This is a genomic window from Dyadobacter sp. CY323, assembly GCF_021390245.1.
Classification (GTDB): Bacteria; Bacteroidota; Bacteroidia; order Cytophagales; family Spirosomataceae; genus Dyadobacter.
In genome coordinates this window covers 112,623-170,293 of record NZ_JAJUXH010000020.1, presented here as the reverse complement: position 1 = coordinate 170,293, position 57,671 = coordinate 112,623, and the positions used below count along the sequence as shown (strand labels likewise).

Here is a 57,671-nt window from a genome sequence, read left to right as displayed (position 1 = left end):
GCAGAGACGGTTTTCGTGACAAAGAAAAACTGAGTCACTGGACCTGATATACCTGCGCAATTTGCGCAGCGACCTTTTTGTCCCACGCAGCCTGTGCGCCGGCGTCTAATCCGTGACCTGTTTCTCCATCGTAAGCCTCCTGATCGTAGTTCATTTGTCTGAAAGCCTCCAAAAATTGGTATTGAATTTCACTATCGTAATCCTCGACCGTCAGATCGGCTTTTCGCAGCTGATCTTTGAATTTTTCCACAACAAGCCGGGTAATGTCAAAATGGATCTGCTCGTGTCTCAATGTACTTGCATTCCGGGATTCCGGCCGGCCCCATGACATGCTTTTTACCATAAAAACCTTCAATCCAATCTCAACAATCAATTTATCGTCTTTCGGGTAGGAGTTGCCTTCATAGGAAAAACTAGTAAAGACTGCGGCTGCGTTGCGACTTCCCGGGCGGCCGCTCCTGCCTTTAAAATCGTCCCAGACGAGCGGTCTTTTTGGGGAATAAAAAACCGTATCATCATCAGAAGCTGCATTTAGTTCTTTAAAAACGAGCAATATACCTTTTGCCAGTGCGGGATTTTTTCCGGCGTTGGATGTCATCCATTTGTGGAAATGCGTCATCGACTGGTCGAGTAACTGTTTCACCAGCTTTTCATAATCGAATGTCTGCTCGGGACGTGAGAATGTCGCAGAAGTCTGAAAGGTGGTCAATTCGACCGGCTGCATATTCCGATACCAACGAAACTTCAAAGTTAACTTCATGTCGCCCGTGACTTTGTTGGGCGCCACGCGCTTTTCGTTGATTGAAAATTCTTTGATGGTGACATAGAGCGGCAGGTAATTCTGCTCTTTTTTCGGGGCGGCAAATGACCAGTAGTCGTAAAGTTCTTTCTCAGCCTTTCCGGGTAACATTACGGGAACTTCTTTTCCAAATGCGATCACCTTCCCCAGATTTGCGCCGGGAATATTTCGCTTGTCTTCCACTTCCTGGATGAAAAATTTATAGGATTTGAATAGGGCGGCAGGTTCTTTGAAGAGGTTCAGCACAAGCTTATCCTGCTGAGAATAGGCAGGATAAGCCACTAAAACGATCAGAAAAAGGTGCAGAATGCATTTTAACATACTCGTGAACTGTGTTGAATCCAACACGCATTTATCTAAGTTTGCATTTAAAATCTATTGTAATCACGAATGACTTTACCTACAACGAATTTGCGGCCGGAATTTGATGACATTTTCATGGAGTTAGCAAAAAATCTGGCCAAGCGTTCACATTGCATTAAAGCGCAGGTCGGGGCGGTGCTTACTAAGCAAACACGCATTATTTCGATCGGCTATAATGGTCCGCCGGCAGGTACGCACAATTGCGATGAAGAATTTCCGGAAGTGGGTTGCCCCAGGGATGCGAAAGGAAGCTGCTCGCTTGCATTGCACGCGGAGCAGAATGCGATTCTTTTTGCAGTGAAAAATGGCTCAAATATTGAAGGAGCGACACTTTTTGTGACATTAGCGCCGTGCATTGCCTGCGCAAGGGTCATTTATACCATGAAAATTAAAAAGGTAATCTTTCTCCATTCATACGCCGCATACAAAGGAATTGCAAAAGAGGAAGGCGTGGAGTTTTTGAGGACGTTCGGAGTGGAAGTGGAGCAGTATAAATTAATGAGTGAATGAGTGAATGAAAAAATATTCAGTCATTCACTCATTCGCAATTCACTTATTGTAAATTAATCAATGATGATGCACCCCACCGGTTCCGTGCACATGTCCGTGGCTAATTTCTTCTGCGGTGGCCGGGCGGACGGAGATGATCTGTCCTGAGAAGAACATTTCTTTTCCTGCCAGCGGGTGATTAAAGTTCATTAAAACGATATCATCTTTAATCTCCACAACCTGACCGTGCATTCTTTCGCCGTCTTCGTTGGTCATCGGAATGATGTTTCCGATCTGAAGAAGTTCATCCTGGTTTACATCGTCGGTCTGGAAAACTGCTTTTGGCAATTCAACTACGGCTTCCTCATCGTATTCACCGTAACCTTCCTCGGCCGTTACTGTAAATTCGAATGTGTCACCGGCTGACAAACCCTCGATCTGGCTTTCGAAACCTTCGGGAAGGCCGCTGATTCCCTGTATGAAGTACATCGGATCGTCTTCGCTCACGACTTCAACGACGTCAACTTCGCCCTCGGCATCAGGAATGCTGAGGCTATATATTAACGCGACCACGTTATTTTTTTCGACTTTCATTTGCTAGTTTGATTAAAATACTGGTTGTTGTAAAATAATTGTTCCATGAAAAGCATTGGAAACAAACGTACGGCAATTTTGTCAAAATGTTATTCTCATGAACTTTTTAGCCCATATTTTGCTGTCGGGAGAGCGGGAGGGAGTTATCATGGGTAACTACGTCGGTGATTTCGTAAAAGGCAGGCTGACGGAAGATAAAACCGCAAACTGGAATCCAGAATATGTGCTTGGATTGAAGCTGCACCGGTTTATCGACTCGTTCACGGACACGCATCCATATGTACAGGAAGCGAAAAAAGTCGCGGCCAAAACGCAGGGAAAGCTTGGCGGCATTGTGATGGACATCTATTTTGATTACTTCCTGGCTCGTTATTTTTCACATTATCATACGGAATCCTTACGGGTTTATGCTCATAACATTTATTCGCTCATTGAAAAAAATCAATACCTCATTCCTGAAACCATGATCCCGATGGTTCGCGCGATGATCCGCCAGGATTGGCTGACAACTTATGCGACTTTCGAAGGCATCGACCTGACATTTCAACGGCTGTCCCGGCGAGCACCATTTCTGGAACCTATCAGTAAGGCAGGCAGGGACTTACGGGAGAATGAAGCGTTTTACTATGATCAGTTCCGGCTTTTTTACCCCGAACTTGAAAGGCATTGTGCAGAGTTTATTTTGGTAAAAACAACTTAGCTATAAATATTTATTTTGAAGTTGTTTTTAAGTTTGTCGATAGATCATCACCACTAAACGACAAGCCAGAAACCTTCCATGGCGCAGACTCCCGACACCATTCTCAAAGAAATCAGGTCCAAATCATTTCGCCCCATCTATTTTCTCCACGGAGACGAACCTTATTACATTGATTCCATTGCGGAAGAATTGGAAAAACGGGTTGTTCCCGAGTCTGAAAAAGGGTTCAATCAGTTTGTATTATATGGAAAGGATACGGACCTGACGGGCGTTTTGGGTAATGCCAGACGTTATCCGTTTATGTCTGAGCGTCAGTTTGTTTTGGTTAAAGATGCGAACAAGCTGGGCGGCATTGAACAGAAAGAACAGCTGGCCCGGTTGGAAGATTATGCATTGAACCCGCTGCAAAGTACGGTTTTGGTTTTTTGCTATCATGCGAATGCGGACGAGCGAAAGTCGTTTTTGAAGGCGATCAATCTGAAAGGCGCGGTGGTTCAATCCAAAAAAATGTATGATAACAAGCTCCCGGAATGGGTTGCTTCGTTTTGTCAGCGTGAAGGCGTAAAAATCAGTCCGAAAGCAATTCAAATGCTGGTCGACAACATTGGCAATGATTTGAAACGGCTTTCGAATGAGATCCGCAAGATTATGGTGAATCTGCGGGTCGACGAGGGCATTGATGCATCTGCAGTCGAACGGTTTGTCGGGATCAGCAAGGAATACAATGTGTTTGAGTTTCAAAAGGCGCTCATGCACCGGGATGTGCTGAAAGCGAATCAGATAGCCACTTATTTTTCTTCCAATTCGAAGGATAATCCTTTGTCACCCATCCTGATCATTCTGTTTGGGTTTTTCTCAAAACTGCTTATTACACACGCCAGTAAGGATAAAAGTGAACGCGGCTTGTCCACGGAGCTGGGGGTTAATCCTTATTTTGTCAAGGATTATTTGCTGGCTGCCAAAAACTACCCCCTGCAAAAGGTGATGCACGTGATCCATTATATTCGTGAATGCGACGGTCGGCTCAAAGGTCTGGATGGCGTCAGCATTCCGGAAGGCGAACTTTTGCGGGAGCTGGTTTTTAAAATCTTACATTAGAAGTCAGCAAAAAGCAAGATCCGGGTTTGCAAATGAGACTGTCGGGTTAATTTTGGCAAATGGATACGGACCGGAGCATTTTAATACCCACACCTGCACTTTTCAATTTCGAAGAATGTCTATGGTTTCTGAACAGGAACTATGACGACTGTCTGCACGAAATCGAAGAGAATTCGCTGATTAAGGCGCTGAAAATAGGAGTGGGTCTAATACTTATCAAGGTGAGCGTCGCTGGCTCCTTTTTAGAAATCGAAATACTGTCGGGCGAGGCAAATGCGGAAAATAAAGCTTTTTTGGTTGCTTATGTTACTGAATGGTTCGATCTGGAAAGAAACATCCAACCTTTTTACGATCTCCTGAAAACGGATGGAAGACTGGCCTATATGACCGAAAAGTACAAAGGTTTCAGGCTGATCGGCATTGCGAACCTTTTTGAGGCGATTTGCTGGTGCATTATCGGGCAGCAGATCAATCTGGCTTTTGCTTATAAGATTAAGCGCCGGTTGGTTGAACAGTTTGGTGAAAAAATCGATTTTGACGGAAAAAGTCATTTTATTTTCCCTGCGCCGGAAGTTTTAGCGCAGACTTCCGTGGAGGTTTTGCGGGGCATGCAGTTTTCGGATAAAAAGGCCCAGTATGTGATCGGCATCGCGAATGCATTTGTCGACGGAAGTCTCAGCAAGGAAAAGTTGCAGGCATTACCCGATTTTGCAGCAAGAAAAAAAGCATTAACCAGCTTCAAAGGCATCGGTGCATGGACTGCCAATTATGCACTTATGAAAACGCTGAAAGAACCGGAAGGAATTCCGCACGGGGACGTGGGGCTGCTGAATGCATTGTCGGCCCACGATATCATTCGTGACCGAAGTGAAACGGACAAGATTGATGCTTTTTTTAACCAGTACAAAGGATGGGAAAGTTATCTGGTCTTTTATTTGTGGAGAAGTCTGGCTGTGAAGTAATTAGCTCAATTTGATTTTCCACTTTGAGTACTCATCTCGCATACAATGGCCGCAGGGACGGTAACCGTTTTCAATGGCTTCACTTTCCGACTCAAAGAAAACCCTGTTTTTGAGCTTCATCCGTCTTCCGGATTTACATGATAGTAAGCCATAGATTTTCAGGTTTTTATTACCGGCTAAACAGATTTCACCATTTAAAATCAGCTTTTTCAGTTTTCTGCTGGTTTCAAATGATTCGGGTCCGATTTCTGAATGTAACCGCATGGTTTAACTCAATGCATCGTGAAAAATAATCCCGAGCGTATAACGGTTTCCTTCCGTTACTTCACTAACCCCGTGCTTCATATTAGCCCGATAATAGCCTTTCGCGCCTTTTACCGGCCTGAAATTCGTGGTAAACAACAGAATATCTCCTTTTTGAGGTTTAAGTACAATGGCTTTTGATTGTGCCCGTGGCGTTTGCTGAACAAGTACAAATTCACCTCCATGATAATCCTCTTTCGGCTGGTTCAAGAATATCACCATCTGAATCGGGAAAAACACTTCGCCGTACAAATCCTGATGTAACGTATTATATCCGCCCGGGCCGTATTTGAGGATCAGCAGCGTTGGTTTTGTTTGTCCTTTTTCTCTGCATTGTGATTGGAATTCAGCAAATTCAAGCGGATATTTTTGTTGAATACGAAGTACTTCCATCCATTTGTTGGCTACCGGGGCAAGCTGAGAATAGTATTCTTCCCGGAGCGTTTGCAGGATATCGGGTAGGGGGTAGGTGAAATATTTGTATTCGCCCAAACCGAAACGATAACGCTCCATTGCGATCATTTTTCGGTATAAGGAAGGATTGTCGTAGTTACCGATCAAAGTATCGCACTCGGATGCATTCAAAATACCTTTTAAATGCGAATAACCTTTCTCGTGGAGGCTTTCCCGGACCTGCTGCCAATCCAGTGAATTCGTTTCTTGCATAGATACTTTTGGTTGAAATTGATTTAAACCAAAAGTATCTATGCGATATTCGTTATAAAACCCGATTCTTGCGAAACCTTATGCAGATAAAACCGATTCGTCTTTACGCTCGCCGATCTGCTGTCTCCACATGGCATAATAAAGTCCTTTTTCTTCGATTAATGCGTGGTGATTGCCGGTTTCTACTACTTTCCCTTTTTCCAAAACGTAAATGCGGTCGGCGTGCATAATGGTGGAAAGACGGTGTGCGATCATCACGGTAATGTGCTGACGCTGATCAGTAATGTTGCGGATTGTGTTCGAAATTTCTTCTTCTGTGAGTGAATCGAGCGCCGAGGTTGCTTCGTCGAAAATGATCAGGTTCGGATCTCTCAGCAATGCACGGGCGATGGATAGCCGCTGGCGTTCACCACCTGAAAGTTTCAGGCCGCCCTCGCCAATGACGGTATTAATGCCATTTTCAGCTCGGGAAAGCAGATTATAGCACGCCGCTTTGATCAACACATCATTGATCATTTCGTCGGTAGCATGTGGATTTACGAAAAGCAGATTTTCCCGGATCGTACCTGAAAACAACTGCGTATCCTGGGTCACAAACCCGATTTTGTTCCTTATTTCATCAAAATCGATGTTGTTTCCATTAATCCCATTGTAAAAAACTTCTCCCTGGATCGGATTGTATAATCCTACCAGCAACTTTACCAGCGTGGTTTTCCCGGAACCGGACGGTCCCACGAATGCGATCGTTTCACCCTTTTGCACGCGGAACGAAATGTCTTCCAACGCGGGACGGTTTGCGGTTTGATGCTGGAATTTTACATGGTCAAATCGCAATTCCTGGATCTCACCAATCACCTCCGGGCTTGTGGGCTTACGTTCAACGGGACGTGCCAGCAGTGTTTGTAGGTTATTGAGTGACGCTTCCGCCTCACGGTATGAGAGGATTACGTTTCCAAGTTCCTGTAATGGACCGAAGATGAAGAAGGAATAGAATTGCATCATCATCATTTGTCCAACGGTTATTTTGTCCCGAAAAACAAAAAACAGTAATGCGAACATGATGCACTGCTGAAGGAAATTAACAAATGTCCCCTGGATAAAACTGATCGAACGGATGCTTTTCACCTTCCTGAGTTCCAGTTTGAGGATTTTAAAGGTTGTTGTATTCAGCCGCTCGATTTCCTGATGTGTAAGTCCGAGGCTTTTTACGAGCTCGATGTTTCTCAGCGATTCCGTAGTGGAGCCGGCCAGCGCCGTAGTTTCCTTGACAATGTTTTTCTGGATCGATTTGATTTTTTTACTTAAAACACTGGTGAGAATAGCAAGTACAACCGAGCCGACCAGGTAAATGAGCGGCAGCATCGGGCTAAGTTTAAATGCGACGATCACGACGAAAACAATACCGACCAGTGTGGCAAAAAGTACGTTTACAAAGCTGGTAATGAACTTTTCACAGTCGGCACGCACCTTCTGCAAAACGGATAACGTTTCTCCGCTGCGCTGGTCTTCGAAATCCTGAAAGGGTAGCCGCAATGCATGCCGAAGTCCGTCGGTATACAAATTTGCACCAAACTTTTGAATGACCACATTGACAACATAATCCTGAAATGCTTTGGCTATACGTGAGATCATGGCGGTGCCGATGATCATGAGCAGCCCCAGTAAAACACCCTGGAAAAATTCGTTATCCATTCCGTTATCGCGGAAAGACTTGGCCTTATTTGCGTAAGGGTCAATGAGATAGTTTCCGAGAATGTAGGGATTCAGCAGTGAAAAGATTTGATTGATGGCTGCCAGTCCAAGTGCGAGCAGTATCAGCCCTTTATATCGGCTAAGATATTGTATTAATAACTTCATAAGTGATGAGGTGATTCGGTGGTGTTCTGGGTAGTTAAACCGAAAGTTTCAGATTTTAATTCTCCCGGTGAACAGAAAGTGAAGACAACAAAAAAGACATCCGTCGAGGATGTCTGATGTATTGTAGCGGGGAGCAGGATCGAACTGCCGACCTTAGGGTTATGAATCCTACGCTCTAACCATCTGAGCTACCCCGCCGTAATTGTGGTGCAAAAGTATGTTAAGGAAAGTTATTTTACAACCGGAATTATCATTTTCGCTTAAATTTTACGTTTTGCTAAAAAAACCAAAATGGGGTTTGGTGTCTTTTATTGTTGATTTATGCTATATTACAACTTTGATGTCGGTGAAGAGGCATAAGCTGATAAGGTCAACCTTTTTAATTTTAGTGAATATGGAAAAGTATAAATTTGTTACTGAATTTGAATTGCGTTCCTCCCCAAAAGTATTGTTTCCATATATTTCGACTCCTTCAGGCCTGGAACAATGGTTTGCGGAAAAAGTAACTGTTTTGCCTGATCATCGGTTTGATTTTCAATGGGACGGTGATAGTCACATTGCCAGACAAACCGGACTGAGAATTAATAAGGCTGTGCGTTTTGATTTCGAAAACACCAGTGAAGACAACCTGGATAACAATCACGTGGAATTAAAACTGGAAGTAAGCGAGTTGACCCAGACGACCTTTTTGCGTGTCATCGATTATTCGTCGAATAAGGATCAGGATGAGTTAGCATCGTTGTGGGACGGGTTTTTGGGTAATCTTAAAGAAATAGTTGGTAGTTGATGAAAAAGCTTGATAAGCTTATATTAATGTCCTTTTGGGGGCCTTTTGTAATAACAATGTCGGTCGTGGTTTTCGTTTTTCTAATGCGGATCATGATTTTTTATATTGATGACTTCGTGTCAAAAGATCTCAGTCTGATCGATTACGCGCAGTTATTCTTCTTTTTTAGCCTCATAACAGTACCTACTGCACTTCCGCTGGCTACCTTGCTTTCTTCTCTCATGGCTTTCGGTAACCTCGGCGAGTTTTTCGAATTGACGGCTATAAAAAGTGCAGGAATCTCTATCGTGCGGGCAATGTTGCCCCTTTTTATAGTCACGCTCGGTATCAGCATTTTCTCTTTCTTTTTTAACGACCGCGTTTCTCCCTGGGCGAACCTCAAAGGCTACAGCCTTCTTTATGATATCAAGACGACCAAAGCAACGCTGAAAATCAAAGAAGGCATTTTTTACAATGATCTTCCTGGTTACAGCATTAAGGTGGATGAAAAGGAGGAGAATGGCAAGTTGAAGGGAATGGTGATTTACAAGCACAATAACCGTTCGTATGAATTGGGTAATACGGAAATAATCCTGGCTGACTCCGGTCGGATGTATTCGATTAATGAGAATCGTTATCTGGTTATCGAACTGTATAATGGCACGCGATATACGGACGAATCCAATTCTAATAATTCCAGGCCGGTGTACATTTCAACTCCCGGGAGCTCAATACCGAGCTATTCTAATTTTAGCCGCAATTCGTTTAAGCATTACCGGCTGACGGAAAGTCTATCTTCTTTTGGTATGAAACGGACGGACGAGGGGCAGTTTAAATACCACGAGTTCATGAAGAACATCTCTGATCTTACGTCAACGGCCGACTCTTTGCGTAACAGTTATCAGGAGACAAAGAAAAATTTGGTGTCAGGAAGTCAGCAGTATTACTCCTACAATTATCGTGAAGGGACGGACAAAACGATTAAAAAAGGCAAATGGATTGATTCGCTTCTTGCCAAACCGGTTGCTGACAGCCTGAAAAAGGAGATTTTAACCAATACCAAAAGTGCTGCAAACAGCATGCTTAGTTACACAAAGTCTCAGAAGGATTATTTGCAGACAAAATTGAAGGATGCGAACAAGTACGAATTAGAAAAACACCATAAGTATACCAATGCCATTTCCTGTCTGATCATGTTCCTGATCGGCGCACCGCTGGGGGCTATTATAAAAAAAGGTGGGTTTGGAGTGCCGGTGCTGGTGTCCATTTTGTTCTTTATTCTGTTGTATGTATTGACAAATCAGGGTGACAAATGGGTGAAGGAAGGGTTGCTTGCAGTGCCGATAGGTGCCTGGCTGGCCAATACGATCCTGTTTTTGGCCGGAATGTATTTCATTGACCGTGCCCGTAGCGACTCCCGGTTGTTCGAGAAGGATGTTTATATTATGCTGATCAAAAGAATTAAGGTTCAGTGGGCAAGTAGATTTGGTAAATCACCGCTTATCCAATCATAATAAAATTATATTTTTAAAATAGGGATAAAAAGCCTAATTTTGCAGCCTTATTTATGGCAAGGTGCTGTAAATTACTTAAATAAATTAATCTGTTGTTACAATCATGTATTTAACCGCGGAAAAGAAGAGCGAGATCTTCCAATCAAAAGGTTTTAAGAAGGAGAGCGGAGACACTGGATCTGCTGAATCTCAAATTGCATTATTTACGTACCGTATCAATTATTTGAACGAGCACTTAAAGACGCACAAAAAAGACAATGACACAAGACTTGGCCTTCTTAAAATGGTAGGAAAGCGCAGAAGATTGTTGGATTATCTTTACAAAAATGACATTAATCGCTATCGTGCGATTATCGCCGAATTGAACATTCGTAAGTAATTGGAATCAGGGAACTTCATCTTAATGATAGTTCCCTGATTTTTTGCGGAAATTAACAGAAACATCGGTACGTCAGGACGGCGGACCACAGCTACAAAAAATCAAACACCTTATGCTCTTTAATATAGTTACCAAGACTATACCCTTACCGGACGGCAGGGAAATCACAATTGAAACAGGAAAATTAGCAAAACAAGCCGACGGTTCGGTAGTAGTTCGTCTGGGTAACACCATGCTTTTAGCTACGGTTGTCGCTAATAAAGATATAAAGGAAGGTCTTGACTTCTTGCCATTATCGGTTGATTATCAAGAGAAATTTGCTTCTGCGGGACGTATCCCGGGAAGCTTCCAACGTCGCGAAGGCAAGCTTTCAGACCACGAAGTACTTACAAGCCGCCTGGTTGACAGGGTTTTACGCCCATTGTTTCCAGATGATTATCATGCGGAAGTACAGGTAAATATATTATTGATCTCAGCTGATCCGTCGGCTCTGCCGGATGCACTTGCAGCACTTGCAGCGTCCGCGGCACTTGCCGCGTCAGATATCCCGTTCAATGGCCCGGTATCGGAAGTACGTGTAGCGAAAATTGACGGTGCATATATCGTGAACCCTGGTTCTGCGGATCTTGAACGCGCTACATTGGACCTGATGGTTGGAGCGACGTATAATGATATCGCGATGGTTGAGGGTGAGATGAGCGAAGTGTCGGAAGAAGAGGTGATCGAAGCTTTGAAAATCGCACACGAAGTAATCAAAGGACAATGCCTTGCACTGAAAGAATTTGAGGCAGCAGTTGGTAAAACTGAAAAAAGAGAATACGTTGGTGATCCTGCTGATGCTGAATTGGAAGCACGCGTAAGATCTTTTTGCTACGACAAGATTTACACAGTAACTCAGATCGGATCTACGAACAAACAAGTTCGTAAAGACGGTTTCAAGGCAGTTTGGGAGGAATTCCAGGCAAGCATTGGTGAAGAAGAAGTAGTGAGTATTTCGCTTGCTAAACGTTATTTCAATGATTTCGTATGGGAGGCGTCCCGTCGTTTGGTATTGGACGAAAGAATTCGTCTGGACGGTCGCCGTCTTGATGAAGTAAGACCAATTGCTTCGGAAATTGATTTCCTTCCTAATGCACACGGTTCGGCCCTTTTTACAAGAGGTGAAACACAGTCTCTGACTACCGTGACACTTGGTACGAAAAACGATGAGCAAATCGTCGATACCACTTTAAAATACGGATACAGCAAATTTATGCTGCATTATAACTTTCCAGGCTTTTCAACCGGAGAAGTAAAACCAAACCGTGGCCCCGGCCGTCGTGAGGTTGGACACGGTAATCTTGCATTACGTGCTCTAAAAAAAGTACTTCCGGTTGCGGAAGATAATCCCTACACAATTCGTATCGTATCCGATATTCTTGAGTCAAACGGTTCATCATCGATGGCGACGGTTTGTGCAGGCTCACTTGCTTTGATGGATTCAGGTTTGAAAATCAAAGCGCCTGTTTCAGGTATCGCAATGGGACTTATCTCGGATGAAGCTACTGGCAAATATGCCGTTCTTTCGGATATTCTCGGAGACGAGGATCACCTTGGTGATATGGACTTTAAAGTGACAGGAACCGAGGCCGGGATTACAGCTTGTCAAATGGATATGAAAGTAAACGGACTTTCCTTCGAAGTGTTGACGGAAGCGTTGATGCAAGCGAAAGCCGGCAGACTTCATATTCTTGGTGAAATGAATAAAACCATTACCCAGAGCCGTGCGGATCTTAAACCACACACACCTCGTGCAGTGGTGATCAAGATCGATCGTGAAATGATCGGAGCAGTAATCGGACCTGGCGGGAAAGTCGTTCAGGACATTCAAAAAGAGTCTGGAGCAACAGTTTCTATTGAGGAAAAAGATGGCGCTGGATTTGTAAGTATATTTTCTGCTGATAAGACTTCAATGGATAAAGCAGTTGCGCGAATTAAAGGTATTATTCTGGTACCTGAAATCGGTGAAATCTATTCCGGCAAAGTTAAGTCGATCATGCCTTTTGGTGCGTTCGTTGAGTTCCTTCCTGGTAAAGATGGATTGCTTCATATCTCTGAAATTAAATGGGAGCGTCTGGAAACAATGGACAATGTTCTGGAGGTAGGAGAAGAAGTTCAGGTTAAACTGGTTGAGATAGACAAAAAAACCGGCAAATACCGCCTTTCCCGTAAGGTATTACTTCCAAAACCAGAGAACAAAAAAGACTAATAAAGTGTTTTCTGTCGTGGGGACAGTATTAACGTCGTTATAACATACTTAATAAAGACATAGATGAGACAGCTAAAGATCAGTAAACAAATTACCAACCGAGAAAGTCAGTCATTAGATAAATATTTGCAGGAAATCGGAAAGGTGGATTTGTTGACGCCGGATGAGGAGGTGACATTAGCTCAAAAAATCAGGGATGGGGATCAGCTTGCATTAGAAAGATTAACCAAGGCAAACCTTCGCTTTGTAGTTTCCGTTGCCAAGCAGTATCAAAATCAAGGACTATCCTTGGGAGACTTAATCAATGAGGGAAACCTTGGTTTGATTAAAGCAGCACAACGTTTTGATGAGACGAGAGGTTTTAAATTTATTTCATACGCTGTTTGGTGGATTCGTCAGTCCATTCTTCAGGCTCTTGCAGAACAATCACGTATTGTACGTTTACCACTGAACCGTGTAGGCTCTTTGAATAAAATTTCCAAGACTTTTTCTGAACTGGAACAAAAATTCGAACGTGAGCCATCACCGGAAGAACTCGCAGAAGTACTTGAAATTTCGTCTTCTGAGGTAGTGGATACGATGAAGATCTCGGGACGTCACGTTTCCATGGATGCACCTTTCGTTCAGGGAGAAGAAAACAGCCTTTTGGATGTTCTTGAAAATGATTTGGAAGACAAGCCTGATTCAGGTTTGGTGAATGAGTCGCTACGGAAAGAAGTTCAGCGCGCACTTTGCACATTAACACAACGTGAAGCAGATGTAATTGCGCTTTATTTTGGCTTAAATGGCGAGCATGCGATGACTCTCGAAGAGATTGGAGAGAAGTTCAACCTGACCCGCGAACGCGTTCGTCAGATCAAAGAAAAAGCGATCAGAAGGTTACGTCATGTTTCCAGAAGCAAAGCTTTGAAAACCTATTTGGGTTAATCGTATAGCCTGCTTCGTGATGCGGGCAGAAACAGAAATTAAGATTAGTAAATAGCCTCTTCACGAGGCTATTTTTATTTGAGATATGGCCATTTTACAACCTCTTATTGATATAGCCACGATTTGTCACGCGCATGGTGTGCGGCATGTGGTTATTTCCCCGGGTTCCCGCAGCGCTGCATTAACATTGGCTTTTGCACGACATCAGGGATTTGAAACGCATGTTTGCATGGACGAGCGGTCGGCAGGCTTCATTGCGCTGGGAATCGCACAACAGCTTAACGTGCCGGTAGTTTTGATCTGCACGTCGGGAAGTGCTGCCTATAATTTTGCACCCGCAGTCACGGAGGCATTTTTTCAGCAGGTCCCATTGGTTGTCCTGACTGCTGACCGACCCAAAGAATGGACGCATCAACTGGACGGACAAACAATCTATCAGTCCGAGATTTACGGCAAGCATGTGAAGCGTGCATTTGAGCTTTCGCCGGATTACCAGCATGCCGACGTCGTCTGGGCAATTAACAGGATAGCAAATGAGGCAGTAAACCTCGCTGGTACGGCACCAGCCGGCCCGGTTCATATAAACATCCCGATTCGCGAGCCATTTTATCCGTCTGAATCAGAGTCGTTCTTTTCATCTGGATCCGTGCGACAAATTACCAGGACAAATGCATCTCCAATTCTGGATACTGAAACGTGGCACGAACTGCTGGATGAATGGGACGGTTCCGGAAAGATATTGATTGCAGGAGGACAGGCCAGATTCGATAAAAGACTGAATGATTTACTTGACCGTATTAATGAAGAATGGGATATACCGGTTGTGGCGGACTGCATTTCTAATCTGCCTGGAACGGGTTTCATACGAAATCATGATCTGTTTCTATCCTCTAAAAGGCATCCCGATGCTAGCCCAGATCTACTGATTACCTTCGGATTATCCTTCATTTCGAAAGACCTGAAACTTTTCCTGAGGAATAATCCTCCATTAAAACATTGGCATATAGGACTGGACACTTTTTTGTCGGATCCTACCCAATCAATAACCCGTCAAATTCCTGTAAGGCCTGATTATTTTTTCGAAATGCTTTATGAAAAGATTGATTATCAATTATTTGTACAAAATAGTGATCCTGAAAATTCAACTGATTATGCTCATAAATGGCAGCGAGCGGAGCTAGAAGCAGCAGACGCAAAACAAAAATACCTGGGAAATCTAACTCAATTAAACGATTTAACGTCGTTAGATAAATTGTTTTTATATATAAAAAACGATTATCAGTTACATATTGCTAATAGTATGTCTATTCGATATGCGAATGTTTTGACCCTCCCTAATACGGTTTCAGAAGTCTTTGCGAATAGGGGTACCAGTGGAATTGATGGGTGTGTGAGCACGGCAATTGGTGCAGCAAAAGTGAATGGTAAGCCGACTTTACTGATAGTGGGTGATGTAGCTTTTCTGTATGATCGCAATGGTCTACTCATAAACGATCTGCCGGAAAATCTAAAGATTGTCGTTCTTAATAATGCTGGTGGAAATATTTTTAGAATGATCGACGGGCCGGCAGGATTACCGGAGCTGGAGACATTTTTTGAAACGCGACATTCGTTTTCCGCTCGCCGAACCTGCAAAGATTCGGGTATTTCGTATTTTGATGCAAACAATCTCCAATCCCTTGAAACAACCGTGCAAGATTTCCTAAATAAGGACGGTATCAGTTTGCTCGAGATTTTTACTGATCCAGTTGAAAATGAAAAGGCTTGGAAAGGATTACGCCAGCTCTCTAAAAGTTCCGCGTTTTATTGACAGTTTCTTCTGGCTTCGGTAATTGCGAGTGAGTCCTTCAAGATGATGCCTTGCTTCCAGATTTTGCAGGCATTTGCTTTGTCTTTAAGTTCAAAGTACGTCTGGCCTGTCAAGCCATACAGTTCTTCGACTGGATCCGCCAGCTCCACCGCCTTTAAATACGATTTTAGTGCCTCGTTGTACTGTTTCTGACGCTGATAATATAACCCCAGATTTCGAAGCGCATAACCGTTTTTTGGTTGCTTTTCCAGAGATCGTTCTATGAGTCTTTTAGCTTGGTCCGCCTCTCCCGAATGCAGCAATACATATCCTTTGTTGTTCAGGGAATATGCATCATCGGGATTTTTGTCGAGCACTTTGTCAAATAGTTCATTCGCATGTTTCCAATCCATGTTCTTAATGGCGATGAGACCAAGATTGTTTAGAGCCTGGGGCAGGGCAGGGTCAAGGGCTAGCGCATTTTCAAAATCGTATCGGGCCTGATGAAAATCTCGAATGCGGTAATGCACGGCACCGCGATTCACATATGCTTCGACATTTAGCTTATCAAGAGCAATTGCTCGGTCATAAGCTGATAGCGCGGAAGAAGCATTTCCTTGTGCCTCATACAAGTTTCCTTCAACCAGGTAATATCGTGTAGAATCTTTATATTCTTTCTCAATCAGGCTGAGATCCTGACGAACATCCTGTAAACGGCCTAAATCCAGACCAGCTTCCGCTCTCACGAGATTTGCCTGGACGAGGCTAGGATCAATGCGGACAGCTTCTGTCAAAATCTCGTAGGCATCACTGGGTCTGCCTAATTTCAATAAAGTTATTCCCTTATTGAGATAGGCGTCAGAAAAATCTGCATTTTTGGAAATCGCTTCATCATATAAACGAAGCGCTTCGGCATAGTTCTTTTGGTTCAATGCCTTGTTGCCTTTAAGAAAAAAATCCGCAGCATCTTTTTCATCCTGACCGGAACAAGAGATTAGTACTGCTAATAAAATTAGTAATATAGGTTTGGAAGGTAAAAAGGGCATTATTTGAATTGATTAATTAAAATGAGATACATTAAGGATATTCCTCATGTCCGCTTTAAGATTGGGTTATACCAATGGAACAGCAAATATATCATCAAAGTGGAAGCAGGTATGTATGAACAGACATACAAAATCGATGATTATGAAATTCAGCACATCGCCGAGCTTGAAGCTTGTATGGATGAAGCTTTCTTAACTGTTGTTGCCAGTCGCTTTGATGAGATGCACCAGGGCTTTTACCAATCACTTAAAAGGAATAATGTGCTTTTTTAGCCAGAATCGGCCATGTTAGCGATGCGAACGTATACGGTTTTGGTTTGCAGTTCGTTAGATATCACAATAATTTAATATAAAAATCCACCAACTCAGTTTCTATGGTCTTTAAACATGGCGCCTCCACATTTGGAATGCTTTTATATGTCGGCGCGTCTTCCGTAATCGCTCAAAACACGCTAAGCATTACTGAACCGGAGGCACATTTCCGGAATGGACTGGAATATTATGAAAAGTCCAATTATGTGGCTGCCAGACAAGAATTTGGCGAATTTTTGAATACCCAAGACAAGTTATTAAGCACCAGCGACTACAATAAGGTTACCGCGGAATACTACGTTGCAGTAACAGGTTTGTATCTAAACTACCCTGAGGCTGAGGTACAGGTGGACCGATTTGTTAAAAATCACGCGGAACACCCCAAAGCACAACAGATTTACGCCGATCTCGGTCGCTACTATTACGAGGCCGGAAATTTTGAAAAGGCTATCACTTACCTTGAAAAGGCTGTTCAGGTAGCACAGACGACGGAAAGTGCGTATCAACTCGCGATGTCGTACTACAATACAAAGCAACCTGATCTGGCGCTTCCATTGTTTAATCAAGTCAAAAATGAAGCGTCTTTCGCAAATGCAGGCGATGCCTCGTTTTATGCCGGTGTGATCAACTATCAGAAAAACAATTTCGACGTTGCGCTCGCTGATTTCAGGAGAATTGAGGACCATGCGTATTACAAGAACGAAGTTCCGAACTGGATCATTTCCACCTTATACCAGCAAAAGAAATACGATGAGCTCGTCACATATGGCGAAAAGGTTTTGACACAGCAGCGGGGTAATACTAAACTGGATGATGTAGCGCTTTACGTCGCCGAGGTTTACTATGAAAAAGGAGACTATGCTAATGCAGTTAAAGCATACGAGCGTTACAAACGCATGAGACCCGGCACTATTCCACCGGCGGTTGCTTTGCATTACGGTCATTCGCAATTCAGAACGGGGAATTATGAGGGTACAATAACTGCTTTAAAACCAGTTGGAAGTGGCAAGGATTCTGTTTCGCAGTATGCATCTTATTTGCTGGGTGTCAGCTACTTAAAGAGTTCTAATTTAAGTAATGCTTTAACATCATTCGGGAATGCAGCATCCCTTGACCATAATGCTGTAGTAAAGGAGGAAGCTTCTTATAATCACGCGAAAGTGCAGCTGGAGTCCGGTAATAACTCAGATGCTATAAAGGAGTTTAATAACTTCATGACCAAGTTTCCCCAAAGCAAACATACGGAGGAGGCGACGGAGTTAGTAGCAGAAGGTTATGCCAGTTCGAGCAATAGTACCGGCGCAATCACTTATATAGAAGGGCTGAAAAACCGCAATGCTAAAATTAATGGCACCTATCAGAGGCTGACCTACAACCAGGGTGTGATTGATTTTAATGCAGAACGTTATCCAGCCGCCATCGGGATGTTCGATAAATCGCTGAAGTTTCCGTTGGACGAACAGATTGCAGCTTCTGCTTCTTATTATAAAGCAGAGTCGACTTACGGATTGAAAAAGGTTGATGAAGCGGCGACTTTGTACAATCAGATTTCTAAAAATCCAAAATCCGGCATTTATGGAAGAAAAAGTTTGTATGCTTTGGGATACATTTATTACAACCAAAAGAAATATGGACAGGCTCTGACCTACTTCAAGGAATTTACCAATAATATCGAAGGGATGGATGCTCAAATGATCGAGGATGCCTACTCGCGTCTGGCCGATTGCTACCTGGCGGCAAAAAATTACAATGAAGCAATCCGAACTTACGAGCAAGTAGCGGCGAAAGGAAAAGTCGATAAGGATTATGCATTGTTTCAAAAAGCCCGGGCATATGTGTACATGAACCGTGAACCCGAAGCAAAACGTCAGTTTGAACAACTCATCAGTCAATACCCTTCTTCCCGATATCTCGACGACGCGTATTTTCAGTTAGCTGATATTGAATTCCAGAATCAGAGTTATTCTGCGGCGGTAAAAGGGTTTACCAGAATGATCAACGAGAAACCTAAAAGCCAGATCATTCCCGCAGCACTGCTACGTCGCGCGCAATCTTACTACAATTTGCAGGTATACGAACAAGCCATTGTCGATTTTCGTAAAATCCTGACGGAATATCCGGATTCGCCATCTGCCAGCAGTGCATTGGAAGGTATTCAAGAGAGTTATACCGCTGTCGGCCGTCCGGAGGAATTTACCCAGGTACTTGGTGTTGTTCGCAAGAACAATCCAGGCAATGAGAAGCTGGAAGAAGTGGAATTTGACAATGTAAGAAACCTGTATTATGCAGAGAAGTATGAAAATGCGATCAACTCACTGCAAGATTTTCTACGCAGTTACCCAGCGAGCAAACATCAGTATGATGCTACGTATTTCATTGCTTCGTCTTATGACAAGTTAAACCGAGTTAATGAAGCACTTCAGTTTTACAGTAAAGTAGTTCAGCAAAACAGGTCCACTTTCGTGGCAGCTTCTGCGCAGAGATCTGCTGAACTGGAAATCGGCCGTGGCAATTACAACAATGCGGTGACCAACTTCCGGATATTGTTGCGCAATGCAGAAAGCAAGAAGGATCAGACGCTGGCGTGGATTGGTTTAATGGATAACTATTATACATTGAAGAGTTACGATTCGACCCTTTATTACGCGAGGGAAGTTGTTAATGTCGGAAACGTGGTTCCCGGGGGACTGGGTAAAGCACAACTTTACATGGGCAAAGTGCCGTATGAAAAAGGTGATTTGAAAAAAGCAGCGGAAGAATTTAAAAAAGTAATGGCGTCGTCGAAAGACGAATTTGGAGCTGAGGCAAGTTACTGGGTTGCGACGATCCTGTACAAAGAAAAGAAATACAAAGAAGCAGAAGCTGCAATCATTGAAATGGGCAAAAGCTTTGAAGGATATGACTATTGGCGGGCACGCTCATTCATTCTTTTGGCAGAAGTGTATGTCGGAATGAATGAAATGGGCCAGGCTAAGGCAACCCTCAATTCTATCATTGAAAACTCTGACGACAAGGAAGCGGTTGAGCTTGCAAAAGAAAAACTCGCCCAGATCGGTAACTTGAAATAACCACCCCAGTTAAGGTAAACAGAAAATATTAGTACTCATGACGAATTCCAATCTATTACGTTCTTCCTTTTTCTTACTTATGCTAGGCTTCTCATCGCATTTTGTGGTCGCGCAGAAAGGTGAAATTGAGAGCCAAACTTATGAGATAGTAAAGGAAAAAAGTATTGAATTTGCTCCCGCCAACCGCGTTTTTGACAAAGTTCAGCCCATTCAAGGCGAAACCGGTAAAAAGAAGGTTGCATACGAGATTATTGACCCGCAGATTAACATATCGTCCCCAAAACTTACCCCTGCTGTCGGCGCGTCGTCAGACGAAAACAGCAGAAAGGATGAACCCGATGTCCTGAATAATTATGTGAAGCTGGGAGGGGGAAATTACGGAAGGTTTCTGGGTGAAGCCTTTGTAGGCGGACGTCCTTCTGAGGATCTCGCTTTTACTACTCAGCTCAAACATCTTTCAGCAGCCAACGGTCCGGTAGACGGAAAGAATTCGGCTAATGCGGGTACAAATTTTAAAGTTGGCGGGAAATATATCCGCAGCAAGTATAAAGTTGAAGCTGGCATCGATTACGATCGGAAGAACTATTATTTCTACGGTTATAAGCCGCAGCCCGAGGGCGTGGAGGTTGACCGAGATACGATCCGGCAGACAATCAATCAATTTGGAGCAAATTTAAGTTTTGAGAACACGGATGCTTCTGTACTGGTGGATTATTCTGTAAAGACAAGTTTGAGCACGCTTAGAGACCGTTACAGTGCATCGGAACTGGATTGGGGCACTAAGCTGACTGCATCTGTGCCCATTTCAGAAACTTTCTTTGCATTGCTGGAGGCGGACGCATTCGTTTCGCAGCGGGTCGATCAGTTTACATACAACAGAAACCTTTTTCGGGTCAAGCCGACGTTTAAATATGTAACTGATGTATTCTCAGTTTCTGCCGGGGTTAACGCTGTTAACGAAACCGATAACCAGTTGGATATCAATAAAACAAAAGCATTTCCCGCAGTCAATCTGGATGTGTCACCATTTACCGGTTTGCACATCTTTGCGGGTTGGAATGGTGATATTGTCCGTAACACTTTAAAAAGTATGCTGAGCGAGAATCAGTGGCTGGGTCCGAATGTGTTGATCGTGAACACAGAAAAAAGTGCTGAATACAGCGCTGGTGTTAAAGGAGAGACATCAAGCGGCTTAAACTACGAAGGTAAAGTAGCTTACACAGCTTATCGCAACTTTTACAACTTCAATAACTCTCTGGTTGATACCTCCCGGTTTTCGATCATTTATGATAATGGAAAAACCAAGGTGCTGACAATATCAGCCCAGGCCGGTTACAACTATAACGATTTGTTTAAGACTTCGCTTAAAGTTAATTTCTTTGATTATGCAGTTGACAACGTTGAGGATGCATGGCATCGTCCGGATCTTACATTAAACTGGTTTAATGCACTTAGCATTAGTAAAAAACTGTTTGTGACAGCAGATTTTTACATGCTTAGAGGGATAAAAGCCAAAAATTTTCAGACAGGAGTTGTGACTAAATTACCGGTAATCGCAGATTTAAATGTGAAGATTGACTACCTGTTAACCAGGAACTTCTCTGCTTTTGTAGCACTTAATAATGTGCTTGGTAAGCAATATCAGCGCTACCAGTACTACCCACAGCAGGGGCTAAACTTTATTGGAGGATTATCATTTTCTTTTTAACTTCGTAAAGTTAACTCCAAACAGCGCTTCATGATAGCAGTCGAAACGGTAATCCGAAAACTAGTAGGGGAATATGAATTTGTTATAATTCCAGGATTTGGTGCCTTACTTTCTCACCAGATTCATGCTTCCTACGACAGTAATTCAGGATTCTTTTCACCTCCGGTCAAGAAATTGGCATTTAACGAATACCTTAAGCTGGACGATGGATTGCTGGCCAATTACATTTCACGGCATGAGAATTTGTCGCATCTGGAGGCTGTCGAATATGTGAAGAAGTATACGGAATCACTCAGGAATGAACTGGAAGCAGAAGGAAGAGCTGGCATTTCGGGGATCGGTGAGTTTAATAAAAACGTGGAGGGTAAACTCGTTTTTGAACCTAACAATGATAAGTGTTTCAAAGATGATTGGTATGGATTTGAAAAGGTAAAAGTTCGTACATTTAATAACAAGGTCAGTACTGCCATTGCCTCTGAGAGCTACGCTAACGAGGATGTAGAGGTGCTTGAACTACCGGATAATTACAAACGGAAACCAGTTAAATGGGTAGGATGGGCAGCAGCAGCCGTGTTTATAGGTCTGCTCTGCGGTTTGAGCTTCTTTGTCGTTAATTCTTCTGAAAGTGAAATTCGCAGTACATTAAATCCTTTTACTGAGCTCTTCAAGTCAAAGCCCGCAGAGGTTGCAGATAAAGTTGTTTTGAAAGAGCCTGTCATAGCTCAGAAGGAAGTTGCACCAACGTCAAATGTTGAGCCGACCATAACGGAGGTTGATTCAGTCGTTGTTAATTCCGTTACAACTTCAAATGCGGCAGAAGTGCTCCCCGAAAAAGGTTCTGCGGCAGTAACATCTGTGCCGGAAACAAAGGCAGTACCAGCGACAGATGGTAACTTTTATGTGATCGCAGGTGCTTTTAAGGGACAAAAACAGGCGAATGTTTTGTTAGCGGACCTTAATAAAAAGGGGTTCAACGACGCATTCATTATCCCGGCGAACAAATACAGCAGAAAAGTAAAAGTAGCAATCAGCGCGTACGAGAGTGAGAGAGAAGCATATCGCGCATCCGCCAGGCTAAAAGAGGTGATAGGTGAAGCCGGATGGGTATTAGAGAAAAAATAACATTAAGAAATTTCTTTAAAGGAGGCCGCTGGCTTCCTTTTTTGTTATATACGAATTTGTCTAAATTTACGTTTTCGAGAGAAATTACCGAATAGAGCAATGATTACATTACAGGCAGAAGATCGACAACGAATCGCAATTTCCTGGGCCTGGTCCTTCGGACTTACTGCAGCCATGCTTGGCTTGTTTTTCTTTATCCGTTTGAACTCTTCCTTGCCAAAGGTGGAGCCAATGGAGCTTTTTGTGGAGGTGAACTATGGAACGAGTAAGGTTGGTAAAGGCGATGTACAGACCTTTAATAAGCCAAATGATAGCAAGGTGGCCGAAAACATGAAAGCTGACGCGGATGAAGTGAAAAAGGTGAAGTCAGTTGCTACACCCAAGCCAACGCCTCCCACACCGCCTAAAATTGAGTCTCCGAAGCCGGTTAAGACTGTTGCGGAAAAGCCAGTAATAGCTTCCAAAGTTGAAAGCCCGGTTGAAGCTCCTGAAAAAACAGATGTCAAAAAGTCAACTGGAAGTGAAAGCGCGTCGGCTCCGGTTTCAAAGCCTGCACCCGAAAAAGCAGTTAATAAAGATGCATTGTTTACAAAATCGTCTGGAAGCAAATCCGGAAGTAATGGAACCACCGGCACAAAGAGTGGGGTCGGCGGAAACAATAATGGGGATGATGCCGAAGGAGTTGGCGATAAAGGGTCTAAGACGGGTAGCCTTTTTGCAAAAACTTACAAAGGTGAAGGCGGTGGAGGCGGAACTGCGGTTGGGTTAAATTTGTCAGGATGGAGCTGGTCGAGAAGGCCGGTTGTGGATGATAATTCCGATGCTACGGGTGATATTACATTCAAAATTACTGTTGACCGTAATGGGCGGGTGAAAAACATCGTTACGCAAAGTACTACGGTCACGGATTACGCAGTCGTTAATAAATACAAAAGCGCAGTGAGAGATCTGACTTTCATCCCAAAATCGTCTAATGTACCAGACGAATCAGTTGGAACAATCACATTCAAAATACGCTCTCGATAAGTAATAATGAATTATCAGGAAACGATCGATTACCTGTATAGCAGATTACCGGTTTTTCAGAACATAGGGGCCCGTGCTTTCAAGCCGGGCCTTTATACTACACAAGAGCTTTGCAGATCTCTTGGGGATCCTCAAAACAAATATCGTACAATCCATGTTGCGGGGACAAATGGGAAGGGTAGCACGTCACATATGCTGGCAGCAATTCTCCAACAGGCTGGCTATCGCGTCGGCTTGTACACGTCTCCGCATTTAAAGGACTTTCGGGAACGTATAAGGGTGAACGGTGCATTTGTTTCGGAAGATTTTATCGTTCAATTTACAGCAGGTCAGAAATCTAACATTGAAAGCTTAAACCCTTCTTTTTTCGAAGTGACTGTGGCCATGGCATTTGACTATTTTGCGCAATGCAATGTGGATGTAGCTGTCATAGAGGTAGGTATGGGCGGCCGGCTCGACTCGACCAATGTGATTACCCCGGAAGTATCTGTTATAACCAACATCAGTTATGACCATATGCAGTTTTTGGGGGACACTCTGCCGTTAATCGCATCAGAAAAGGCTGGTATCATTAAGGAGGGTGTACCGGTTGTAATCAGTGAATATCAAAATGAAGAAGTCAGCGCAGTATTGACTGGTAAAGCAAATGAAGTCGATGCGCCACTCTCTTTTAGTTCTGAGAGATTCAGAGTGGAATCCATCGGGATGGAAGACGGGAGATCGAATCTGAATATTTGGGACAATATCTCAGGAAAACTCGCATGGGCTGGTCTGGAGTTGGACCTTACCGGTTCATATCAAACAAAAAATATCGCGGGCGTCCTGAGCGTAGTTGAGATTCTAAAGTCAGGCGGTTGGTCGATAAGTGAAGATTCCGTCTACTCTGCAATGAAGTCTGTGGTTAAACTGACGGGCCTTAAAGGCAGGTGGCAGTTATTACAAACGTCACCAGTTGTGTATTGCGATACGGCGCATAATTCAGCCGGTTTGAGTGAAACGATTGAACAATTTGAAATGCTTCCGCACACTAGGAAACGGTTTGTGCTGGGTTTTGTAGGTGACAAGGATATTACAGGGATGTTAAAGCTATTCCCAGTTGATGCTGATTACTATTTTTGCCAGCCATCAAACACACGGGCGCTTAACGTATCAGAACTTAGCTTGACTGCCGCAAAACAGGGTTTGTTTGGCAAAGTCTTCGGCGATGTGAATGAAGCCTTAAATCAGGCACTAAGTGAGGCTTCATCTGACGACATCATTTACGTTGGTGGGAGTACTTTCGTGGTGGCAGATCTTAAAAACTTATAATTAAATAGAATGGCGAGAAGGAAATTGCATCATTACCAGTTCAATGAAGGTGCAGACAATGTAATTCAGGCGGGAAAACCACTTTATTCAGGAATTAAGGGAAAGTGGAATGAGCTTTATTTTGAGAACTCGAACCCAATTGTAGTGGAGTTGGCTTGTGGAAAAGGAGAGTACACGGTTGGACTTGGCAAAGTGTTTTCTGACAAAAATTTTGTTGGAATGGATATTAAAGGTGACCGCATAGCCAGGGGAAGCGCGCTGGCCAGTGAGCTTAATCTAACGAATGTTGCTTTTTTGCGGGGTGGAATTCAATATTCTCATGAGTTTTTCGAGGAAAAGGAATTGAGTGAAATCTGGTTGATCCACCCGGACCCACAGGTACGCGATCGGGACGAAAACAAACGCCTGACCAACCCCACGTTTTTAGAAAAATACGCGGGATTTTTAAAAACTAAAGGGATATTTTGCTTAAAAACGGATAGCTCGTTCCTTTTTGAATACAGCTTGGATTCACTTGCAAAGTGCGGGCACTTTAACATCCTTGAATTCACGGATGACCTTTATCAGTCCCAACTTTTGGATGAGCATTTTGGTGTGAAAACGCATTATGAAGGTATTTTTACATCAAAAGGGCATACCATTAAATACATTAAAGCGGAGGTGGTTAATATGCATTAAAGTAAAAAAGCCGGCCAGAATGGGATCTGGCCGGCTTTTTTACCTGTATTAACTTAAAAATTACTTCCCGATCAGGCTGGCGAAGTAGTAAACTGTTCTTACCAATTGAGAAACGTAAGACATTTCATTGTCATACCAGCTCACAGTTCTAACCAGCTGAGTACCACCTACTTTCTGAACTCTAGTTTGTGTCGCGTCGAACAGGGATCCGTAGCTGATTCCAATAATGTCGCTGCTAACGATTTCATCTTCTGTATAACCATAACTTTCGTTTGAAGCCGCTTTCATTGCTGCATTGATTTCTTCAACAGTTGTTTCTTTTCCAAGAATAACTGTCAATTCGGTCAATGAACCTGTCAATGTAGGAACACGTTGAGCAGATCCGTCAAGCTTGCCTTTCAAGGAAGGAAGTACTAAACCGATCGCTTTTGCAGCTCCTGTGCTGTTGGGAACAATATTCTGTGCAGCAGCGCGGGCTCTTCTCAAATCACCCTTCGCGTGCGGTGAATCCTGGGTATTTTGGTCATTTGTGTAGGCGTGAATGGTAGTCATCAAGCCATTTACGATGCCAAATTTCTCTTCAAGTACTTGCGCCATCGGAGCAAGACAGTTTGTTGTGCAAGATGCTCCGCTGATAATGGTCTCAGAACCGTCAAGAATGTCATGATTTACATTGAAGACGATGGTTTTAAGATCACCGGTAGCAGGAGCGGAGATTACCACTTTCTTTGCACCTGCAGTAATGTGTGCGCTCGCTGACTCCTGGCTAGTGAAAAAACCGGTACATTCAAGCACTACATCAACATCATGTGATCCCCAGGGAATTTGTGCAGGATCACGTTGTGCATATATTACTATGTTTTCACCATTGACAACAACTGAATTGTCGGTGGATGTTACATCGGCGTCAAAACGGCCTTGTGCTGTATCATATTTTAAAAGGTGTGCTAAGACCTTTGGGCTCGTCAAGTCATTTATAGCGACGATATCTATGCCCTCCATATTGTAAATCTGACGATAAACTAGGCGGCCAATACGGCCAAATCCATTGATTGCAACTTTAACTGTAGACATATCTTTTTGATTATTTATTTGCCGCAAAAATAAAGAAAATGTAGCCGTATCTAAAGGATTAGGGGGTTTATTAATACATCTAAGTTAATAAAACGATATTGCTATTAAAATTAGTAAACACCATGCTAGGAATTTTTACTAATTTACTAAAATAGCTGGCATTTACTTTTCCTTCTTTATTAGGGTGCTTTGATTATATTTTATTGGATTTACTCTCTGTTCAGCTTATCTTTAATTATAAGACACACTAGCAATCCTATGTTAATGACCGTGGTAAAAATGAAGTAATATATTATTCTCGTCTATTTGTTAACATATTGATTTAGTGCGCTTTAAATGTTTTTAATTAATCTTTTACTTTAACATGAGTTTTACAGAACAAATTGAATCTTATTGGTCGAACCGCGAGCTCTTAAAAGAAGAGTCAACCAAACAATTCATCAGAGATATTATCGAAGAGGTTGACAAGGGTAGGTTGCGTGTCGCGGAACCGGCAGAAGACGGAACCTGGATTGTCAATGAATCGCTAAAAAAAGCGATCATCCTGTACTTCCCAATACAACAGATGGAGATTAGTGAGGCCGGTATTTTTGAATACCACGATAAGATGAAATTAAAAAGTGGTTACGACAAACTCGGCGTGCGGGTTGTTCCACCTGCAGTCGCAAGATATGGCGCATACATATCTAAAGGAGTTGTGCTTATGCCATCCTATGTAAATATAGGTGCATACATTGACGAGGGAACAATGGTTGACACCTGGGCCACAGTTGGCAGTTGCGCACAAATTGGCAAGAATGTCCACTTAAGTGGGGGAGTGGGCATCGGCGGCGTACTCGAACCTGTGCAGGCTTCACCCGTAATCGTTGAAGATGGAGCATTTATTGGTTCCCGCTGCATTGTTGTAGAAGGCGCTCGCATTGGAAAAAGAGCAGTTTTGGGCGCGGGGGTAACCATCACCGGAAGTTCTAAAATAATTGATGTTACTGGTCCTGAGCCTATTGAGTATAAAGGTTACGTTCCTGAAGACTGTGTAGTAATTCCAGGCACACTGCCTAAGGAATTTGCAGCAGGTACGTACCACGTTCCATGTGCACTTATTATCGGAAAGAGAAAGCCGAGCACAGATCTAAAAACTTCGTTAAATGAGGCTCTTAGAGATAATCACGTAGCAGTTTAACCTGTTTGATAACTTTCTCGGCATCAGAATACGGTACATATTGTGCCGTATTTTTTTTGATTACTTATTCTAAAAATGGCGTTACAAATGTAAATCATAACTAATTTACATTATGACACAGTATTAGATATGATTGTTAATCAATGTTGATATTACTAAACTATTTGATTTACATTTGTGATATAAAATGTAAATCTGATGGATTTAAGTGAGAAGATTAAACAAATACTGGCCAATAAGAACATTACGCCATCCATTTTTGCTGATGAAATAGGCATTCAGCGCTCCAGTATGTCACATATTCTGGCTGGCCGTAACAAACCAAGCCTCGATATCGTCCAGAAAATTGTCAAGCGATTTCCGGATTTGGGTTTGAACTGGATATTGGATGAAGAGGACTTACCCGTCATTACCAAACCTGTCGCGCCAGAATTGGCTGAAACAAAAGCCCTGGCCACTGACCGGCTCAGATCAAATGTCGAAAGCAGGAAACAGGAAATGCCCGCCGAGAAGAAGATCGATCGAATCTTGATCTTCTATACGGATGGCACCTATAAGGAATTTAAGGAAGCGTAATGAGACGTTTGAGTGTGGTTACTTGATAAGATTTACAAACCCATTCAAATCCAGTTCGCTCGTTTTGATAACAAATGGATAGAGTCCTGCGGGTACCGGTTCATTTTTGTAGGTTCCGTCCCAAGGCCTATCGTAACCTTTCGAGAAAAAGATCAATTCACCCCAGCGGCTATAAACACGCATTTCCAAAATTTGATCCTTAGCATTATAGATCTGGAAGGTGTCGTTATGGCCGTCATTGTTTGGTGTGAATGAATTAGGGATGTGCATTTTATCTACAACAAAAACAAGTACCGAAGCCTGGGCTGAGCAACCATTGGGTGATGTAACCGATAATGTGTAGGTCGTTTCCTGTAATGGCGATACGATGGCTTGTTTTGCCTCTGGATCAGAATCGAGTCCGTCCATTGGTGCCCAGGCATATGTGTAATTCTTGTTAGGAGGAACAAGTGATGGTGCCAGCGTGGTCGACAAACCTTCGATTACACCCTTCCTAGTCGGTAAGGACAATTTGAAATCCTCTGATGCGATTGTTATAGTGTCCCTGCCGATACATCCTGGCCTATCGTCCGATATTTCCAGAGTATACACTCCTGGTCGGCTAATGGCAATACTAGTATTTTTATCTGGTATTAACATTTTGTCCCTCATCCAAACCAAACTCTGGCCACTCTGTACATTACCATCATTTGCGAAAAGCATCATCGTTCTACCATTGCACAATGAGTCACTATCAGCAGTGATAGTTGTTAGTATCGGTTCTGAAAGTCGAACGTGAACGGATAACGAACTGGTATCTCTTGAACATTTGCGTGTATAACTTTTTACAACAGAGTACTGACCTGAATCTTTCACCATGATACTGGCACCCGTTTCTCCCGGCAGATTAAGACCATTTAATTGCCACTGATACGACCAGTCGGAAGAGCTTTCTGTTTCAAGTTTGATTGTGCTTTCAGCACAAAAAGCCACATCGCTAATTGGTTGGGCAGCATATGTGATGACAGGTGGTTCTGGCTGATCATCATTGCAATCAATAACCAATAACTGGAAATCTCTCCTTACAAAGCCTATTCTTTTCCCGTCCCTAAACTCCTCACACTGCACTGTAAAAACGTATAGCCCGAGTGTATTTGCAGTTACCGTGACTAGTCCTTTATTACTAACTTTTAGGGGAGCGGAGCCAGGTATTACGTTGGAGAGTGAAATGCCCGATTCCCAGGTTATCTGAGGATAACCATTTTTTGGAGAATCATTTCCAAAGGGTTGTTGAGTATTGGTATTTCCTCTCAGTGGAGTCACCAGTGAATAGCGAAGTTCATCGCCATCAGCGTCGGTCGCGCCCATGGTCATTGTGAACGGTTTATTGCTACAAATATACCTGCCGTTCGGTGCCACAAACTCTGGGGAAGAATTTTTAGTCGTAAGTGGAGGAAATTCGAGATAAAATACCATTCCATTATCGCCAGACCGGACGATGTTATTTATATCGTCATTTCGGCAGCATCGTTCCCAAACAATGTAATACCCTTCGGGATCACTATAAGTCTGTGGATTGAGGGTGACAATTCCCTTATAAATACCAACAGATGTATTCAAAGAGCGGCTGCTGGCGCATGCTTTGTTCTGGTAAGCAAGCGTTTCTGCCCGTAGGTAGCTAACTCTAACTCTCGTTAACAACCTGTTGTTATTCTTCTGATAGATGAATAATTCAGCAATAACATCTCTGTTACCGAACTGGGCCGGAGTGGTCTCTATCAGACTATTTGTATCCCAGAATTGTAGTAAAGTGATTTCAAAAGTATTAGTGGTACCGTTTGGCCTCATTTGCAATTCGCCACCAACAATGTGGTTGCCTTTTGCAAGCGGTGCAAAACTTACTAACACCATTAAAAATATTAAGATACGCATTAAACCTGAGCTCATAGGATCAATTTTCGCCAATCGCACATTTTGATAAAATTAATCAAAGGCCTTCCAAATAGTAGAATCTGGTGCGAAATATTTCAAACAACTCATATATTAATTGTTTCTTCCATGCACTTTTTGATTTTCACCGGACAGAGCAGGATATTACCTCTGCAATCTATCCCATCATTCCACGCTTATGAATCTACCTCGACTAATTAAATGGAGCGTCGGCAGACAATTATTTAGGAGAATGGTGATAGCCTGGAAATCCAACCCTAAGTTCAACTGGGATGGACAGCCCAAACTGCGTCGACTTTACCTAAACATAATACCTTAAACCAAATGTCTCTTTTGATACATTCTGGTAAATTCCATAACTTTAACAAGTGACTACACGTTACTACTATACTGTCCCCGCAATCCGGAACAATACCTACCGAACTTCCATTAAACCCCTAATTTTATTACTGTGTTACTCCAAGGAAACGAAACATTCTGGCTTTGGCAATTTCTGGGGCGGCTGCACCCAATGATGGTACACTTCCCAGTTGCATTACTCTGCGTCGCCCTTTTATTCGAAGTAATTGATTGGAAACGCAAATCGGCTGGCCTGCGCGATGCCGTCAAGATCCTTACCTGGATCGGCACGATCAGTGCCGTATTGTCCGTCATTTTCGGATTGCTTCTTGCTGACTCTGAGGAAGCCAGCGGGACGAGCTTCGAAATTCATAAATGGTTGGGGATTGCGACTTTGGCTCTGGCGGTAATCACGACATTCGCATTGCGTTCGGGTAAACGCGTCATTTTCCGGTCACTCATTTTCACGACCGTATGTGGGGTCTCGTTTGCAGGACATTACGGTGCCTTGTTGACGCACGGTGACGATTATTTTTCAAGCATTCTTCTCACAACGGATTACAAAGAACCAAATGGCGATGTCGCGGCGGAGCCGGATTTTGTGTTGACCAACAACGGCGCATTGAACCCGCAGCAAGTGCAGGATTTGAATATTGAGGTCAGGACCATACTTGCCCACAACTGTTACAGCTGCCACAGCGAAACAAAAACCAAAGGCGACCTGCGTCTCGACAGCAAAGATGCCATCATGAAAGGCGGCGAAGGCGGCCCGGTAGTGATCCCGAACCATCCGGATAAAAGTGAGCTGATCAGGAGGATTTCTTTACCAAAAGGTGATAAAGACGCGATGCCTACCAAAGGAAAGAGGCTGACTGAAAGAGAAGTGAAGCTGCTCCGTTTTTGGATTGAGAAAGGCGCATTGTGGCCGGATGGCAAAGAAAAAAGCATTTACCGCGTGGCTGCTCTCGAACCGAGAATGCCAACCGTACCCGCTCCAACCGCAGATTTGACCAAACCGGTCGATCTTTTTGTAAATGCATATTTCATAAAAAATAATGTCGCGTGGAAACCGGTAGTTAACGACCGCATTTACATTCGCAGGGTATACCTGGATGTTATCGGCCTCATTCCATCGCCGGAAAAAATTGAAGCATTTGTTGCGGATACTCGTCCGGACAAACGGGAGCTGCTGGCGAAAGAACTGCTTGGCAGAAACGATGACTACGCACAGCACTGGATGTCGTTCTGGAATGACGCATTGCGCAACGACTATTCGGGGACGGGTTACATTACCGGCGGAAGGTTCGACATTACCAAATGGCTTTACACCTCGTTGCAGGACAATAAACCATACAACTGGTTTGTGAAAGAGCTGATCAGCCCGACGAAGGAATCCGAAGGTTTTATAAAAGGCATTAAATGGCGCGGCACGATCAATTCGAGCCAGCGGACCGAAATGCAGGCGGCTCAAAACGTTTCCCAGGTGTTTCTTGGCCTCAACCTGAAATGTTCGTCTTGTCACGACAGTTTTGTGAGTGACTGGAAACTGGCCGACTCGTATGCTTTCGCCAATATTTTCGCAGATACATTACTTGAAATAAACCGTTGCGATAAACCTACCGGAAAAATCGCAGGTACCAGAATGCTGTTTCCGGAGCTGGGAGAGATTAGTGTAAATGCAAGTACCGAAAAACGTTTGAGAGAGTTGGCCGATTTTCTTGTGCAACCGAAAGACGGAAGACTTTACCGGACCGTTGCCAACCGGGTCTGGGCGCAGCTGCTCGGCCGCGGCATTGTGGAGCCCGTGGATGTCATGGACAATGTGCCGTGGAGCGAAGACCTGCTCGATTGGCTGGCGTCGGATTTTACCGCGAATGGGTATGACATGAAAAAATTGATCTATACCATTGTGACTTCGAAAACCTACCAACTTCCTTCGACTTCCGTAAAAGAGGCTCAAGATATTATGGCCAACGATTTCAAGTTTACCGGAATGGTCAGAAAACGCCTGTCTGCGGAACAGTTCTCCGATGCGATCAGTGCCGCATTTAATCCAATGTATGCCGACTCGGACATTGTGTTCAAAAGATTGCCTGCGGATATAAAAAACCGGATGCCTTTTGCGCGTGCCGCTTTTGTAAAAAATGATCCGTTCCTGACTTCACTCGGTCGGCCAAACCGGGAGACGGTCAGTACCAGCAGAACGTCTCAGGTTAACTTATTGCAGGCTCTGGAACTGACAAACGGGAACAAGTTTACCGAAACGTTGAAAGCCGGATCGAAACGATGGAAAGCCAAATATCCGACTTCAGACGCTCTGGTCACTGCATTATACCAAAAAGCTCTGGGCCGCTCGCCGGTACCAAAAGAGCTCGCGGCTGCAAAGAAAATTCTCGGGCTGACGCCGAATGAAGAAAGCATTCAGGATCTGGTCTGGGCGATCGCACTCGTGCCGGAGTTTCAGTTAATCTATTGATAGATCATCCTATACCGAAACTTTCATTACATATCTGATATATCAAAAGCATTGAACTTTAAGTATTTAATGAATGTCAGACAAATATAAAACATTTAATATTTTTAAAAAGATTATTTATTATCAAAAGTATTAAAAGTAAAATAATCTAATATCTGTGAACCAGCATTTTAAATAAAATAAAAATGAGAAGCCAATGGAATAGGAGGGAGTTTTTGCAGCATGCGAGTGCTGCAACACTAGCAGCTCTGGCTGCCGGAGCTCCTGTATCAAACCTGCTTTCTTCGTGTAAAGGCAAATCCGGATCCGATTCCTCGGCGGATACAGTAATATTACTTTGGATGGCCGGCGGCATGGCGCACACGGAAACATTCGATCCGAAACTGTACACGCCGTACGAAAAAGACATGGAAGGTAACCGGGTTTTAAGCACGTTTAAATCCATGCCCACGAAACTCGACGGCATTCATTTCTCGGACGGATTGCAGTCGATCGGGCAAGTGATGGACAAAGGCACTTTGATCCGCTCGTATGTCGCCGCCGACATGGGGCACATCCTGCATTCACGGCATCAGTACCATTGGCATACCTGCTACGAGCCGCCGCAAACCGTTGCCGCACCGCATATGGGTTCATGGATTGCCAAAGAACTCGGCCCGAAAAATCCGGTAATCCCGGCATTCATTGACATCGGCCAGCGGTTTACAGTAGGAGAAGCCGAAGAACTGAAAGCCTTTCACACAGCCGGTTTTCTTGGAAATGAGTTCGGTCCATTCTTTATACCCGACCCGAGCCAGGGGCTGGAAAGTGTTCGCCCGCCGGTGGGAATGGATGCGAAACGATTTGAACGAAGAAACCAGCTTTACAATGAACTGATCAACAATAGTCCGGTTGGGGAATTCGGGAGCGACTACCAGCGGGAATCTTTGAAACGTTCCATGGAGCAGGCTTATGCATTACTGAACTCCCCGGAGTCGAAAGCGTTTGACCTGAGTACGGAACCCAAGGCAAGTTATGACATATATAACACCGGGAAATTTGGTCTCGGCTGTCTTTTAGCCCGGCGACTGACCGAACAGGGAGCTCGTTTTATCAGCGTTACCACCGAGTATGAGCCATTTAAAGGTTGGGATACGCATGAAAACGGGCACACGCGCCTGGAAGAAATGAAGAGGCAGATCGATGGACCCATTGCCCAGTTAATCAAGGACTTAGACCAGAAAGGACTGCTGGATCGGACGATGGTAGTACTTGCCAGCGAGTTCAGTCGCGACATGATGGTGGAAGGCCGGCCCGACCAGAAAGTATTGGAGCAGGTTGCCCAGCCCGACATTCTTTCCGATCTGAAATTCTACGGAATGCACCGCCATTTTACCGATGGTTGCTCTATGCTGATGTTTGGCGGCGGAATAAAAAAGGGATTCGTATATGGAAAAACAGCCGACGAGCGGCCATGTAAAACCATTGAAAATCCTATAAAAATTGACGGTGTCCACCAGACGATTTACCATGCATTAGGGATTGCGGCCGACACCCAGTATGAAGTTGAAAAACGCCCATTTTACACGACTCCCGATGGTAAAGGCAAAGCGGTAATGGAACTTCTCACGTAACGATATTCACTCCGCAACTAAAACACCCGGCAACACGTCGGGTGTTTTTTTATGATTTAAATCCTAAAAACTATTGCAAATTAAATATTGGTTAAAACCAGACAGAGCAGGACAGTCAGTTATCGCAATCATTCTAGTATTGCATTAATATTACTATATGAAGTAATATTTGCCTTTAAGTAATCGCAACAACATTTAATTCTTAAAGTAGTCATATTTAGTAATGCAACCTTTTGTAACTGCATCTTTACTTCAACACCTCAGTACCACACGCATTTTTAAAAATACATAGCTGTTACTAAAATATTTTTTAAAGTAAGTGATACTGACTATTCCTAACCAACACCCTTGAAGTCAATACCCAAGTTCCTGCTGAATTTCTAATCTAAACCAAGTACTATGAACCAATTTCGACAATTCTCTAATTGTGCAAAGTTGAATTCCATTGTGAAGCTTTCCATGAGCCAGGTGCTCATCGGGGCTGCATGTTGTCTCAATGCGATGGCCGACAACCATCCTGCACCAACTCTGTTCGTGGAGAGCAGTTACATGAAACTCGACAAGTCCATCAGCGGTAAGGTCACGGACGACGCTGGCGAAAAAGTCCCCGGTGTAAGTATCGTCCTCAAAGGCTCTACTGTCGGTACCGTTACCGACGCAGAAGGTTCTTACTCCATTACCGTACCGGATCAGGGAGCAACCCTGATTTTTTCATCCGTTGGTTTCCTTACACAGGAAGTACCTGTGGGAAACACAAATTCCATTAACATCAAACTTGCCGCCGATTCGAAAGCACTTTCGGAAGTGGTGGTCGTGGGCTATGGTAGCCAGCTCAAAAGAGAAATAACAGGTGCTGTACAGACTGTCAGCGCCGCTGACATCAAAGATGTGCCGGTTTCTCAGGTTACCCAAAAATTGCAGGGACGGCTTGCAGGTGTTCAGATTAACCAGACTACCGGAAAACCCGGCCAGGGAATGACGGTACGTGTTCGCGGACAAGTATCGGTATCGGCAGGTAGTGATCCGTTATATGTGATTGACGGTTTCCCGATCACAGGTAATATCGGTGCATTGAACCCGGACGAAATCGAGGACATTTCGGTACTTAAAGATGCTGCCTCAACATCCCTTTACGGTTCACGTGCAGCCAACGGCGTTGTGCTCATTACCACCAAGCGTGGCAAACCGGGTGAGACCAATGTGGGCCTTACCGCGTATTACGGGATTCAGAACGTGCCTGAAAGAGGCCGTGTGAAAATGTTGAACGCGCAGGAATTTGCCCAGTTCAAAAAAGAACTTTTCGAGGACGAGAACAAGCCAGTCCCGCCAGCGTTCCAAAACCCGGAGAAGTACGCGAACCAAAACAATGACTGGTATGATGCAGTTCTCCGTAATGCACCGATCCAGAGCTATAACCTTACGATCACTTCCAATAAAGAAAGGCTGAAAACATCGCTTGTGGCAGGGATATTCAATCAAAAAGGTGTGGTTGTAAATAATGACTACAAGCGATATTCGCTACGGATGAATTCTGAATACGATGTTTCGGATAAGATCCAGATCGGCTTTAATATTGCACCGCAGTACATTTTCGACAATACACCAAGAACCGATGGTGACCGGGGAACAGGGATCCTCTTCAATGCATTGCATACCTGGCCGGTAATGCCGATTCGCGATGCAAATGGCGAACTGACAAAGGTCAATACCTTTCCCGAAGGAACTGGGAATATTTTTCAGTATCCAAACTGGGTACGGGCTGCACAAGAACTGATCAACGAAAACAAGAACACCAAATTACTTGGTAACACTTATCTCGTTTACAGCCCGATCACAGGTTTAAAATTGAGAGCTACATTGAACGTTGAATACGAGAATAACAAATTTTTCTTTTTCAACCCTTCGACGGCAACAAGCAATATCAACGTTGCAATCCCGACAACTGCCGTTTCGATACGTCAAAGTCTTGAAAACGTGGGCTGGCTGAATGAAAACACGGCTGTCTACAACAAAAGCTTTGGTGATCACAACTTTGAATTACTGGCTGGTTTTACGCAACAGCGTTATCGTCAGGATTTTACACGTATTCAGGCAGATACCTACGCGGATGACAGGCTTCCAACTATTCAGGGCGCGCTCAATATCAACCGCGGCGGCACGCAAACTGGTGTAAACGAATGGTCGTTAACATCTTACCTGTCCCGTTTGTCTTATAACTACAAGGGAAAGTATCTGTTCACCGCTGCTGTTCGTGCCGATGGTTCATCCCGTTTTGGTACGGATAATCTCTGGGGTACATTCCCGTCTGCTTCTGCCGGCTGGGTTATTTCGGATGAAAATTTTCTTAAAGACGTAAGACAGGTTTCGTTCGCGAAGATCCGGGGTAGTTTTGGTGTGATTGGTAATAATAACATTGGTAACTACACCCAATATGCGCTTGTGAATAATACGACCAATGCAGTTTTCGGAGGTAATGTGGCTACCGGCGCCGTGGTTACATCGCTGTCAAACAGAAATCTGGGCTGGGAAACTACCAAACAATTTGACCTTGGATTAGACTTGGGATTATTCAATGACAGGATCCAGTTCATTTATGATTACTACACAAAAAGAACAACCAACCTGCTATATGCTGTTCAGATCCCGCAAGAAGCAGGTTTCACCAACTATAATGACAACATCGGTGAAATTAAATTCTGGGGACACGAGTTTTCTTTAACAACCAGAAATCTGGAAGGAAAATTGAAATGGACAACCAATGCAAACATTTCTTTCAATAGAAATAAGGTAATGGAACTGGCCCCGGGGATCGACCGCGTGTATGGTAGTTTCCACATTTCCCAGGTAGGGCAGCCTTTCGGGCAGTTCTACGGCATGGTGAAAGAAGGATTTTATGAAAGCGCAGAAGACCTGGCTAACTCACCGATCATTCCGGGACGTTCTGCCATTGGAACTATCAAATTGAAAGATGTTAACGGTGATGGTAAAATTACCTACGGTGGTGATGCAGATGACCGGACGATCATTGGTAACCCTTTCCCAAAATTCACTTACGGTATTGTGAATGATTTGAAATACGGAAATTGGGACTTCTCCATAGCTGGATCAGGTTCATACGGCAACCAGCTTTGGGTTCGACATCTTTACAGTACTGCCAACCTCGACGGTGTGTTCAACATGGTTGCAGGCGTAAAAGACCGTTTCCGTGTTAAAAACACAACAGTTAATGGAATTGGTGTTGCTACTACGGTGATCAGCAAAGGTAGTGGGATGTATGGCGCGACAAACAATGGCGGTAACTTCACCGGTATCGAGCGTGACTGGAACAGCTCACACTTTGTAGCTGATGCGTCGTATTTCACGATCAAAAACATTACCATCGGCTATAACATTGGCAAAGTGAATAAGTTTTTCAAAAATGCCCGTATCTATGGCTCGATCCAGCAGGTTTATGTATTTACCAAATACTGGGGCGGACCTAACCCTGAAACCAGTGCGCAAGGCGATGGTAACGGCGACGGAGGTAACCTGAGCCAGGGTGTTGACTTCTCCAATTATCCTGTACCACGTACATGGACTTTGGGTGTAAACATGAATTTCTAAGCCAGCCCTTCATTCAATTCATTATTTCAATTATCAGAATATGAAAACAAAATATATAGCATCCTGGCTCCTGACAATCGCATTGACGACGGGCTGCCGCGAGGATTTCTTAACTGTAATTCCGGAAACGGCATTAAGCTCGGGTACCTTTTTTGTAACGGAAGCGGATTTTACACAAGCTGTAAATGCTACCTATGTGCCACTTCGTCAGATGTACAACGAACGCGCGTGGGTGTTGGAAGAAATGCATTCCGATAATACGTACTATGCACGTAATACCCTTTACGGTGCGGTGGATGCAACTGAAAACGTTGCGGATTTTGCGGTTCCAACTGCTGGCGGCGTAACTGCGAATGATAACGTTCTAGTTCAATATCGTCTTAATTATCAGATCATTGCGAGAGCAAATCAAATCCTGGCGCTCATTGACGGTGTGGAATTTACTCCCGCAAACAAAAATAACCTGAAAGGTCAGGCATTGTTTCTGAGAGCTTTCGCTTACTTTGACCTGGTTCGTTTGTTTGGGAAAGTGCCTTTGCACCTTGTTCCGGTAATTGGCCGCGAAGATGCTGCATTGCCACTCTCAAGCACCGAAGAAATCTATGCGCAGATTGAAAAGGATGCAAAAGAAGCAAGTACTTTGCTTTTGAACAAAGCAAAACAGGAAGCAGGCCGGGCAACATCGGGCGCTGCAAAAACGGTCCTTGCCAACCTTTACATTACCCAGAAAAAATGGGCTTTGGCAGAACCGCTGTTGAAAGATGTGATCACAAACGATGGATATAGTCTGATGCCTGATTATGCCAACGCATTCTCGACCACTACTACAAACAAGAATAATGCGGAGTCTGTTTTTGAGATCCAGTATATGGAAGGCTCGGCCGGATATAATGGAAACCAGATCTATCGTTTCATTCCGTCGCCGATATCTGCGACTGAAATCGCGCCGATAACCGGCACATCAAATCCACAAGCGACATCTCAGGAAAGCAACAACATTCCAACGCCTGACCTGATCGCGGCTTACGAAGCGGGCGACAAGCGCAAAGATGCTTCCATTGCGTATGTTACACTGAGTGGCAGTCTCGCGGAAAATAAGGTATATCCTTATATCAAAAAGTATGCAAAAACACACTCATTGCACAACAACACAGGTCAGAACTGGCCCGTATACCGTTACGCGGAAGTGTTGCTTTTCATGGCGGAAACTCTGAATGAACAAGGCAAACCGGCTGATGCTGCCACATACCTGAACCAGGTACGCACACGTGCGGGACTGGCAGCAACAAAAGCGGCGTCACAAGCTGAAATGCGCGAAGCGATCTTCAAAGAAAGACGTGTGGAACTTGCATTTGAGAACAAACGCTGGTTTGATTTGACGAGAACCGGACGTGTGAAAGAGATCATCGGGGCCTATGGAGCGAAAGTAAAAGCCAATCCACAAGCCTATTATTTCCCAAAAGGCGCCGTTCCTCCTCCAAATGCATTTACCGTTTTGGATGATTATTATGGCCTTCCAGCCGTTGAATCAGCTTTGACGCCTAATTTTTAATGGAATGGGTGCGAGAGTTTTGAATGACTGAATGATCGAACATTAAAATCCGCATTCATGGTTGTGAGTAGACAAAAAGTGCAGCAAGCCAACGCGCTGCACTTTTTGTCATTTACAGAAATCCCCCATTCCTCCCCCGACACAACAGGATGCAAGGATCAAACATTACTGCTAATATTGTTACAATCGGATTATTTGTAGGTTTAGTTAGTTTTATTTAAGATATTAATACAGCACGACAGACCATAATTACTGCTTGATTATCAATTAGTCGCCAAAAAAATCACATCCATTATAAATCAAATAACCAATTTCTTAACTCTGAACTGTAAAATGTACACAAAAAAACAATGGTTAAAACTTCCGATAACACTCGCCGTACTGATCGCTGTGGGTGTTTTTTGCGGAGTGATGCTCAGCAACCGAACCGCCAAACACCGTCCTCCGGGTTCAAAGGTCGACAAGCTCAAATTGCCGGAAGGATTTAAAGCCGAACATTTATATAGTCCGTCCGAAGAAAAAAATGGCTCATGGGTATCTATGACATTTGACAACAAAGGCCGGATGATCACTTCTGATCAATATGGCGGGCTTTTCCGTCTGGAACTTCCGCCGATCGGATCAACCGAAAAGCCAAAAGTAGAAACTCTGAGGGTAGAAGGCGACACGGCGAAAGTTGCAATGGGCTACGCGCACGGTCTGCTTTATGCATTCAACAGTTTATATGTCATGATCAATAACCGTGAAAATGCGCGGTTTCCGAAAGGCAGCGGGTTGTACCGTTTGCAGGATACGGACAAGAATGATCAGTATGACAAAATCACGCTCATTAAAGGAATGAAAGGGGAGGGCGAGCACGGACCGCACAGCATTATCCTTTCTCCGGATAAGCAATCGCTGTACGTAGTTGCCGGTAACTTCACGGATCTGCCCAAAATGGACAGCTATCGTTTGATGACGAACTGGAAAAACGACAATCTTTTCCCATTCATCAAAGATCCGCGCGGGCACGCGAACGACAGGCATGCACCGGGCGGCTGGATCGCACATACTGATCCTGAGGGAAAAACCTGGGAGCTGGTAAGTGCAGGTTACCGTAATCCGTATGACATCGCTTTCAACGAAGCCGGCGATCTTTTTGCTTATGACTCGGATATGGAGTGGGATTTCGGTACACCCTGGTATCGTCCGACCCGCGTTTGTCATGCGACGAGCGGCGGCGATTACGGATGGAGAACCGGTTCTGCAAACACATCTCCCGCATTTGCCGATTTCCTTTCACCGGTTATGAACATTGGTCAGGGATCACCAACCAACCTCATTTACCTGAGCGACGCAAGGTTTCCTGCCAAATACAAAAATACGCTGCTCGCATTTGACTGGAGTTTTGGTATTGTTCACGGCTTGCATTTGAAACCAAGTGGCTCATCTTATACTGCAGATCATGAAGAATTTCTTTCCGGTGCACCGCTTCCATTAACGGACGGAGCCATTGGTCCGGACGGTGCCTTGTATTTCCTGACAGGCGGTCGTCGTCTGGAATCTGATCTTTATCGCGTGTACTATGGCGACTATAAAAACATCCCAGCTGGTGCAAATGTGGTAAAACCAACGCTAACCGCAGAACATAAGCAACGCACCGAGCTGGAAAAATTCCACGCAAAGAAAGATCCGAAAGCAGTTGCAACTTCCTGGCCATATCTGAAAAGCCCGGATCGCTTCCTTCGTTTCGCCGCGCGCTTAGCCATTGAACATCAGCCGGTTGCTGAATGGGAAAACAAGGTTTACGCAGAAAAAGACCCACAGACTTTGATCTATGCATCCATTGCACTGGCACGTGAAGGAGATTCGACCAAGGTAGGAGGGCCAATCTTGAAAGGTTTAGCCAGGATCGATTATGCGAAACTAGATGACTTGCAAAAACAAGCGCTTTTACGCGCAGTGGAGTTAACTCTTTACCGTACCGGGCAGCCGGACGCGGCGACTAAGGAGGCGATCATTGCGTACCTGAATCCAAAGTACCCGGCAACCAGTGCATTGCAAAACCGATTCTTGTCTAAAATCCTCATTACTCTCGAAGCGCCGAAAGCCGTTGAAAAAACACTTGCGCTGATTGATAAGAATGAGAAATTTGATGACAAAGACAATGAAATGGTAACTGCTTCCGCAGATCTTATTTTGAGAAACCCGCAATACGGACTCGATCTTGCAGGTTTGCTTGAAAAAATGCCGCCGCAGCAGCAGTCTTTCTATGCCATTATGTTGAGCAGTGCAAAAACGGGCTGGACTCCGGCGCTGAGCGAGAAGTATTTCAAATGGTTCCACAAAGCATTCAGTTATCAGGGTGGTCGCAGCTATATTGGATTTATCGACAAAGCCCGTCAAATGGCTTTGAAAAATGTTCCAAAAGACAAAGTGGCTTATTATAACAAACTATCTGGTGCTGAGCTACTTACCGGAACCGGAAATGATCTTGTGAAAGTATATTCTCCAAAAGGCCCTGGCCGCGGCTGGAAAGTCGACGATGCGGTTGCATTGGTTCAGGATAGCCTGGCAAACCGAGACTTCGACAGAGGAAAACTGATTTTTTCTGCCGTATTATGTAATCGTTGCCACATGATCCAGGGTGAAGGCTCGGATGTTGGTCCGGATCTGACTCAGCTCGGCACGAGGTTCTCTGTAAAAGATATGCTGGAGTCGATCATTATTCCTGACAAAACGGTTTCTGATCAGTATGCTTCAATCTCATACACGCTGAAAACGGGCGAGTCCGTGGTGGGCCGTCAGATCAATGAAGACGCCAATTTCTATTATATCGCGCAAAATCCATTCGACTCAAAAACCATTCGCAAAATCAGCAAAAAGGAAGTTGGATCCACGAAGATCTCAACGGTATCAGTAATGCTTCCCGGTTTGATCAATGGATTGAATCCTAATGAGTTACGCGATCTTGTTGCTTATCTGATGTCTGGCGGAAACAAGTCTAACCCGATCTATACCGAAGGTGCAAAAGCTCAAAAAGGCGGAAAATAGATCAGGCGATTTTAGAGTAGATTATTCGTTATAGTTCTTAATATAGTGGTGCTGCTGACTGTGGCACCACTATTTTTTTATACCGTTACAGCTTTTCCACCTGCCAAACTCTACAAAGTTCTCAGTATTAATGGTCGGAGTAATGGGGAGGCCTGGTAGTTGTTCACGCTGCCAACAATGTGCATTCCCGAAATGGGAAGTTCCAGAAATAGGCTTTGAAAAGACGCAATAACATTAACCAAATTACATATGTCTAGCAGACGCAACGCATTGAAAAACATTGCTGCCGGAACAGCCGGAATGCTTTCGATTTCAGAAGCATTCGCAGCAAGTGAAAAAGCGCTGGGAGCAAAACTCAGTGGAAAAATTAATCATTCGGTTTGCAAATGGTGCTATTCAAAAATACCACTTGACAGCTTCGCCCAGGATTGCAAAAAAATAGGTATCACATCCATTGAATTGCTCGGCCCGGAAGACTGGCCGACTTTAAAAAAGTATGGCCTGACTTGCGCACTGCCAAACGGCGCGGGAATGGGAATAGAAAAAGGCTTCAACGACCTGTCGCTGCACGATGAACTTGTGAAAAGTTACGAGGACATATTTCCAAAAATCAAGGAAGCCGGATATTCGAGCGTAATTTGCTTTTCAGGTAACCGGCGCGGAATGTCGGATTTGGATGGTATGCGCAACTGTGCGATCGGACTCAGAAGGTTAATGCCTTCGGCAGAAAAGTATGGCGTAACGATGATCATGGAACTGCTCAATAGCAAGGTGAACCACAGAGATTACATGTGCGATCACACTTCCTGGGGTGCCGGACTTTGCGAAATGGTTGGTTCTGAACGCTTTAAACTGTTGTATGACATTTACCATATGCAGATCATGGAAGGAGACGTAATCGCAAACATCAAACAGTATCATAAATACATTGGGCATTACCATACCGGTGGCGTTCCCGGAAGAAACGAAATCGACGAAACCCAGGAGCTGTATTACCCGGCAATTATGAAAGCCATTGCGGACACTGGCTTCAAAGGCTTTGTAGCTCAGGAGTTTATCCCAAAACGCGAACCAATCGCATCCCTGAAACAATGCGTGGAGATTTGTGATATTGCGTAGAAATCGACGTGAGTTGAGTAAGAATGGAAATTGGATGATGAAAACTTCACAGAGTATTTCATCATCCAATTTTTTGATTTTCAGCCTTGTAAGTATCCATTGTGCTGTAAGTTGACCGTCTTAGAATCAGATGAATGACTAGAATCGATATCTGGTGCGTGTTTAACAAAACCTTAGTCGTATGTCATCACACCTATATTTGTTTTATAATTTATATTATGTTAAATAGAGTTTTAATAACGCTTGTGGTAATACTATGTGTGGCAATCCCCCGCTGGTACTATGTCAGCACATTTGCCATATCCTTACCATTCTGGGACCAATGGGATGCTGAGGGAGATTATCTGCTTCGACCATACATGGAAGGTAAGTTACGGCTGCGCGAATTATGGCAACCGCACAATGAACACAGAATCTTTCCGACAAGACTGCTTTCTTTACTGATCTTCGAGATAACCGGCGAATGGAACAATTTGACAGAAGCTTTCGTCAATGTTTTTTTGGCTGCGTCGATTCCCGCGATACTCGTTTATACGATCCACAAACATCGGGATCTGGCTGGATTCAGATGGTTATTTGTCCCAGTGTTATTAGCACAGTTTGCATTGCCGTTTTCTTTTGAAAACTATTTAATTGGATTCCAGAGTCAGTTTTACTTTCTGGTCTTATTCACCGTATCGGCCCTGATCATTGCCGCATATGTCCCCGACAATAAATTCAGGATTCCCGGGATCATCACTTTATGCGTTCTGAGTGTTATCACGATGGCCTCCGGTCTGCTCACGCCCATTACCATTGCCTGCGTCTTTTGCCTGGATTGGTATATGAACAGAAACTATCCATCTCGCAACGTCTTATCCTTCGGCTTGCTAATACTTATAGCTTTATTCGGGTTTCTTATCCTTCCTGCCACCGCCGGTAACGAAATTTATAAATCACGAGATGCATCTGAATTTCTTAGTGCGGCAGCATATATGTTGAGTTGGCCTGTGGTTGAAAACAAGTGGGCCTCCCTCCTTTGGCTTCCGGGTGCAGTTATGATCCTATTTCTGCTGCTCTCTAAAAAAATGACGCGCCCGGACCTGCTCCTGGCTGGCTGCTACATCTGGAGTCTTTGCCAGGCTGTCGCCATCGCTTATGGTCGCGGTCAAAATCTTACCATAATTTCTTCCAGGTATACAGAGTTGCTCACTATTGGGATTGTGAGTAATGCATGGTTTTCAGTCAGGTTTATTGAGGAGTCGGGCAACCGCTGGTATCGGTGGTCGTTTCTGCCATTCTTTTTCATTTACTTCACTACTCAAAAAGGAAGACTGAAGTCGGATATGCTCGATGTCCGCAAGACACATCGCTACTCTATATTCCAAATGGAAAATGTAACTGCCTATCTTGAAACGAAAGATTCTGCCTACCTGCAAAAGAAGGAACGGGAAATTCCGTTCCCCGATCCTGTTCGGCTAAAATTACTTCTTGACAATCCAACTCTGCAAAGTACCTTCCCCTCCCCGCTTCGCGAAAGTCTGGAAAAAGGACATAAAAAAAGCGCCAGATAATTCTGGCGCCCGCATTCGAAATCTAAATTTTATTGCTCGTCAACACATGCAACTTGCTTCGCGGTGAACTGATCCAGAATTCCGTTTACAGTAGCTAGGGTTTCCTTCGCTTCTGCTTCATCCTTAGCCTGGATTGCTTTTTCAAAATAAGGTTTCGCCTTTTTGAATTTTCCACACACGCGACCTTCTACTTCCTTGCCTTTCTGCTGATACTCGGTCATGTTCATATTATCAACTTCGCCTTTCAAAATAACAGCTTCGTTGAAATAATAAACACCCAGGTTGAACAATGCATCATAGTTAGCAGCATCGATTTCCAAAGCTTTCTTGTAATTCGCAATCGCTTTGTCGCTCGCCTCTTTTTGTTTTGGTTTCAACTCAGCCAATTCCTTTTCAAATGCTGCGTTGTCGCTGCTTCCTGCAGATGCCTGTGCATTTTTAGCTTCTGCTTCCAAAGCCGCAATCGCAGTAACTGTTTCTTTTTTCTTCGTATTTACATCAGCCAACTGTCTTTTAAGATCGGCATTTTTCGGTTGCTTTTTAATCAATGCACCAATTCTCTTGATCTCGCCATCATACACCTCGATTTTACCTTTTTCGCTTTCCAGGTTTTTAGCGGCGCTGGCAGCAGACTTACTCCCCGCTCCCATTTTACTATTGATTTGCTTGATCTTGTCACCGGCCGTTCTTTGCATATTGTCGTAAAGAATCGCCAGGTTCACTACATTCTGAACATTCTTAGGATCTGATACGGCTAATGCTTCCAGCTCCTTAATCGCCTGATCCTCTTTACCAGATGCAAGCAAAATATTCACTACTTCCGCTTTAAGATCCTTGTTGCCCGGTGCCTGTGCCAAACCTTTATTCAAAGTTTCAATTGCTTTATCAAAGTTGTTTTCAGCACGGTACAATTGAGCTAAACCGTAATATACGCTTGGATCTTTTCCCCCATTGGCAGCATATTTTTCAAACTGCGTTTTCGCAACATCCTTTTGGTCAAGCTGCTGTGCCGCAATACCTCCGTAGAGGGAGGCCAATGTATCCTTTTTATTGATTTCCTGAGCTATTGTAAACATTTCAAGTGCACCAGCCAGGTTTTTGGCTTGATACTTTTCTGCACCTTGTCTTACAAACGCATTGAAAAGGTTGGTACCTTCTCCCCCATCCAAAATAGTCTGGGCTTCTTTAGCAGATTTACCTGGCTCTCCTTTTTTGGTTTTGTCCAGTTCCACTACCTTTTTGTATGATTCATATGCAACTTTCGCAGCGTTCGAATCCACCTGTGATGCCTGAGAAGCTATGTTTTCATGCAACTTTGCACGTTCCATCCAAAATGCTGCTTTCGCGCTGCTTTTTGGATCAGATGCATCTTTGTCGCTTTTCTCTTTGTCTTTCCGGAAACCGTCCACCAACAGCTTGTTAGCGGCATCATCCTGCTTAGCAGCATCCTGTGCGTAAGACGCAAGGCCGAAAAAGCTAAGAGCAGAGACTAAAAACAGTTTTTTCATAAAAAGTTAACTTTGGTTGTGATTGGTTGTTCGACCGATAAATATAAATCAATTAATATAAAATTTTACAAAAATCATGCCTCTGGATCGTCAGAAGGATCATTTTCATCTTCCTCGTCGTCTTCAAGCACTTCATCATCCTCCTCGTCGAGCTCGTCGGATACCAGCAATTCCTCGTCCGCGCCACCTTCTACCGGTGCAACTGTCCTGACAATTGGGTTGCCTTCTTCATCCAGTTCCTCCGCTTTTTCATCGGGATCTTTCAGAATTCTTGTAACCGAAGTGATCTCATCCGAATTGTTCAGTCTGATCAGCTTCACACCTTGAGTGTTACGTCCGGCCAGACGAATATCGAGCACGCTCATTCTGATCGCAATACCATTTCTGGTTATAATCATGAGATCATCCTGCTCTGTCACTTCACGAATGGCTACCAGTTTTCCAACTTTATCGGTCGCATTCATGGTGGAAACACCTTTTCCTCCTCGTTTTGTGATTCGGTAACTATCTATTGCTGAACGTTTTCCAAAACCATTTTCAGAGACAACCAGCAATTGCGCATCTTCACGGTTAATACACACCATTCCAATCACTTTGTTACCGGGCTCATTCAGGTTGATCCCGCGGACACCGGCAGCGGTACGTCCCATCGGGCGAACCCCTTTTTCGTTGAAGCGAACCGCACGTCCCGCACTCGACGCGATCACGATATCGTTGTCGCCATTGGTCAGAGCTACATTCAACAGCCTGTCGCCTTCATTAATGGAGATTGCGATGATACCATTTGTCCGCGGACGGGAATATGCTTCGAGCAGGGTTTTCTTAATTGTGCCCTGCTGGGTACACATAATGAGGTAATTATTGTTGATATAATCCTCATTCGTCAAAGTCCTAACGTTGATCACTGAACGAATGGAATCTGAACTCTCAAGACTGATGAGATTCTGGATCGGGCGACCTTTCGAAGTTTTGCTTCCCTCGGGCACTTCGTACACCTTCATCCAGAACAACTTACCGAATTCAGTAAAGATAAGCAGGTAATTGAGCATCGTCGCAGAAAACAAATGCTCGGTAAAATCGGTATCCTTGGTTTTTACGCCACGTGAACCTACGCCTCCCCTGGTTTGCGTACGGTATTCCGCCAGTGGCGTCCGTTTGATATAGCCTTCGTGCGAAATGGTAATGAGCATTTCGTCATCCGGGATCATGTCTTCGTCGCTGAACTCTTCTGCCGCGAATTCGATCTTGGTTCTGCGCTCGTCACCATAACGATCTTTGATCTCGCCAAGCTCCGTCTTAATGATATCGAATTTGCGGTATTCGTTTGCGAGAATGTCTTTCAAGTCCGTGATCAAAATCATGATCTCTTCGTACTCCTTCACGATCTTATCCCTTTCGAGACCTGTCAACCGTTGCAAACGCAATTCAAGAATCGCTTTTGCCTGAATTTCGCTCAACTCGAACGACTCCATCAAGCCATTTTTCGCAACTTCCGGATCGCGTGCATTGCGGATCAGGGTAATGACGGCATCCAGATTGTCGAGCGCGATCAGCAAACCTTGTAAAATATGCGCCCGCTTCTCAGCTTCACGCAATTCGTATTCGGTGCGGCGGGTAATGACTACGATCCGGTGATCGACATAATGCCTGATCAGATCTTTCAGGTTTAATGTAACCGGACGACCTTTTACCAGCGCAACGTTATTTACACCAAATGAACTTTGTAATGGTGTGTATTTGAACAAATGGTTCAGTACAATATTAGGTATCGCATCTTTTTTCAGATCAAAAACAATGCGCATACCATCCCTATCCGACTCGTCCCTGATATCCGAAATGCCATCGAGCTTTTTATCGTTAATCAAAGCTGCAATCCGTTCAATCATCGCAGCCTTATTGGTCATATAAGGAATTTCTGTGATGATAATTTGCTCGCGGCCCGTTTTGGATACTTCAAACGAAGCTTTCGAACGCATGATAATGCTACCACGACCCGTTTCCATTGCAGAACGAACGCCCTGATACCCATATATGATCCCGCCTGTCGGGAAATCAGGAGCTTTTACATGCTCCATTAATTCAGGAATGGTGATCTCGTTATTGTCAATATAGGCCAGTACCCCGTTAACAACTTCGGAAAGGTTATGCGGCGCCATGTTGGTCGCCATACCTACTGCGATACCCGAAGAACCATTTACCAGCAGGTTGGGAAACTTGGCGGGAAGAACGGTGGGTTCACTTAAAGAATCATCAAAATTCGGCTGAAAATCAACGGTGTCTTTTCCGAGATCATTCAGCAATTCGTCGGCTAGTCTTTTAAGCCTTGCCTCCGTGTAACGCATCGCCGCCGGATTGTCCCCGTCAACCGATCCGAAATTACCTTGTCCGTCGACGAGCGGATAACGCAATGACCATGGCTGGGCCATACGCACCATGGTATTGTAAACTGATGAATCACCATGCGGGTGATACTTACCTAAAACCTCCCCTACTATACGTGCTGACTTCTTGTGTGACCGGTTGTAATTGACGCCCAGATCGGACATTCCATAAAGTACACGTCTGTGTACAGGCTTCAAACCATCACGAACATCGGGCAAAGCTCGGGATATAATTACGGACATCGAGTAGTCGATGTATGCTCCACGCATTTCATCCTCAATGTTAATCGGGATGATGTTTTCTCCTGAAGATTCTGCCATAAAGTATTAGAAAAGAATCGAAAATGTTAAGATAGCAGATTAATAATGTTCAACTACCCAAAAAATTAATACAAAACTGATTTTAGCAAAAAGCCAAATTTCGCGATTTTAAGGCATTCAAACAAACAATCTTGGAGGCTATTTCGCAAGTTCGTTCGCTTCTGTCATTAAAATTCCCTTTCTTCCTGCTTATTAGTAAAAGCACATTTTCCTATCAACCCGTTATGCCCTTATTACTCACCTTTATAGCCATTTTAACGCTTGTTATTCTGATTGCCTGGCTGAAAATTGACACTTTTATTTCTTTTTTATTAGTCTCGATCGGCCTCGGCCTCGCCAGTGGTCTCGACGTTGAAACGGTAAGTAAAGCGATCCAAAAAGGGGTTGGAGGTACACTGGGAGATCTGGTATTGATTGTAGGATTCGGTGCCATGCTGGGGAAGATGGTGGCCGACAGCGGCGCCGCTCAAAGAATCACGGATGCATTGATCGGGCTGTTTGGCAAACGTTACATTCAATGGGGAATGGCGCTGGCGGGGTTTGTGATCGGTATCCCTCTTTTCTATAATGCCGGTTTTGTAATTGTAATTCCCTTGATTTTCATGATCAGCGCCACTGCCCGGCTTCCGTTACTATATATCGGAGTGCCGATGTTGTCGGCGCTCTCGGTAGCACACGGTTATTTACCTCCCCACCCCTCGCCTGCCGCCATTGCGAGCCAGCTTCAGGCGGATTTAGGTAAAACCTTATTCTACGGGATCATCGTCTCCATCCCCGCCATTGCCGTTGCCGGACCGATTTTCGGTAGTACACTCAAACGTTTTCAACCCAAACCAGACGAAGATCTCTTCAACGTAAAACCCCGACCAACCTCGGAGCTTCCGGGCCTCGGCATTAGCGTGATCACTGCATTGTTACCTGTTTTCCTGCTTACAACTATGTCGGGTGTCAAACGTGTTTATCCCGCTAACAAGATCATCGGACTGCTCGCTGAACCTTATTTCGGCATGCTCGTTTCCGTCCTTTTCGCAGCGTACACACTTGGAATTATGCGTGGAATGGATATGAAAAAGATCAGTAAATCAATGGAAGAGGCGTTCAAAGGCGTTTCCGTGATTTTACTGATCATTGCGGGCGCGGGCGTTTTCAAAGAAATCATGACCGCCAGCGGCGTTAGTACATTCATTGCCGAAAGTCTGAAAGGGATCGATGTGTCGCCGCTACTTCTGAGCTGGTGTATTGCAGCCATTATCCGTGTTTGTGTAGGCTCTGCAACCGTTGCAGGCCTAACGACCGTGGGTATACTTTCTCCATTACTGGTCAATTCAACTGTCCCGCCGGAACTGCTGGTACTCTCCATTGGATCAGGCAGTTTGATGTTTTCGCATTTAAACGACGGTGGCTTCTGGCTTTTCAAAGAGTACTTCAACCTGAGTATTAAAGACACCCTGCTTACCTGGTCGGTGATGGAAACAATTGTCTCCATTATGGGATTAGTGGGGGTTTTAATCTTAAATTTGTTCGTCTAATTACTTTAAAACCACATTTTCAACTTTCCGACGACTCTCAACCGTGTCGCCTGGAACTATCTATTTCTACTCTTATGGAAAATACGCCTGAATCAAATTTCGCTAAACTAGGACTTTCATTACCTCCCGCGCCTAAACCTATGGGCGTATATAAGCCACTTCTTATTGTAGACAAGCGCTGGGTTTACGTGTCAGGCCACGGGCCCGTTCAGGACGACAGTACCCTCATTAAAGGCCGTGTCGGAAAAGACCTGGATCGGGATCAGGGAAAGTCTGCGGCGCAGCAGGTTGGGTTAACGATCCTTTCTACATTAAAAGAAAATCTCGGCAGCCTCGACCGCATCAAAAGAGTTATTAAAGTTTTGGGTATGGTGAACGGCACCGTTGAATTTGAAGAACATCCATATGTTATAAACGGATGCAGTGAACTGTTCGCAAAAGTGTGGGGTGAGGAAAACGGGATCGGCGTACGTAGTGCCGTCGGCATGGGTACCTTGCCTGGCAACATTCCCGTTGAGATTGAAGTAATGTTCGAGCTCGAGGAGAAGTAATCATTCATTCATTCATTCATTCATTCATTCATTCATTCTATCATTACAATAATGCCTTGGTTCAAGCTCAACAATCCCGATGCGATAATCTCTCCGTCCCTGCTTTTTTATAAAGATCGCATCGAGGCGAATATTCGAGGCATGATTAATCTTGCCGGTGATGCGGATCGATTGATACCACACGTCAAAACGCACAAATGCCCCGAAATCGTAAAAATCCAGCTTGAAAAAGGCATTGGTAAGTTTAAATGCGCGACCATCGCCGAAGCTGAGATGCTTGCCGGTTGTGGCGCTAAATGGATTTTGCTGGCGTACCAAATGGTAGGTCCCAACATTTCAAGACTTTTTAAATTAAGGCAGGCTTATCCTTACGTCAACTTTTTATCGCTGGTCGATAACGAAGCGTCCGCGGATCAGCTTAATGCGGCTTCGCTTGATAATGGGTTAATCTCCGGAATTTTTATTGATGTGAATACGGGAATGAACCGTTCCGGCCACGCGACCGATGAGCGGTTGCTTTCATTATACAGTTACATATCTTCGCTTTCCCATCTTGACTTTGTGGGTGTGCACGCATACGACGGCCACATCCGGAACCCGGAATTCACCGAGCGCAAAATCACTGCCGATGAAGCATTTAATAAATTGTTACCACTTTTAAATCACATCAAAAATGACTCGGGAAACGAGCCGATGATCATCGCCGGCGGGTCACCTTCATTTACCGTTCATGCATTACGGCCCAATGTATTTCTGAGTCCGGGTACCAATGTACTTTGGGATTGGGGATATGGTGACCGGTTTGACGGGCAACCTTTTGAACATGCCGCTGTGATCCTGACACGCGTGGTTTCGAAGCCGGTACCTGGCATTGTCACCATAGATCTGGGACATAAAGCGATATCAGCTGAAAATCCGATCGAAAACCGTTTGAAATTATTAAACCTTACCAATTATACTGTGATAGGTCAAAGCGAGGAACATGGTGTCCTGCAGGTGGGTACCGAGACCTGGGATTCCATGCAGATCGGAGATGCTCTATATGCAGTTCCATACCATGTTTGCCCGACGGTAGCACTCCACGATTTCGCGACTATCGTAGAAAACGGAGAGGTGACCGACGAATGGAAAATAACCGCCCGCAGCCGCAGAATTACAATCTGACCAATTCTAAACCTTAATCATATGTTCCTATTTGATGCCCATCTCGACCTTTCCATGAATGCCGTGGAATGGAACCGGGATTTGACTCAAGATCTTTATGCCATCCGCGACCGCGAGAAAAATCTGACCGATAAGCCCGACCGCGGCAAAGGCGTGGTTAGTTTTCCTGAAATGCGCAAAGGAAATATCGGTATGTGTGTCGCTACGCAAATCGCGCGTTTTGTAAAACCCGATAGCAAAATACCCGGCTGGAATTCGCAGGCGCAGGCCTGGGCTCAGACGCAGGCGCAGGTAGCCTGGTACAAGGCCATGGAAGAAGCCGGCGAAATGGTTCAGATCACTACCTCGGATGGTCTGAATGCACATTTGAAACGCTGGCAGGAAGCTGAGTCAACCGAAAATCTGCCTATCGGATATATTCTGAGCCTGGAAGGTGCCGATTCTTTTATCAGCCTAAAAAATCTTGAAATCGCTTACGGTTACGGCCTGCGCGCAATCGGGCCCGCCCATTATGGCCCCGGAGTGTATGCCTACGGAACCGATTCTGACGCTCCATTAGCTCAAAAAGGGAAAGACCTGCTTGTGGAAATGGACAAACTCAACATGATCCTCGACGCAACGCATTTGTGCGACACCGCATTTTGGGAAGCGCTGGCTATTTTCAAGGGGCCGGTTTGGGCGAGCCACAATCTGGTACGCGCCATTACCCCCCATAATCGACAGTTTTCGGATGAAATGATCAAAGCGTTACTCGAACGGGGTGCGGTGATCGGCATGGCTTTCGATGCCTGGATGATGATCCCGGGCTGGGAACGCGGGAAAACCACACCTGAGGAAACAGGGCTGAAAATATCGCACATTGTTCAGCACATTGATCACATCTGTCAGATCGCTGGAAATGCAAATCATGTGGGAATTGGTTCTGACCTGGACGGAGCTTATGGCAAAGAACAATCCCCCGGCGACCTGGATTCGATCGCCGATTTACAGACGATCACGTCACTTTTAGCGGATCGTGGTTATTCTGAGGCAGATATCGAAAAGATCATGTGGAATAACTGGGTAGATTTCCTGCAAAAGAACTGGAAATGAAAAATCTAATATTTTCTTAATATTATAATAAACTGAGTTTGAAGAAAGCTTTGCACCTTGCATACAGGTAGCAAAGCTTTTTTTATTTAAGGAATATTAACATCTGCTTATTTGGAATTATTATAAATAAATAGGACTTTTGTTATGTGCACTTCATCAACAATAACCAGGAGCATAATTGCTAAAATCACCCATTTTCCCAACGAACAAATGTCAAAAAAATATAAAATTTCATTCAGAACCCGAATCAAGAACAACAAGTCGTTTCAACGATTGCACGACTGCCTCAAACAATTGAATGTAAAACACTGGGCTTACGATTTTCAGGACTTTCTTCTCACATTAACCTCTGAACTATCCGATTTCAACCGCATTCAGGCGGTGTTACGCTCAGCGGGCTATGTATGTCATTTCGTCAAACTGGAAAATCTGGATGAAAGCGGGAATATGGCCATCAGCTGATTCGCAGTGCGTTACTCGCCAATTGAGGAAACCATGAAGTTTAAAAAGTGGAATACTTCTTCCTGACTCCGGATGTGGTTTTTAGCTGCGGACAGATCGTCGCCGATCTTGATGGTAAATGCAGTATCCGGCAATGCTTCAAACATATCTTCATCCGTGGTATCGTCGCCGATAGCGAGTACGAAATCGAATTCGCCATTTTCTACGAGCGTACGTGCAGAGGTTCCCTTATTGAATGCGGTTTTTTTAACCTCCACGACTTTACTACCATCGATCACCTGAAGATTCAATTCGGGCTGAATGTAGTTTTTAAGCTGCCATAGTAATTCCTGCGCACGCCTGGTTGCATATTGTTTGTCGTCGGCGGTACGGTAATGCCAGGCCAGTGCAGTTTCTTTTTCCTCGACAAATGCGCCCGGGCAGCGTTTTTCATACAAGTCCATAATCGGACGAATGCTGTCTTTCCAGTTTTCCTCATAACTTTCATTAAGTTGCCAAGTCTCGGAACCTTTCATTTTTATGAGAGCACCATGCTCGGCGATCATGTGCACCGGCATATCTGCAAACAGTTTATCAAGAAATTCTTTATCGCGTCCACTCACGATAACCACCGTGTCGCGCCGCGCGATTTCTGTCAAAAGCTTCTTAATATCTTCTGAAATAATGGCCTGCGCGGGATCGGGCACGATTGGCGCGAGTGTTCCGTCGTAGTCGAAAAACAAGATTCTGTTACTTGCTGATTCATATGCCTGCCGGATCGCATCGATCCCTTTGGTGGTCAAAAAGACTTGACGTAACCGCTCATGTTCTAATTCTAACATTGTCATCTGGGTAAAAAAGTCATTGGTCCAAGCAAAAACGTCATAACTCTGTATCCGTTCCCGCATGGCTTCCATACGTTTTGTTTGTTCTTCCTCAGGCATTTCGAATGCGGTCTTGATCGAGTCCGCAATGTCTTGTCTGTCAAGTGGATTGATGATCAGCGCCTCGCCGAGTTCGGCTGCGGCCCCCGCCATTTCGCTCAGGATCAAAACACCTTTGCTATCCTTCCGGCTTGCGACGTATTCTTTGCACACCAGGTTCATTCCATCTCTCACCGGAGTAATCAGCGCCACATCGCTGGCTGTATACATTCCCAGCATTTCGGTGTATGCCATGGACCGGTATTGGTAAATGATCGGTTGCCAGTATATATTCCCAAAATCTGCATTGATTTTCCCGACAGTCTGATCGATGTCGGACTTCATTTGCTGATATTGTTCAATGGTATCCCGCGAGGGCACGACGACCATCACAAACGAAACCTTCTCGTGCCACTCAGGGTACCGTTCTAAAAACCGCTGATATCCGCGCAAACGATGAATGATACCTTTCGAATAATCGAGCCGGTCCACGGAAAAAATGATTTTCTCTTTCAACGATTGCCTCGCTTCATATCGTGCAGCCGCTACTTCGGGATCATCGTAAGCCTCATTGAATTTATTGAAATCAATGCTGATCGGGAATGAATCGACTTTTACGATCCGGTTACTCATATTAATGTAATGCAGCTTATTGCCATACCCGGAAACCAGTCTGGCCGCTTTCAGGAAATACTCTACATAATCATTGGTATGAAAACCCACAACATCAGCCCCAAGCAAACCATCGACGAGCATTTTGCGCCAGTGTACGGGCAACAAACGGAACAGTTCGAATGATGGAAAAGGGATATGAAAGAAGAATCCGATTTTATTCGTGGGGTATTTCTGACGGATCAGCTCGGGCAGCAGCATTAACTGGTAATCCTGTACCCAGATCACATCCCCGGGCTGAATGATCTCATCTAACTTATTAAAAAAGAGCTGATTCGCTTCCTGATAGGCTTCGAAATAAACGTCATCGAACCGGGCGAGCGACGGGAAGTAATGGCATAATGGCCAAAGCAGGTTATTACAAAACCCTTCGTAATAATTTTCATTGGTTTCGTCCGAAATAAAGACCGGATGCGCCTGAAACGATTCGTTTGCCATCGACTGACCTTCCAGTTCCTCCGCGGTATTTTCCGAAAATCCAACCCACTGGATCTTCTCTGCCTGATTGAATGCGGCACTTTCCTGATCTTTAACCAATGAAAGGACTGCCGAAACCAATCCTCCCGAATTTTGGATCAACTTCACTTCATCGTTTTCCATCACCAGCTTAAATGGCAGGCGATAGGCCACAATGATTAATCTTCCCGAATTTTCTGACTGAGCTAAATTTTCCATAGATTGAAAGCCTGCGCTCAAAAGCTGTGCCAAACAGACAAAATAAAAGCAAAAAGCCCCGATGCATCCAATTAATACGTCATACATTCCTATGAGGGCGGAATCCAGGATAAAAAGCGCATGGATATTTCAACCGACAAATCCATGCACTTCAACATCTTACCAGTCTCCGTTTTGCAGCATACTGTTTTTATATTAGCTTAGCACCTGCAACCTCTTTCATCACATTACCGGAATCGGAGTAATCCGAAGACAAGACACTCCATGGTTTTGCAGGCAAATTCGTTTGCTGTTTTCCATAAATGAATGTGATGGATGACCACAAATACAGGTTTCAAATACCTTAGATTAGTCAATGACTACAATCTTGTAATCGCAGATTAATACTGTGCCACTCGTTGTTGTGGGTTGCGGGCGATCAGAAATGATCGCCATTTTTTTTGGATGCGATTTTCATTGTAACTTCCCAACTTAAAATTGGATTTTATCCCCAACCTCCTTGCTATTCGTTAAATGCACCTATTCGGGTTGATACGCTTTGCTTTCATTCTGATGTTATTGAACCTGTCGAGTCACAAGGGTCAAGCACAGTTTGAACATTGGGTACATAAAACACACGCTCAACGGTACCAGTCTATCCGGACT

At 44.3% G+C, this 57,671-nt stretch carries 43 protein-coding genes and 1 tRNA gene (1 of these 44 only partly in view); 32 read left to right on the top strand and 12 right to left on the bottom strand.

The window, feature by feature from the left end:
- Positions 1-33, top strand: partial view of a ComEC/Rec2 family competence protein gene (locus LZG72_RS23980; protein WP_233877670.1) — the 3' end only. Its footprint begins 1,758 nt before the window's first position; only the last 33 of its 1,791 coding nucleotides appear in the window; the start codon falls outside the window, past its left edge; it ends in the stop codon at positions 31-33.
- 1 nt (position 34) lies between these two features.
- Here LZG72_RS23980 and LZG72_RS23975 read toward each other — a convergent pair whose 3' ends face one another.
- Positions 35-1,120: a hypothetical protein gene (locus LZG72_RS23975; protein WP_233877669.1), complete on the bottom strand. Its 1,086-nt coding sequence runs from the start codon at positions 1,118-1,120 to the stop codon at positions 35-37.
- Between the two features lie 69 nt (positions 1,121-1,189).
- On the opposite strand from LZG72_RS23975, the gene LZG72_RS23970 reads away from it, so the two are divergent.
- Positions 1,190-1,672, top strand: a complete 483-nt coding sequence (locus tag LZG72_RS23970) for a dCMP deaminase family protein (RefSeq protein WP_233877668.1) — start codon at positions 1,190-1,192, stop codon at positions 1,670-1,672.
- Between the two features lie 57 nt (positions 1,673-1,729).
- Here LZG72_RS23970 and LZG72_RS23965 read toward each other — a convergent pair whose 3' ends face one another.
- Positions 1,730-2,245 carry a peptidylprolyl isomerase gene (locus tag LZG72_RS23965; RefSeq protein ID WP_233877667.1) on the bottom strand — a complete coding sequence of 172 codons (516 nt, stop codon included), beginning with the start codon at positions 2,243-2,245 and terminating at the stop codon, positions 1,730-1,732.
- 97 nt (positions 2,246-2,342) lie between these two features.
- On the opposite strand from LZG72_RS23965, the gene LZG72_RS23960 reads away from it, so the two are divergent.
- From LZG72_RS23960 to LZG72_RS23950, 3 genes are all read left to right on the top strand, one after another.
- A complete protein-coding gene (locus tag LZG72_RS23960) occupies positions 2,343-2,945 on the top strand; it encodes an ACP phosphodiesterase (protein WP_233877666.1) in 603 nt (200 codons plus the stop codon).
- Between the two features lie 78 nt (positions 2,946-3,023).
- Positions 3,024-4,043, top strand: a complete 1,020-nt coding sequence (gene holA / locus LZG72_RS23955) for a DNA polymerase III subunit delta (protein WP_233877665.1) — start codon at positions 3,024-3,026, stop codon at positions 4,041-4,043.
- A gap of 59 nt (positions 4,044-4,102) precedes the next feature.
- The gene (locus LZG72_RS23950; RefSeq protein ID WP_233877664.1) at positions 4,103-5,005 is read left to right on the top strand and encodes a DNA-3-methyladenine glycosylase; all 903 of its coding nucleotides are present in this window, start codon (positions 4,103-4,105) and stop codon (positions 5,003-5,005) included.
- Here the strand turns inward: LZG72_RS23950 and LZG72_RS29200 are convergent, their stop codons facing one another.
- The 4 genes from LZG72_RS29200 to LZG72_RS23930 all read right to left on the bottom strand — a co-directional run bounded on the left by LZG72_RS29200 (position 5,006) and on the right by LZG72_RS23930 (position 8,029).
- The gene (locus LZG72_RS29200; protein ID WP_255701101.1) at positions 5,006-5,269 is read right to left on the bottom strand and encodes an Ada metal-binding domain-containing protein; all 264 of its coding nucleotides are present in this window, start codon (positions 5,267-5,269) and stop codon (positions 5,006-5,008) included.
- A gap of 3 nt (positions 5,270-5,272) precedes the next feature.
- Positions 5,273-5,974, bottom strand: a complete 702-nt coding sequence (locus LZG72_RS23940) for a 2OG-Fe(II) oxygenase (protein ID WP_233877663.1) — start codon at positions 5,972-5,974, stop codon at positions 5,273-5,275.
- A 78-nt stretch (positions 5,975-6,052) separates the two neighbouring features.
- Positions 6,053-7,831 (bottom strand): ABC transporter ATP-binding protein, encoded by a 1,779-nt coding sequence (locus LZG72_RS23935; RefSeq protein ID WP_233877662.1) that lies wholly within the window; start codon positions 7,829-7,831, stop codon positions 6,053-6,055.
- Positions 7,832-7,955: 124 nt separating this feature from the next.
- A tRNA-Met gene (locus LZG72_RS23930) sits at positions 7,956-8,029 on the bottom strand.
- 196 nt (positions 8,030-8,225) lie between these two features.
- On the opposite strand from LZG72_RS23930, the gene LZG72_RS23925 reads away from it, so the two are divergent.
- The 6 genes from LZG72_RS23925 (at position 8,226) to menD (ending at position 15,475) form a co-directional block, all read left to right on the top strand.
- Positions 8,226-8,618, top strand: coding sequence for an START-like domain-containing protein (locus LZG72_RS23925; protein ID WP_233877661.1), 393 nt, complete (start codon positions 8,226-8,228; stop codon positions 8,616-8,618).
- Entirely contained in the window at positions 8,618-10,111 is a 1,494-nt protein-coding gene (locus LZG72_RS23920) for an LptF/LptG family permease (RefSeq protein ID WP_233877660.1), read from the top strand. Before LZG72_RS23925 ends, LZG72_RS23920 begins: the two co-directional genes overlap by 1 nt.
- Before the next feature lie 103 nt (positions 10,112-10,214).
- Entirely contained in the window at positions 10,215-10,490 is a 276-nt protein-coding gene (rpsO, locus tag LZG72_RS23915; RefSeq protein WP_233877659.1) for a 30S ribosomal protein S15, read from the top strand.
- 112 nt (positions 10,491-10,602) lie between these two features.
- A complete protein-coding gene (gene pnp, locus LZG72_RS23910) occupies positions 10,603-12,738 on the top strand; it encodes a polyribonucleotide nucleotidyltransferase (RefSeq protein WP_233877658.1) in 2,136 nt (711 codons plus the stop codon).
- Between the two features lie 63 nt (positions 12,739-12,801).
- Positions 12,802-13,665, top strand: coding sequence for an RNA polymerase sigma factor RpoD/SigA (locus LZG72_RS23905; protein ID WP_131957614.1), 864 nt, complete (start codon positions 12,802-12,804; stop codon positions 13,663-13,665).
- A gap of 85 nt (positions 13,666-13,750) precedes the next feature.
- A complete protein-coding gene (gene menD, locus LZG72_RS23900) occupies positions 13,751-15,475 on the top strand; it encodes a 2-succinyl-5-enolpyruvyl-6-hydroxy-3-cyclohexene-1-carboxylic-acid synthase (protein ID WP_233877657.1) in 1,725 nt (574 codons plus the stop codon).
- On the opposite strand, the gene LZG72_RS23895 is transcribed toward menD, so the two are convergent.
- Positions 15,469-16,500: a lipopolysaccharide assembly protein LapB gene (locus tag LZG72_RS23895; protein ID WP_233877656.1), complete on the bottom strand. Its 1,032-nt coding sequence runs from the start codon at positions 16,498-16,500 to the stop codon at positions 15,469-15,471. The genes menD and LZG72_RS23895 overlap by 7 nt on opposite strands.
- Before the next feature lie 21 nt (positions 16,501-16,521).
- Here LZG72_RS23895 and LZG72_RS23890 point away from each other — a divergent pair, with 21 nt between their 5' ends.
- The 7 genes from LZG72_RS23890 (at position 16,522) to trmB (ending at position 25,722) form a co-directional block, all read left to right on the top strand.
- Positions 16,522-16,773 carry a hypothetical protein gene (locus tag LZG72_RS23890; RefSeq protein ID WP_233877655.1) on the top strand — a complete coding sequence of 84 codons (252 nt, stop codon included), beginning with the start codon at positions 16,522-16,524 and terminating at the stop codon, positions 16,771-16,773.
- Between the two features lie 101 nt (positions 16,774-16,874).
- Positions 16,875-19,880: a tetratricopeptide repeat protein gene (locus tag LZG72_RS23885; RefSeq protein WP_233877654.1), complete on the top strand. Its 3,006-nt coding sequence runs from the start codon at positions 16,875-16,877 to the stop codon at positions 19,878-19,880.
- A gap of 37 nt (positions 19,881-19,917) precedes the next feature.
- Positions 19,918-21,588: a TonB-dependent receptor gene (locus LZG72_RS23880; protein ID WP_233877653.1), complete on the top strand. Its 1,671-nt coding sequence runs from the start codon at positions 19,918-19,920 to the stop codon at positions 21,586-21,588.
- 30 nt (positions 21,589-21,618) lie between these two features.
- On the top strand, positions 21,619-22,710 hold the full coding sequence (locus LZG72_RS23875) for an SPOR domain-containing protein (RefSeq protein ID WP_233877652.1): 1,092 nt from the start codon (positions 21,619-21,621) through the stop codon (positions 22,708-22,710).
- Between the two features lie 99 nt (positions 22,711-22,809).
- Entirely contained in the window at positions 22,810-23,736 is a 927-nt protein-coding gene (locus LZG72_RS23870; RefSeq protein ID WP_233877651.1) for a hypothetical protein, read from the top strand.
- 6 nt (positions 23,737-23,742) lie between these two features.
- Positions 23,743-25,044 carry a folylpolyglutamate synthase/dihydrofolate synthase family protein gene (locus LZG72_RS23865; protein WP_233877650.1) on the top strand — a complete coding sequence of 434 codons (1,302 nt, stop codon included), beginning with the start codon at positions 23,743-23,745 and terminating at the stop codon, positions 25,042-25,044.
- A 9-nt stretch (positions 25,045-25,053) separates the two neighbouring features.
- Positions 25,054-25,722, top strand: coding sequence for a tRNA (guanosine(46)-N7)-methyltransferase TrmB (gene trmB / locus LZG72_RS23860; protein ID WP_233877649.1), 669 nt, complete (start codon positions 25,054-25,056; stop codon positions 25,720-25,722).
- A 60-nt stretch (positions 25,723-25,782) separates the two neighbouring features.
- Here trmB and gap read toward each other — a convergent pair whose 3' ends face one another.
- The gene (gap, locus tag LZG72_RS23855; protein WP_233877648.1) at positions 25,783-26,796 is read right to left on the bottom strand and encodes a type I glyceraldehyde-3-phosphate dehydrogenase; all 1,014 of its coding nucleotides are present in this window, start codon (positions 26,794-26,796) and stop codon (positions 25,783-25,785) included.
- A gap of 364 nt (positions 26,797-27,160) precedes the next feature.
- Between gap and LZG72_RS23850 the strand changes: the two genes are divergently transcribed.
- Both LZG72_RS23850 and LZG72_RS23845 read left to right on the top strand, forming a co-directional pair.
- Positions 27,161-27,976: a 2,3,4,5-tetrahydropyridine-2,6-dicarboxylate N-succinyltransferase gene (locus tag LZG72_RS23850; RefSeq protein WP_233877647.1), complete on the top strand. Its 816-nt coding sequence runs from the start codon at positions 27,161-27,163 to the stop codon at positions 27,974-27,976.
- 198 nt (positions 27,977-28,174) lie between these two features.
- The gene (locus tag LZG72_RS23845; RefSeq protein WP_233877646.1) at positions 28,175-28,552 is read left to right on the top strand and encodes a helix-turn-helix transcriptional regulator; all 378 of its coding nucleotides are present in this window, start codon (positions 28,175-28,177) and stop codon (positions 28,550-28,552) included.
- Between the two features lie 18 nt (positions 28,553-28,570).
- Here LZG72_RS23845 and LZG72_RS23840 read toward each other — a convergent pair whose 3' ends face one another.
- Positions 28,571-30,478 carry a gliding motility-associated C-terminal domain-containing protein gene (locus tag LZG72_RS23840; RefSeq protein ID WP_233877645.1) on the bottom strand — a complete coding sequence of 636 codons (1,908 nt, stop codon included), beginning with the start codon at positions 30,476-30,478 and terminating at the stop codon, positions 28,571-28,573.
- Positions 30,479-30,983: 505 nt separating this feature from the next.
- On the opposite strand from LZG72_RS23840, the gene LZG72_RS23835 reads away from it, so the two are divergent.
- The 7 genes from LZG72_RS23835 (at position 30,984) to LZG72_RS23805 (ending at position 45,769) form a co-directional block, all read left to right on the top strand.
- Positions 30,984-33,296 carry a DUF1549 domain-containing protein gene (locus LZG72_RS23835; RefSeq protein WP_233877676.1) on the top strand — a complete coding sequence of 771 codons (2,313 nt, stop codon included), beginning with the start codon at positions 30,984-30,986 and terminating at the stop codon, positions 33,294-33,296.
- Positions 33,297-33,481: 185 nt separating this feature from the next.
- On the top strand, positions 33,482-34,909 hold the full coding sequence (locus LZG72_RS23830; RefSeq protein ID WP_233877644.1) for a DUF1501 domain-containing protein: 1,428 nt from the start codon (positions 33,482-33,484) through the stop codon (positions 34,907-34,909).
- Positions 34,910-35,308: 399 nt separating this feature from the next.
- The gene (locus tag LZG72_RS23825) at positions 35,309-38,512 is read left to right on the top strand and encodes a TonB-dependent receptor (RefSeq protein ID WP_233877643.1); all 3,204 of its coding nucleotides are present in this window, start codon (positions 35,309-35,311) and stop codon (positions 38,510-38,512) included.
- A gap of 40 nt (positions 38,513-38,552) precedes the next feature.
- A complete protein-coding gene (locus LZG72_RS23820) occupies positions 38,553-40,064 on the top strand; it encodes a RagB/SusD family nutrient uptake outer membrane protein (RefSeq protein WP_233877642.1) in 1,512 nt (503 codons plus the stop codon).
- A 333-nt stretch (positions 40,065-40,397) separates the two neighbouring features.
- On the top strand, positions 40,398-43,097 hold the full coding sequence (locus LZG72_RS23815; RefSeq protein ID WP_233877641.1) for a c-type cytochrome: 2,700 nt from the start codon (positions 40,398-40,400) through the stop codon (positions 43,095-43,097).
- A gap of 249 nt (positions 43,098-43,346) precedes the next feature.
- Complete coding sequence (locus LZG72_RS23810) at positions 43,347-44,216, top strand: hydroxypyruvate isomerase family protein (RefSeq protein ID WP_233877640.1); 870 nt, start codon at positions 43,347-43,349, stop codon at positions 44,214-44,216.
- A gap of 218 nt (positions 44,217-44,434) precedes the next feature.
- Entirely contained in the window at positions 44,435-45,769 is a 1,335-nt protein-coding gene (locus tag LZG72_RS23805; protein ID WP_233877639.1) for a hypothetical protein, read from the top strand.
- A gap of 29 nt (positions 45,770-45,798) precedes the next feature.
- On the opposite strand, the gene LZG72_RS23800 is transcribed toward LZG72_RS23805, so the two are convergent.
- Both LZG72_RS23800 and gyrA read right to left on the bottom strand, forming a co-directional pair.
- Positions 45,799-47,277 carry a lipopolysaccharide assembly protein LapB gene (locus tag LZG72_RS23800; protein ID WP_233877638.1) on the bottom strand — a complete coding sequence of 493 codons (1,479 nt, stop codon included), beginning with the start codon at positions 47,275-47,277 and terminating at the stop codon, positions 45,799-45,801.
- Positions 47,278-47,351: 74 nt separating this feature from the next.
- Positions 47,352-49,979 carry a DNA gyrase subunit A gene (gyrA, locus tag LZG72_RS23795; RefSeq protein WP_233877637.1) on the bottom strand — a complete coding sequence of 876 codons (2,628 nt, stop codon included), beginning with the start codon at positions 49,977-49,979 and terminating at the stop codon, positions 47,352-47,354.
- Positions 49,980-50,203: 224 nt separating this feature from the next.
- On the opposite strand from gyrA, the gene LZG72_RS23790 reads away from it, so the two are divergent.
- The 5 genes from LZG72_RS23790 (at position 50,204) to LZG72_RS23770 (ending at position 54,777) form a co-directional block, all read left to right on the top strand.
- Positions 50,204-51,508: a gluconate:H+ symporter gene (locus tag LZG72_RS23790; RefSeq protein WP_233877636.1), complete on the top strand. Its 1,305-nt coding sequence runs from the start codon at positions 50,204-50,206 to the stop codon at positions 51,506-51,508.
- Between the two features lie 74 nt (positions 51,509-51,582).
- Entirely contained in the window at positions 51,583-52,059 is a 477-nt protein-coding gene (locus tag LZG72_RS23785; RefSeq protein WP_233877635.1) for a RidA family protein, read from the top strand.
- A 51-nt stretch (positions 52,060-52,110) separates the two neighbouring features.
- Positions 52,111-53,223 carry a D-TA family PLP-dependent enzyme gene (locus LZG72_RS23780; RefSeq protein ID WP_233877634.1) on the top strand — a complete coding sequence of 371 codons (1,113 nt, stop codon included), beginning with the start codon at positions 52,111-52,113 and terminating at the stop codon, positions 53,221-53,223.
- Between the two features lie 21 nt (positions 53,224-53,244).
- Positions 53,245-54,315 (top strand): dipeptidase, encoded by a 1,071-nt coding sequence (locus tag LZG72_RS23775; protein ID WP_233877633.1) that lies wholly within the window; start codon positions 53,245-53,247, stop codon positions 54,313-54,315.
- A gap of 210 nt (positions 54,316-54,525) precedes the next feature.
- Positions 54,526-54,777, top strand: coding sequence for a hypothetical protein (locus tag LZG72_RS23770; protein ID WP_233877632.1), 252 nt, complete (start codon positions 54,526-54,528; stop codon positions 54,775-54,777).
- 11 nt (positions 54,778-54,788) lie between these two features.
- Here the strand turns inward: LZG72_RS23770 and LZG72_RS23765 are convergent, their stop codons facing one another.
- Positions 54,789-57,026 (bottom strand): bifunctional alpha,alpha-trehalose-phosphate synthase (UDP-forming)/trehalose-phosphatase, encoded by a 2,238-nt coding sequence (locus tag LZG72_RS23765; RefSeq protein ID WP_233877631.1) that lies wholly within the window; start codon positions 57,024-57,026, stop codon positions 54,789-54,791.
- Positions 57,027-57,671 lie beyond the last annotated feature (645 nt).

Excerpts from the sequence above, each read along its gene's own strand:
- LZG72_RS23975 (WP_233877669.1), bottom strand. The coding sequence starts at position 1,120 with ATGTTAAAATGCATTCTGCACCTTTTTCTGATCGTTTTAGTGGCTTAT.
- LZG72_RS23970 (WP_233877668.1), top strand. The coding sequence starts at position 1,190 with ATGACTTTACCTACAACGAATTTGCGGCCGGAATTTGATGACATTTTC.
- LZG72_RS23965 (WP_233877667.1), bottom strand. The coding sequence starts at position 2,245 with ATGAAAGTCGAAAAAAATAACGTGGTCGCGTTAATATATAGCCTCAGC.
- LZG72_RS23960 (WP_233877666.1), top strand. The coding sequence starts at position 2,343 with ATGAACTTTTTAGCCCATATTTTGCTGTCGGGAGAGCGGGAGGGAGTT.
- holA (WP_233877665.1), top strand. The coding sequence starts at position 3,024 with ATGGCGCAGACTCCCGACACCATTCTCAAAGAAATCAGGTCCAAATCA.
- LZG72_RS23950 (WP_233877664.1), top strand. The coding sequence starts at position 4,103 with ATGGATACGGACCGGAGCATTTTAATACCCACACCTGCACTTTTCAAT.
- LZG72_RS29200 (WP_255701101.1), bottom strand. The coding sequence starts at position 5,269 with ATGCGGTTACATTCAGAAATCGGACCCGAATCATTTGAAACCAGCAGA.
- LZG72_RS23940 (WP_233877663.1), bottom strand. The coding sequence starts at position 5,974 with ATGCAAGAAACGAATTCACTGGATTGGCAGCAGGTCCGGGAAAGCCTC.
- LZG72_RS23935 (WP_233877662.1), bottom strand. The coding sequence starts at position 7,831 with ATGAAGTTATTAATACAATATCTTAGCCGATATAAAGGGCTGATACTG.
- LZG72_RS23925 (WP_233877661.1), top strand. The coding sequence starts at position 8,226 with ATGGAAAAGTATAAATTTGTTACTGAATTTGAATTGCGTTCCTCCCCA.
- LZG72_RS23920 (WP_233877660.1), top strand. The coding sequence starts at position 8,618 with ATGAAAAAGCTTGATAAGCTTATATTAATGTCCTTTTGGGGGCCTTTT.
- rpsO (WP_233877659.1), top strand. The coding sequence starts at position 10,215 with ATGTATTTAACCGCGGAAAAGAAGAGCGAGATCTTCCAATCAAAAGGT.
- pnp (WP_233877658.1), top strand. The coding sequence starts at position 10,603 with ATGCTCTTTAATATAGTTACCAAGACTATACCCTTACCGGACGGCAGG.
- LZG72_RS23905 (WP_131957614.1), top strand. The coding sequence starts at position 12,802 with ATGAGACAGCTAAAGATCAGTAAACAAATTACCAACCGAGAAAGTCAG.
- menD (WP_233877657.1), top strand. The coding sequence starts at position 13,751 with ATGGCCATTTTACAACCTCTTATTGATATAGCCACGATTTGTCACGCG.
- LZG72_RS23895 (WP_233877656.1), bottom strand. The coding sequence starts at position 16,500 with ATGCCCTTTTTACCTTCCAAACCTATATTACTAATTTTATTAGCAGTA.
- LZG72_RS23890 (WP_233877655.1), top strand. The coding sequence starts at position 16,522 with ATGAGATACATTAAGGATATTCCTCATGTCCGCTTTAAGATTGGGTTA.
- LZG72_RS23885 (WP_233877654.1), top strand. The coding sequence starts at position 16,875 with ATGGTCTTTAAACATGGCGCCTCCACATTTGGAATGCTTTTATATGTC.
- LZG72_RS23880 (WP_233877653.1), top strand. The coding sequence starts at position 19,918 with ATGACGAATTCCAATCTATTACGTTCTTCCTTTTTCTTACTTATGCTA.
- LZG72_RS23875 (WP_233877652.1), top strand. The coding sequence starts at position 21,619 with ATGATAGCAGTCGAAACGGTAATCCGAAAACTAGTAGGGGAATATGAA.
- LZG72_RS23870 (WP_233877651.1), top strand. The coding sequence starts at position 22,810 with ATGATTACATTACAGGCAGAAGATCGACAACGAATCGCAATTTCCTGG.
- LZG72_RS23865 (WP_233877650.1), top strand. The coding sequence starts at position 23,743 with ATGAATTATCAGGAAACGATCGATTACCTGTATAGCAGATTACCGGTT.
- trmB (WP_233877649.1), top strand. The coding sequence starts at position 25,054 with ATGGCGAGAAGGAAATTGCATCATTACCAGTTCAATGAAGGTGCAGAC.
- gap (WP_233877648.1), bottom strand. The coding sequence starts at position 26,796 with ATGTCTACAGTTAAAGTTGCAATCAATGGATTTGGCCGTATTGGCCGC.
- LZG72_RS23850 (WP_233877647.1), top strand. The coding sequence starts at position 27,161 with ATGAGTTTTACAGAACAAATTGAATCTTATTGGTCGAACCGCGAGCTC.
- LZG72_RS23845 (WP_233877646.1), top strand. The coding sequence starts at position 28,175 with ATGGATTTAAGTGAGAAGATTAAACAAATACTGGCCAATAAGAACATT.
- LZG72_RS23840 (WP_233877645.1), bottom strand. The coding sequence starts at position 30,478 with ATGAGCTCAGGTTTAATGCGTATCTTAATATTTTTAATGGTGTTAGTA.
- LZG72_RS23830 (WP_233877644.1), top strand. The coding sequence starts at position 33,482 with ATGAGAAGCCAATGGAATAGGAGGGAGTTTTTGCAGCATGCGAGTGCT.
- LZG72_RS23825 (WP_233877643.1), top strand. The coding sequence starts at position 35,309 with ATGAACCAATTTCGACAATTCTCTAATTGTGCAAAGTTGAATTCCATT.
- LZG72_RS23820 (WP_233877642.1), top strand. The coding sequence starts at position 38,553 with ATGAAAACAAAATATATAGCATCCTGGCTCCTGACAATCGCATTGACG.
- LZG72_RS23815 (WP_233877641.1), top strand. The coding sequence starts at position 40,398 with ATGTACACAAAAAAACAATGGTTAAAACTTCCGATAACACTCGCCGTA.
- LZG72_RS23810 (WP_233877640.1), top strand. The coding sequence starts at position 43,347 with ATGTCTAGCAGACGCAACGCATTGAAAAACATTGCTGCCGGAACAGCC.
- LZG72_RS23805 (WP_233877639.1), top strand. The coding sequence starts at position 44,435 with ATGTTAAATAGAGTTTTAATAACGCTTGTGGTAATACTATGTGTGGCA.
- LZG72_RS23800 (WP_233877638.1), bottom strand. The coding sequence starts at position 47,277 with ATGAAAAAACTGTTTTTAGTCTCTGCTCTTAGCTTTTTCGGCCTTGCG.
- gyrA (WP_233877637.1), bottom strand. The coding sequence starts at position 49,979 with ATGGCAGAATCTTCAGGAGAAAACATCATCCCGATTAACATTGAGGAT.
- LZG72_RS23790 (WP_233877636.1), top strand. The coding sequence starts at position 50,204 with ATGCCCTTATTACTCACCTTTATAGCCATTTTAACGCTTGTTATTCTG.
- LZG72_RS23785 (WP_233877635.1), top strand. The coding sequence starts at position 51,583 with ATGGAAAATACGCCTGAATCAAATTTCGCTAAACTAGGACTTTCATTA.
- LZG72_RS23780 (WP_233877634.1), top strand. The coding sequence starts at position 52,111 with ATGCCTTGGTTCAAGCTCAACAATCCCGATGCGATAATCTCTCCGTCC.
- LZG72_RS23775 (WP_233877633.1), top strand. The coding sequence starts at position 53,245 with ATGTTCCTATTTGATGCCCATCTCGACCTTTCCATGAATGCCGTGGAA.
- LZG72_RS23770 (WP_233877632.1), top strand. The coding sequence starts at position 54,526 with ATGTCAAAAAAATATAAAATTTCATTCAGAACCCGAATCAAGAACAAC.
- LZG72_RS23765 (WP_233877631.1), bottom strand. The coding sequence starts at position 57,026 with ATGGAAAATTTAGCTCAGTCAGAAAATTCGGGAAGATTAATCATTGTG.